Annotated in this window: 55 protein-coding genes and 3 riboswitches (2 of these 58 cut by a window edge); of the genes, 30 read left to right on the forward strand and 25 right to left on the reverse strand. The window is 66.6% G+C overall.

The genetic code is table 11. The features are described 5' to 3' along the window. From VIK36_RS02185 to VIK36_RS02205, 5 genes are all read left to right on the forward strand, one after another. On the forward strand, positions 1-6 hold the final stretch of the coding sequence (locus VIK36_RS02185) for a GntP family transporter (RefSeq protein WP_324643909.1). It extends 1461 nt beyond the left edge of the window; the window shows 6 of its 1467 coding nt (coding positions 1462-1467); its start codon lies beyond the left edge, outside the window; it ends in the stop codon at positions 4-6. Further along, complete coding sequence (locus VIK36_RS02190; RefSeq protein WP_324643910.1) at positions 6-881, forward strand: class II fructose-bisphosphate aldolase; 876 nt, start codon at positions 6-8, stop codon at positions 879-881. Before VIK36_RS02185 ends, VIK36_RS02190 begins: the two co-directional genes overlap by 1 nt. A 124-nt stretch (positions 882-1005) precedes the next feature. Further along, positions 1006-1410, forward strand: coding sequence for a DUF1304 domain-containing protein (locus VIK36_RS02195; RefSeq protein WP_255174191.1), 405 nt, complete (start codon positions 1006-1008; stop codon positions 1408-1410). Positions 1411-1496: 86 nt separating this feature from the next. Beyond that, positions 1497-2816 (forward strand): acyltransferase, encoded by a 1320-nt coding sequence (locus tag VIK36_RS02200; RefSeq protein WP_324643911.1) that lies wholly within the window; start codon positions 1497-1499, stop codon positions 2814-2816. A 15-nt stretch (positions 2817-2831) separates the two neighbouring features. After that, positions 2832-3161 (forward strand): GNAT family N-acetyltransferase, encoded by a 330-nt coding sequence (locus VIK36_RS02205; RefSeq protein ID WP_159633855.1) that lies wholly within the window; start codon positions 2832-2834, stop codon positions 3159-3161. Between the two features lie 51 nt (positions 3162-3212). Here VIK36_RS02205 and VIK36_RS02210 read toward each other — a convergent pair whose 3' ends face one another. Together VIK36_RS02210 and VIK36_RS02215 are read right to left on the reverse strand one after the other, a co-directional pair. After that, entirely contained in the window at positions 3213-3536 is a 324-nt protein-coding gene (locus tag VIK36_RS02210; RefSeq protein WP_324643912.1) for a hypothetical protein, read from the reverse strand. Between the two features lie 137 nt (positions 3537-3673). After that, the gene (locus VIK36_RS02215) at positions 3674-4015 is read right to left on the reverse strand and encodes a hypothetical protein (protein ID WP_324643913.1); all 342 of its coding nucleotides are present in this window, start codon (positions 4013-4015) and stop codon (positions 3674-3676) included. A gap of 89 nt (positions 4016-4104) precedes the next feature. On the opposite strand from VIK36_RS02215, the gene VIK36_RS02220 reads away from it, so the two are divergent. Beyond that, on the forward strand, positions 4105-4878 hold the full coding sequence (locus tag VIK36_RS02220; protein ID WP_324643914.1) for an SDR family oxidoreductase: 774 nt from the start codon (positions 4105-4107) through the stop codon (positions 4876-4878). Here the strand turns inward: VIK36_RS02220 and VIK36_RS02225 are convergent. Beyond that, positions 4846-5982, reverse strand: coding sequence for an FUSC family protein (locus tag VIK36_RS02225; protein WP_324643915.1), 1137 nt, complete (start codon positions 5980-5982; stop codon positions 4846-4848). The two genes, VIK36_RS02220 and VIK36_RS02225, sit on opposite strands and share 33 nt — an antisense overlap. Before the next feature lie 203 nt (positions 5983-6185). Further along, the gene (locus tag VIK36_RS02230; RefSeq protein WP_324643916.1) at positions 6186-7775 is read right to left on the reverse strand and encodes an MFS transporter; all 1590 of its coding nucleotides are present in this window, start codon (positions 7773-7775) and stop codon (positions 6186-6188) included. A gap of 432 nt (positions 7776-8207) precedes the next feature. On the opposite strand from VIK36_RS02230, the gene VIK36_RS02235 reads away from it, so the two are divergent. Beyond that, positions 8208-8465 (forward strand): hypothetical protein, encoded by a 258-nt coding sequence (locus VIK36_RS02235; RefSeq protein ID WP_255174198.1) that lies wholly within the window; start codon positions 8208-8210, stop codon positions 8463-8465. A gap of 163 nt (positions 8466-8628) precedes the next feature. On the opposite strand, the gene VIK36_RS02240 is transcribed toward VIK36_RS02235, so the two are convergent. After that, the gene (locus VIK36_RS02240; protein ID WP_324643917.1) at positions 8629-11133 is read right to left on the reverse strand and encodes an ATP-dependent DNA ligase; all 2505 of its coding nucleotides are present in this window, start codon (positions 11131-11133) and stop codon (positions 8629-8631) included. A gap of 40 nt (positions 11134-11173) precedes the next feature. On the opposite strand from VIK36_RS02240, the gene VIK36_RS02245 reads away from it, so the two are divergent. The 3 genes from VIK36_RS02245 (at position 11174) to VIK36_RS02255 (ending at position 13799) form a co-directional block, all read left to right on the forward strand. Continuing rightward, positions 11174-12349 carry a Ku protein gene (locus VIK36_RS02245; protein ID WP_324643918.1) on the forward strand — a complete coding sequence of 392 codons (1176 nt, stop codon included), beginning with the start codon at positions 11174-11176 and terminating at the stop codon, positions 12347-12349. Positions 12350-12521: 172 nt separating this feature from the next. Next, positions 12522-13364: a class I SAM-dependent methyltransferase gene (locus VIK36_RS02250; protein ID WP_324643919.1), complete on the forward strand. Its 843-nt coding sequence runs from the start codon at positions 12522-12524 to the stop codon at positions 13362-13364. 18 nt (positions 13365-13382) lie between these two features. Then, positions 13383-13799 carry an SRPBCC domain-containing protein gene (locus VIK36_RS02255; RefSeq protein ID WP_324643920.1) on the forward strand — a complete coding sequence of 139 codons (417 nt, stop codon included), beginning with the start codon at positions 13383-13385 and terminating at the stop codon, positions 13797-13799. A gap of 119 nt (positions 13800-13918) precedes the next feature. Here VIK36_RS02255 and VIK36_RS02260 read toward each other — a convergent pair whose 3' ends face one another. The 5 genes from VIK36_RS02260 to VIK36_RS02280 form a co-directional block, all read right to left on the reverse strand. Continuing rightward, positions 13919-14197, reverse strand: coding sequence for an HPr family phosphocarrier protein (locus VIK36_RS02260; protein WP_015935750.1), 279 nt, complete (start codon positions 14195-14197; stop codon positions 13919-13921). Between the two features lie 65 nt (positions 14198-14262). Continuing rightward, complete coding sequence (locus VIK36_RS02265; protein ID WP_324643921.1) at positions 14263-16365, reverse strand: fructose-specific PTS transporter subunit EIIC; 2103 nt, start codon at positions 16363-16365, stop codon at positions 14263-14265. 2 nt (positions 16366-16367) lie between these two features. Beyond that, positions 16368-17348, reverse strand: a complete 981-nt coding sequence (locus VIK36_RS02270; RefSeq protein ID WP_324643922.1) for a 1-phosphofructokinase family hexose kinase — start codon at positions 17346-17348, stop codon at positions 16368-16370. Beyond that, entirely contained in the window at positions 17345-18151 is an 807-nt protein-coding gene (locus VIK36_RS02275) for a DeoR/GlpR family DNA-binding transcription regulator (RefSeq protein ID WP_255174205.1), read from the reverse strand. The genes VIK36_RS02270 and VIK36_RS02275 overlap by 4 nt, the downstream gene beginning before the upstream one ends. Before the next feature lie 265 nt (positions 18152-18416). Then, the gene (locus VIK36_RS02280; RefSeq protein ID WP_255174206.1) at positions 18417-18674 is read right to left on the reverse strand and encodes a DUF6458 family protein; all 258 of its coding nucleotides are present in this window, start codon (positions 18672-18674) and stop codon (positions 18417-18419) included. A gap of 173 nt (positions 18675-18847) precedes the next feature. Between VIK36_RS02280 and VIK36_RS02285 the strand changes: the two genes are divergently transcribed. The 3 genes from VIK36_RS02285 to VIK36_RS02295 all read left to right on the forward strand — a co-directional run bounded on the left by VIK36_RS02285 (position 18848) and on the right by VIK36_RS02295 (position 22887). Beyond that, positions 18848-19465: a dienelactone hydrolase family protein gene (locus tag VIK36_RS02285; RefSeq protein ID WP_324643923.1), complete on the forward strand. Its 618-nt coding sequence runs from the start codon at positions 18848-18850 to the stop codon at positions 19463-19465. Positions 19466-19666: 201 nt separating this feature from the next. Then, complete coding sequence (locus VIK36_RS02290) at positions 19667-20404, forward strand: HAD-IA family hydrolase (RefSeq protein ID WP_324643924.1); 738 nt, start codon at positions 19667-19669, stop codon at positions 20402-20404. Between the two features lie 137 nt (positions 20405-20541). Continuing rightward, a complete protein-coding gene (locus VIK36_RS02295) occupies positions 20542-22887 on the forward strand; it encodes a glycoside hydrolase family 65 protein (RefSeq protein ID WP_324643925.1) in 2346 nt (781 codons plus the stop codon). Positions 22888-23019: 132 nt separating this feature from the next. On the opposite strand, the gene lipA is transcribed toward VIK36_RS02295, so the two are convergent. The 6 genes from lipA to gcvP form a co-directional block, all read right to left on the reverse strand. Continuing rightward, on the reverse strand, positions 23020-24033 hold the full coding sequence (gene lipA / locus VIK36_RS02300; protein ID WP_255174210.1) for a lipoyl synthase: 1014 nt from the start codon (positions 24031-24033) through the stop codon (positions 23020-23022). Positions 24034-24090: 57 nt separating this feature from the next. Beyond that, positions 24091-25521: an L-serine ammonia-lyase gene (locus tag VIK36_RS02305; protein WP_324643926.1), complete on the reverse strand. Its 1431-nt coding sequence runs from the start codon at positions 25519-25521 to the stop codon at positions 24091-24093. 219 nt (positions 25522-25740) lie between these two features. Then, on the reverse strand, positions 25741-27072 hold the full coding sequence (glyA, locus tag VIK36_RS02310) for a serine hydroxymethyltransferase (protein WP_324643927.1): 1332 nt from the start codon (positions 27070-27072) through the stop codon (positions 25741-25743). Further along, positions 27069-27452: a glycine cleavage system protein GcvH gene (gene gcvH / locus VIK36_RS02315; RefSeq protein WP_224024538.1), complete on the reverse strand. Its 384-nt coding sequence runs from the start codon at positions 27450-27452 to the stop codon at positions 27069-27071. The genes glyA and gcvH overlap by 4 nt, the downstream gene beginning before the upstream one ends. A gap of 46 nt (positions 27453-27498) precedes the next feature. Further along, positions 27499-28611, reverse strand: a complete 1113-nt coding sequence (gcvT, locus tag VIK36_RS02320; protein WP_324643928.1) for a glycine cleavage system aminomethyltransferase GcvT — start codon at positions 28609-28611, stop codon at positions 27499-27501. Between the two features lie 9 nt (positions 28612-28620). Continuing rightward, entirely contained in the window at positions 28621-31473 is a 2853-nt protein-coding gene (gene gcvP, locus VIK36_RS02325) for an aminomethyl-transferring glycine dehydrogenase (protein WP_324643929.1), read from the reverse strand. 152 nt (positions 31474-31625) lie between these two features. After that, a riboswitch (glycine riboswitch) is annotated at positions 31626-31725 on the reverse strand. Positions 31726-32038: 313 nt separating this feature from the next. Continuing rightward, positions 32039-32136, forward strand: a riboswitch (glycine riboswitch). A 154-nt stretch (positions 32137-32290) separates the two neighbouring features. Between gcvP and cycA the strand changes: the two genes are divergently transcribed. From cycA to VIK36_RS02350, 5 genes are all read left to right on the forward strand, one after another. After that, positions 32291-33802 (forward strand): D-serine/D-alanine/glycine transporter, encoded by a 1512-nt coding sequence (gene cycA, locus VIK36_RS02330; protein ID WP_324643930.1) that lies wholly within the window; start codon positions 32291-32293, stop codon positions 33800-33802. Between the two features lie 74 nt (positions 33803-33876). Then, complete coding sequence (gene purU / locus VIK36_RS02335; RefSeq protein ID WP_324645202.1) at positions 33877-34743, forward strand: formyltetrahydrofolate deformylase; 867 nt, start codon at positions 33877-33879, stop codon at positions 34741-34743. 93 nt (positions 34744-34836) lie between these two features. Further along, a riboswitch (glycine riboswitch) is annotated at positions 34837-34936 on the forward strand. 152 nt (positions 34937-35088) lie between these two features. After that, a complete protein-coding gene (locus VIK36_RS02340) occupies positions 35089-35925 on the forward strand; it encodes a methylenetetrahydrofolate reductase (RefSeq protein ID WP_324643931.1) in 837 nt (278 codons plus the stop codon). Between the two features lie 124 nt (positions 35926-36049). Then, positions 36050-36853: a hypothetical protein gene (locus tag VIK36_RS02345; protein WP_255174214.1), complete on the forward strand. Its 804-nt coding sequence runs from the start codon at positions 36050-36052 to the stop codon at positions 36851-36853. Then, a complete protein-coding gene (locus tag VIK36_RS02350; RefSeq protein ID WP_255174215.1) occupies positions 36837-37586 on the forward strand; it encodes a LamB/YcsF family protein in 750 nt (249 codons plus the stop codon). Before VIK36_RS02345 ends, VIK36_RS02350 begins: the two co-directional genes overlap by 17 nt. Positions 37587-37651: 65 nt before the next feature. On the opposite strand, the gene VIK36_RS02355 is transcribed toward VIK36_RS02350, so the two are convergent. Then, a complete protein-coding gene (locus VIK36_RS02355; RefSeq protein WP_324643932.1) occupies positions 37652-37804 on the reverse strand; it encodes a hypothetical protein in 153 nt (50 codons plus the stop codon). Between the two features lie 375 nt (positions 37805-38179). Further along, complete coding sequence (locus tag VIK36_RS02360) at positions 38180-39541, reverse strand: DUF445 domain-containing protein (RefSeq protein ID WP_324643933.1); 1362 nt, start codon at positions 39539-39541, stop codon at positions 38180-38182. A gap of 49 nt (positions 39542-39590) precedes the next feature. Here VIK36_RS02360 and VIK36_RS02365 point away from each other — a divergent pair, with 49 nt between their 5' ends. The 6 genes from VIK36_RS02365 (at position 39591) to VIK36_RS02390 (ending at position 44587) form a co-directional block, all read left to right on the forward strand. After that, positions 39591-40490, forward strand: coding sequence for a glycerophosphodiester phosphodiesterase (locus tag VIK36_RS02365; protein ID WP_255174218.1), 900 nt, complete (start codon positions 39591-39593; stop codon positions 40488-40490). A gap of 7 nt (positions 40491-40497) precedes the next feature. Next, the gene (locus VIK36_RS02370) at positions 40498-41919 is read left to right on the forward strand and encodes a CoA transferase (protein WP_324643934.1); all 1422 of its coding nucleotides are present in this window, start codon (positions 40498-40500) and stop codon (positions 41917-41919) included. A gap of 190 nt (positions 41920-42109) precedes the next feature. After that, complete coding sequence (locus VIK36_RS02375; protein WP_324645204.1) at positions 42110-42634, forward strand: hypothetical protein; 525 nt, start codon at positions 42110-42112, stop codon at positions 42632-42634. After that, positions 42631-43416, forward strand: a complete 786-nt coding sequence (locus VIK36_RS02380) for an AzlC family ABC transporter permease (protein ID WP_324643935.1) — start codon at positions 42631-42633, stop codon at positions 43414-43416. Before VIK36_RS02375 ends, VIK36_RS02380 begins: the two co-directional genes overlap by 4 nt. After that, the gene (locus VIK36_RS02385) at positions 43413-43724 is read left to right on the forward strand and encodes an AzlD domain-containing protein (RefSeq protein ID WP_255174221.1); all 312 of its coding nucleotides are present in this window, start codon (positions 43413-43415) and stop codon (positions 43722-43724) included. The genes VIK36_RS02380 and VIK36_RS02385 overlap by 4 nt, the downstream gene beginning before the upstream one ends. 455 nt (positions 43725-44179) lie before the next feature. Further along, complete coding sequence (locus VIK36_RS02390; RefSeq protein ID WP_324643936.1) at positions 44180-44587, forward strand: hypothetical protein; 408 nt, start codon at positions 44180-44182, stop codon at positions 44585-44587. Positions 44588-44711: 124 nt separating this feature from the next. Here the strand turns inward: VIK36_RS02390 and VIK36_RS02395 are convergent, their stop codons facing one another. Beyond that, entirely contained in the window at positions 44712-44936 is a 225-nt protein-coding gene (locus VIK36_RS02395) for a hypothetical protein (RefSeq protein ID WP_324643937.1), read from the reverse strand. A gap of 210 nt (positions 44937-45146) precedes the next feature. Then, a complete protein-coding gene (locus VIK36_RS02400) occupies positions 45147-45803 on the reverse strand; it encodes a helix-turn-helix domain-containing protein (RefSeq protein ID WP_324643938.1) in 657 nt (218 codons plus the stop codon). Between the two features lie 123 nt (positions 45804-45926). Here VIK36_RS02400 and VIK36_RS02405 point away from each other — a divergent pair, with 123 nt between their 5' ends. The 5 genes from VIK36_RS02405 (at position 45927) to VIK36_RS02425 (ending at position 50308) form a co-directional block, all read left to right on the forward strand. Beyond that, on the forward strand, positions 45927-46250 hold the full coding sequence (locus tag VIK36_RS02405) for a thiamine-binding protein (RefSeq protein ID WP_159630320.1): 324 nt from the start codon (positions 45927-45929) through the stop codon (positions 46248-46250). 61 nt (positions 46251-46311) lie between these two features. Continuing rightward, positions 46312-47004: an O-methyltransferase gene (locus VIK36_RS02410; protein WP_324643939.1), complete on the forward strand. Its 693-nt coding sequence runs from the start codon at positions 46312-46314 to the stop codon at positions 47002-47004. A gap of 9 nt (positions 47005-47013) precedes the next feature. After that, positions 47014-48144, forward strand: a complete 1131-nt coding sequence (locus VIK36_RS02415; RefSeq protein ID WP_324643940.1) for a hypothetical protein — start codon at positions 47014-47016, stop codon at positions 48142-48144. Further along, on the forward strand, positions 48138-49514 hold the full coding sequence (locus tag VIK36_RS02420; protein WP_324643941.1) for a bifunctional PIG-L family deacetylase/class I SAM-dependent methyltransferase: 1377 nt from the start codon (positions 48138-48140) through the stop codon (positions 49512-49514). Before VIK36_RS02415 ends, VIK36_RS02420 begins: the two co-directional genes overlap by 7 nt. Continuing rightward, entirely contained in the window at positions 49511-50308 is a 798-nt protein-coding gene (locus VIK36_RS02425) for a glycosyltransferase (protein WP_324643942.1), read from the forward strand. The genes VIK36_RS02420 and VIK36_RS02425 overlap by 4 nt, the downstream gene beginning before the upstream one ends. A gap of 163 nt (positions 50309-50471) precedes the next feature. Here the strand turns inward: VIK36_RS02425 and VIK36_RS02430 are convergent, their stop codons facing one another. From VIK36_RS02430 to VIK36_RS02450, 5 genes are all read right to left on the reverse strand, one after another. Continuing rightward, entirely contained in the window at positions 50472-50729 is a 258-nt protein-coding gene (locus VIK36_RS02430; RefSeq protein ID WP_255174225.1) for a hypothetical protein, read from the reverse strand. Positions 50730-51114: 385 nt separating this feature from the next. Further along, on the reverse strand, positions 51115-52344 hold the full coding sequence (locus tag VIK36_RS02435) for a YihY/virulence factor BrkB family protein (protein ID WP_324643943.1): 1230 nt from the start codon (positions 52342-52344) through the stop codon (positions 51115-51117). Positions 52345-52448: 104 nt separating this feature from the next. Further along, a complete protein-coding gene (locus VIK36_RS02440; RefSeq protein WP_324643944.1) occupies positions 52449-53111 on the reverse strand; it encodes a DUF3618 domain-containing protein in 663 nt (220 codons plus the stop codon). Beyond that, a complete protein-coding gene (locus tag VIK36_RS02445) occupies positions 53108-53539 on the reverse strand; it encodes a phage holin family protein (RefSeq protein ID WP_324643945.1) in 432 nt (143 codons plus the stop codon). The genes VIK36_RS02440 and VIK36_RS02445 overlap by 4 nt, the downstream gene beginning before the upstream one ends. Beyond that, entirely contained in the window at positions 53539-54507 is a 969-nt protein-coding gene (locus VIK36_RS02450; RefSeq protein WP_324643946.1) for a hypothetical protein, read from the reverse strand. The genes VIK36_RS02445 and VIK36_RS02450 overlap by 1 nt, the downstream gene beginning before the upstream one ends. Before the next feature lie 185 nt (positions 54508-54692). Between VIK36_RS02450 and ccmD the strand changes: the two genes are divergently transcribed. Next, positions 54693-55380 carry the 5' portion of a heme exporter protein CcmD gene (ccmD, locus tag VIK36_RS02455; RefSeq protein ID WP_324643947.1) on the forward strand. 50 nt of this gene lie beyond the right edge of the window, so the window shows 688 of its 738 coding nt (coding positions 1-688); its start codon is at positions 54693-54695; its stop codon lies beyond the right edge, outside the window.

A 55380-nucleotide genomic window follows, 5' to 3' on the forward strand; every position in this document is an offset into this window, starting at 1 on the left:
GCCTGATGCAAACCCGCCTGGACCACCTGGTCACCTCCGCCCTCCAGCAGGGCTCCGCAGTGCCGGCCTTCACCTGCTACGACTTCACCACCGCGCTGGCCGTGGTGGGCGCCGCCGAGGAATCCGGCAGGGGCGTGATCCTGCTGGTGGCACCCAAGACCGCCGCCACCGCGAACGGCCTCCGGCTGATCTCGGCGCTGCGTGGCCTGGCCGACGCCGCCCGCGTCCCCGTCGCGGTGCAGCTCGACCACGCCTCCGACCTCCACGTGATGGCCGACGCCGTCACGGCAGGGGCGGATTCGGTCCTCGCCGACGGTTCCTCCCTTCCCTACGAGGACAACATTGCGCTAGTCCAGGCTGCGCGTGCGCTGCTGGGCTCCGACGTGGTGCTTGAGGCGGAACTCGGTGGCCTGGCCGGGGACGAGGACCGTGCCTTCGGCGTCGACCCGCTGGATGCCGCGGGGGCCGGCCAGCCAGGCATCGACGTGGCAGGCCTGACCGACTCCGCGCAGGTGGAGGACTTCGTGTTCCGCACCGGGGCCGAACTGCTGGCCGTCGCAGTGGGCAACGTCCACGGCAAGTACAAGGGCGAGCCGCGGCTGCGCTGGGACGTGCTGCAGGACATCGCGGCGCGGATCCACATTCCGCTGGTGCTGCACGGTGCCTCCGGCATCCCCGCGGAAGAGCTGGTCAAGGCCGCGGCCATGAACGTTGGCAAGGTCAACTTCAACACCGAACTGCGGACCGGCGTCCTTGCCACGCTCCAGGACCAGCTTCCCGCGCACCGTGCCGACGGTGAGAACCTGCAGGGGCTGCTGGCTTTGTGGAACACGTCGGCGAAGGGCTTCGCTGCCACCACGCTGGCCACGCTGGCACGGTAACGGGAACGAATCTTCCACGAACGGGAGGCCAGGATCAAGCAGCCGGTCCTGGCCTCCTCCTTTCCGACTTCATCCCGCCTGCCAGGCGGGATGGAGGTTTTCGCCGGGAGGCTAGGATCGAGCAATGATCCTGGCCTCCCTTCTCTTTGCCTTCCTTGCCGCCGCACTGCACGTCTTCATCTTCACCATGGAGTCGCTGACCTGGACCCGGCCCGCGACGTGGAAGCGCTTTGGGGTTGCCTCCCAGGCGGACGCGGAGACCACCAGGCCGCTGGCGTACAACCAGGGCTTCTATAACCTGTTCCTGGCCGTCGGGGCGTTCATTGGCGTGGGGCTCGTGGCGTTTGGCGGGGCGGGATCGATGCAGGACGTGGCAGGCTGGACCCTGATCTTCAGCTGCTGCGGTTCCATGCTGCTGGCGGCCGCCGTCCTGGCGTTCACCGGACGCAAGTACCTCCGCGCCGCGGCAACCCAGGGCACCACGCCGCTGCTCGCCGTCGTGCTCGGACTGCTTGCAGTGCTGCAATAGGGGCAGAAGGGGCGTAAGTCCTTAAACCCGCGCAGGCAACGGGGGCACAATAGTGCCGTGGGCAGCGTCGAGCCGTTGTAGGTCCCATGCACAGCACCGAAGGGCGGGGGACAGGAACCGGGGCGGACACGGTGGACCGTGATCCGGCCATCGACCTTGTCCGGTTCATGTGCCTGGCGCTGGTGGTGGTGGGGCACTCCATGATGGTCAGCCCGGTCCTGCACCCGGACGGAACAGTCACCAGTGAGAACACCCTGGCCCAGCAGGACTGGTTCGAGCCCATCATCTGGATCTTCATGGTCATGCCCCTGTTCTTCGTCACCGGTGGCGTGACCGGACTGCAGTCCTGGCGCCGGCTCAAGGCAAGCGGAGGCACCGCAGCCCAGTTCATCCGCGCCCGGCTCCTGCGCCTTCTCCGCCCGGCCACCCCTTTGCTGGCCACGATGGTGGTGGGTTTGTCCGTGGCGGCCGCGCTCGGCGTGGACCGGCAGGTGGTCCAGCTCATGGCAGCCGGGGCGGCCATGCCCCTGTGGTTCCTGGCCGCCTACCTCGCGGCACAGCTGAACATCCCGGCCCTGGCGGCACTGCATGCGCGGGCGCCCTGGCTTGGCTTCTGCCTGCTCACCGGGCTCGTGGTTGCCGTCGACTGCCTGCGGGGCGTCCTGCCGGACCTCGCCAACGTCAACCTGGTGTTCGTATGGTGCGCGGTCCAGCAACTGGGTTTCCTGGCCGCCGACGGCTACTTTTCCCGTCTTTCCCGTTCCGAACTGCTGGGCATCGCCGTGGCCGGACACCTGCTGCTGGGACTCGTTACCGGGCTGGGGCTGTACCGCGGAAACATGCTGGTGAACCTCAACCCGCCCAACCTGACCCTGGTGATCCTGGCCGTCCCGCAGCTGGCCACGATGGAACTGGCGCGTCCGGTCCTGGCGCCTTTGGCCGGGGTGGGCTGGATCGGCCGGCTGCTGGTGCTGGCCGGCAGCAGATCCCTCACGGTGTACCTGTGGCACCTGCCGCTGCTGGTGGGCATGTCCGGGCTGCTGCTCCTGGCGCCGATCCCCAAGCCCGGCGCCGGCACCCCTGCATGGTGGTGGTCTCGGCCCCTGGTGGTCCTGGCGCTGCTCATCCTGCTCCTGCCGGTGGCCGCCGCGTTTGGCCACCTGGAGGAACGGACGACGACGGCCGTCACCCTGCGCTGCCGGCCCGCCACGGCGGGGGCCGCCGTCGTTGTGGTCTTCATCCCCGTGGCGGACGCCGCGCTCAGCGGACTGTCACCGGGACTGCTGGCCGCCGGCACGGTGTGTTTCTCGGTGGCGATCGTTTTGCTGGGCGGTTTTCCGCTGCGGCGCCGGCAACCATACCGGCGCCGCCATGGCCGAAGGACCATTGCCAGCGGACTGAAGTAGTGCCAGTGTCGAACCATGACCGAGAACACCACGTCCGCCGAGGACAAGTTCACCGCAAATGTCTCGCTGCGGCGCAATGACGCACAGCACCGGTACGAACTCCTGGTGGACGGCAGGCTGGCTGTCCAGGCCTTTTTCCACGACCTTCCCGGGCACATCGATTTCACCCACACCGAGACCGGCGAGGATTTTGAGGGACAAGGCCTGGGCAAGGTCCTTGCACACTTTGCCCTGGATGACGTGGTAGCCACCGGCAAGCGGATCATTCCGCACTGCCCGTTCATTTCCAGCTACCTGCGAAAGCACGAAGGCTACGAACAATTCGTCGATTGGCCGGAGCGCTGATCTTCGAGGGGCTAAGCCTGAGACGCCGCCCCTGGGCTAAGCGGCCAGGCGTCAGCTGGCCAGTGCCTGGTCCGTGACCGCCATGGCGGTGCCCGGATCATCGATGGTGAAGCCGCAGGCACAGCGGTAGGTGACGATGCTGTCCGGGACGGACCCGGGACGCAGTGAAACTACGGTGTTCCCGTCAACGTACACGGGCTGCCGGACCGGAAGCTCATCATGGTCGACGCGCTGCATTGGCGTGCGGCAGTGCATGCGCGAATTCAGGGTCATCAACAACCCTGCGTCCACGGGTACGGTTGTGGACAAGAGCTGCCCAGCTGCCTCGGTGCGCTCCCCAAACGCCGTCAGCTGGTGTTCCATTGCGGTGGTCATTATGTTCTTCCTTGGGCTTCTTCACGGAGCCGCCGGCATTGGCAGCCCCGCCGCGAACTGCTTGCGGAGGTTCATTTATCACCGTAAGCAAAGCATGCTTACTATTTGTTGCACAAGTTACGGCTGGGAAATGGCAGTCATCGGCGGCCATGCTGCCAGTGCCAGGCATGCCAGAACAGCAGGAAGACCAGGGTGGCAAAGCCGGCGAGAACCACCTGCGGAGCGAACGTGAACACTACGTACGCGAGCGGGATTGCGCCGGAGGACGGCCCCATGATCATTGGGCCGCTCAGCAGCGGTGCGGTGCCGCCGGCAATCATCGCCGCAGCCAGCAGCCACAACACCACAATGAAGGGATTGGGTGCGGACCAGGACCGTTCCGTCCCGGCGGCTTCGGCGCCCTCCGCCTCAGGCGGTACCGGGTTCCCGTCCCTGTCCACTTCACGGAATCCGAGCGCTCCGGATGGTTGCTGGTCCATGTTTCCCCCTTCACGGCAGCAGCCCGGCCGGCTGCCGGCGTTACCAGCCTAACGGCCCACACAGCCGTCTCTCTGGCTAGGCTGGCAGCATGACGCCTACCAGCAACCGAACCACAGCACTCGTTACTGGCGCCAGCGCCGGCCTGGGCCACGAATTTGCCGAGCAGCTCGCCGCCCAGGGTCATGACCTGGTCCTGGTGGCGCGCAACGCGTCCCGGCTTGCAGAAACAGCGGAAGACTTCCGGCGGCGGTACGGCGTCACGGCTGAGGTGCTTCCTGCTGACCTGACGCAGGACGACGACGTCGCCGCCGTCGTCGAACGCCTCGAGGACGCCACACGGCCGGTGGGGATCCTGGTGAACAACGCCGGGATCGGCCTGCTGCACAACTTCGAGGACAACCACGCAGCGGAGGAGAGGCGCCACCTGAAGCTGCATGCGGAAACATCCATGGTGCTTACCCACGCGGCACTCAGGGGAATGCTGGAGCGCGGGGAGGGCAGGATCATCAATGTGGCCAGCGTCGCCGCGTTCCTGCCGCGCGGAACCTACTCGGCGGCGAAGGCGTGGCTGGTGAGCTTCAGCCGGTGGGCAAACCTGGCCTATCGAAAGCGGGGCATCAAAGTCACTGCCGTCTGCCCGGGCTTCACCCACACGGAGTTCCACGACCGTATGGGGATGGACAAGTCGGTGGCTCCGTCCTGGACGTGGCTGCGGGCGGAGCGTGTGGTCAGGGAAGGCCTGGCGGACAACGACCGCGGCAAGGCGGTGTCCGTCCCCTCCAAGAGGTACAAAGTGGTTGCCGCAGTGGCCAGGGTGGCGCCTGCGCGGCTAATGGCCGGGCCGGCGCGGAAGCCGAAGTAGGCCGGAGCGCCTGGCAGGGAGCCCGGGAAGAGCCTTCCGCGGCCGGGCACCGGACCTGCGGACGGCCAGCACCACGAGGATCCCCAGCAGCGCGCCCACCAACGTCTCCACGGCCCGCTCGAGGATCAGGACCCGCGGTTCGGTGGGGGAGGCCAGTTGGGTTATCAGCAGGATGACCGGGGTGAACCAGACCATGGCCAGGCCATAGTGCCTGGTCATGAACAGCTCCGTGGCGAACTGGAAAAGGATCACCAGCAGCGCCAGCACCACGGCCCGGTGTCCCGGCTCCTGAAGCGCCGGGTAGACCGCCGCCAGGGTCCAGGGTCCCGGAATGATGACGACGGCGGTGACCGCCAGTCCCAGGAACGTCCCGACGATGCGGTGGACGCCCCGCCGGACGCTGCTGGGCAGGTCTGCTCCGGCCAGGGGGACGGCGGCAGCTGCCATGGCCCAGTGCGGGTGGCCGCTGCCGCTGATGACGCCCACGGTCCCGGCGGCACCCACCGCCAGCACGTACCGTGCAGCGTGGACTGACAACTCCCTGCGCCCCGCCGCCGAGCGGCGCGGCACGCTCCGGGTGGCCCCTGGCTCCCAGGACCTCCGGCGCATCCAGCCGCTGAAGCCGATCAGGATGGAAAACACTGATGAGGCCACCGCGATGAGCATGGCGGAGTACCAGGGGACTGTGGTGGGAACGGAAGCGCAGGCGCCGAGGGCGAGAATTCCAAAGAAGGGCCCGTTGGGTTTCAGGCGTACCCTGTCCGCATATACCGACCCCACTCCGGCCAGGGCCGCTTCCACTGCCACCAGCCACCAGGAGTGGATGTGGTTGATGGACAGCGTTACTCCCACCACCACGCCGGTGAGCAGCACCAGGGCGCCCTGGCCCTGGTGGCGGAGCCGGAGCTGGTGCGGTTCCGAGCGGCCGTACATGCCGGTGAGCGCGCCGAATACGGCGTAGATGATGAGGTCGGTGCGGCCGGCGGCCAGCAGGAGCAGCGAGGGGACCGCCACGCTGAGGGCCACCCGTAGCGCGGCAAGGTGGTCGCCGTTGGCAGGTTCCAACCGGTGAAGCGCGCGTAGCTGCTCCACAACGCGCTTCATGTCCTGACCTGTCCTGTTTTGTTGATGTACTGCGGCCCGAAGGCCCTTGCGACCGTATCACCGCGTCCCATGCAGAGCCACCTGCCGCAGTCACGGGAGGACATCCGGCCGGCACGCAAAGGCCCGCCCAGCGTGCTTCCCCCAAGGAAGCACGCGGGACGGCCCTGTGAGCGTGGGCTACAAGGGTGCCCGGGAGCCTGGGCCTATGCCCCGGCCGGAACCCCGCGGTGTGCGTGGGGGTCGGTGCCGTCCTGGGTGTCGAACGGCAGTTCGTCCAGGTTGATCAGCGGGTTCTCGTCCTGGGTCGCCACCAGTTCCTTCGCCTCTGCCTCGGTGTCGACGCTCGGCATCGATCCCGGGAGCGGCCGGTTGGCGGATTCCTTCAGGAAGTAGATGGCCACAGCGCCCACCAGGGAGGTGGCCATCAGGTAGTACGCGGGCATCATGTCGTTGCCGGTGGCCCCGATCAGCGCGGCCACGATGAACGGGGTGGTCCCGCCGAAGATGGCTACGGCGAAGTTGTAGGCAATGCCCATCGCTCCGTAACGGCTGGAGGTGGGGAACTGGGCCGGCAGTGCCGATGCCAGGTTGGCCACGTAGAAGGTCACGGGGAAAGCGATCAAGGCCAGGCCGGCAAGGGTGGACCAGATCTGCCCAATACCAATCAGCATGAAGGCCGGGATGGCCAGGACGATAGTACTGACAGCGCCGATCCAGAGCACGGGACGGCGGCCAATCCGGTCGGAGAGCTTGCCGGTCAGCGGGATGCAGAGGCTCATGACCACCAGGACGGGAATCGTCAGCAGCGTGCCGTGCACCTCGTCGTAGCCCTTGGAGTCGGTCAGGTACGTGGGCATGTAGGACGTCAGCGCGTAGCCGGCGGTGTTGGCAGCGGCCACAACAACCATGGCCACAATGATGGGGCGCCAGTAGGCCTTGACGATCCCCACGGGTCCCTTGGCCGTTGCGGCGTCCCCGGCGGAGGCGTTCTTGGCGTTTTCTTCCTGGGCGTCAAGGGTGGCCTGGAACTGCGGCGATTCCTCGATCTTGCTCCGGAAGTACACGGCGATCAGGCCCAGCGGGCCGGCAACCAGGAACGGGATGCGCCAGCCCCAGTCCTCCATGGTGCCCTGGCCCAGGGTCAGCTGCAGGACGGACACCAGGGCGGCGCCGATGGCGAAGCCGAGGTAGCTGCCCAGGTCCAGGAAGCTGGCGAAGAAGCCGCGGCGCTTGTCAGCGGCGTACTCGCTGACGAACGTGGTGGCGCCGGCGTACTCGCCGCCGGTGGAGAAGCCCTGGATGACCTTGAGGAGCACCAGGAGCGCTGCAGCCCAGAGGCCGATCTGGGCGTATCCGGGCAGGAGGCCGACGGCGAACGTACTGGCCGCCATGATCATCAGCGTGGTGGCCAGGATCTTCTGGCGGCCCATCTTGTCGCCCAGCCAGCCGAAGATCACGCCGCCCAGGGGACGGGCGATGAAGGTGGCGGCAAAGGTTCCCAGCAGGAACAGCGTCTGGGTGGTGGGATCGGATTCAGGGAGGAACACCGGGCCCATGGTGGTGATGAGGTAGCCGAAAACGCCTACGTCGTACCACTCCATGGTGTTGCCAACGATCGTGCCGCCCAGTGCTTTTTTGAGCATGGGCTGGTCCACCACGTTGACATCGGATTCCTTGAGCCGGCGGCGTGGCAGCAGCCTGGGCTTCTTGGCAGCCGTGGGGGCTGCAGGGTCGGTTCCGCGGGCGTTCCTAACGCCTGCTGAAGAGTCGGTCATGCTTCGGTCTGTGGGCATTTGGGCAACTCCTGTGGAGGTCATTTGCTTGCGACTTGTAGCTGCCCCGCTCCGGGCAGGCCTTCAATTTTACGGGATTCCTCTAGCGTCGGAGCAGTTTGATGGCGTAGCATGCTCCCTTTTGGGCCCCATATGGGGCCGGTTCCGAAAATTTTTCCCCCGGCTTTTCCCGCGTGATCACTGGGAAGCAGGCTGATGAACAGCGGCGTTACCAAAAATTTTCCAAAATGCTCCGTTTCAACCCCGTTCCCGCGGGAAACCGGCCGCAAAAAGTGACCGCTGCCACGGTCCCCGAAGGGGGTTCCCAGCAGCCTCGGACATGCCTATGGTAGAGCGGTGAACGCACTTCTTTCCGGGCAGTAGTCCGCGCGCCCGGGCGCTTTCGCCGGCATTCGTTTCAAGGAAGAACGAAGAAAAGAAGGGAAGAACCACATGGGTGAAGAATCCAGCCAGTTCCACATCAGGCCTGAGGTGGCGGACCACCTTGCGGCAGCCATGGATGCGCCTGTGGCGCCCGGCCCCGCGGCTACGGGTGCCGTTCCGCTGGCAGGGCAGGGCGGGTGGCCGGACGGCATGGGAAAGCGGCGGCACCCGAAGGACCAGGGCTCCGGCCATGGGCGGATGGGTCACGAGGCCGCAGTGACGGCTGTGCACCGCACCGGCCGGCCCCAGATGCCGCACTCCTCATAGCTGCCTCAGGCGCCCGGATCCAGCAGGGCGACGCGCGCTGTCCATATCGACAAGGAAATTACCTGGCGCCCCCGACATATGGGGGCTGCCAGGTAATTTGCGCGCCGCGGACCCGCAAGCGCGCCGAAAAGCGTGCGCCCCGCCGGGAGTCATCGCGCCGGGATCACCCTTCGCGGACCACGTCCGACGGGTCCTTGTCCAGGCGCCAGCCCCGCCACCGTGGATGCCTGAGCCTGCCCGGGCCCGTCCACTCGCTGTAGGTCACCTCGCCTACAAGCTCCGGTGACACCCAGTGGGCGTCGGCGGAATCCGGCCGGGGGACGTCGTGGAAGGGTGAGGTCTTCCGGCCCAGGCGTTCCACCGTCTGGCGGAGTTCCGTGAGCTCCCGGCTGCTGAAACCGGACCCGACCCGGCCCACGTACTGCAGCTTGCCGCCGTCAGGAATGCCCACCAGCAGCGATCCCACGGTGTCCTGCCGCCCGCCCTTCCCCGGCCGCCAGCCGCCCACCACCACTTCCTGCGTCTGCTCCGTCTTGAGTTTGATCCAGGTCCTGGTCCGCTGCCCGCTCACGTAGCGGCTGTCGGTCCTCTTGGCCATCACTCCTTCAAGGCCGAGCTCCTGGGCGCTCTGGAGGAGGAGGTCCACGGATTCCTCGAGCACCATGGACAGGTCCACCGGGCATTCGGAGGGACGGAAGAATTCCTCCAGCCGCTGCCGCCGTTTGCTGAGCGGCAGGCGCCGGAGGTCCTTGCCGTCGTCGAAGAGCAGGTCGAACAGCATCAGCTGGACCGGGATCGAGGTGCGGGCTTTGGCGACGTCGGCCGCCCGGGTGAGTTTCATCCGCCCCTGCAGCAGACCAAAGTCAGGCCTTCCGCCGGGCCCGACGGCGATGATCTCACCATCTGCCACGAACGGCTGCCCCGGCCAGCAGGCCCGGTCCGTGAACTCGGGGTAGGTCTTGCTGACGTCGTTGCCGTTGCGGGAGAAGATCCGGACCTTTTCGCTGTCCGCCACCAGCAGTGCCCGGACACCGTCCCACTTGAGCTCGTACTGCCACGTGCTGCCGTGCAGGTCGGCAGTGCTTCCGGAGGTCGCCATCATGGGCGCGTACTCCAGCGGGTCGGGAAGGGCGCTCAGCGTTGCTGCGGAAGCCGCGGACGGCTCTTCGCCGCCGGCGCCCGGTGACGGTGCCTTCGACGACGGCGCCGCCTGCCGTCGTCGTCCGCCTTGCTGCTCCTGGTCCATCAGGTGGATGAGCCATTGGTTTTCGGCGTCCTTCCCCTGCCCGCGTCCGGTGTGGATGAGGGCCACCTTCCTGCTGCCGCCCAGCCCGCCGCCCTCCGATCCCGTCAGGGTGACGATGACTTCCTTGCCGTTGATCCACTTGTGCAGTTCGTAGGTGCCGGTGTCCCAAATGGTCATTTCACCCGCGCCGTACTGTCCCTTGGGGATGGTGCCGTGGAAGGTGAGGTAGTCCATGGGATGGTCCTCGGTCTGCACGGCCAGGTTGTTCTTGCCGCCGGACTCCGGGACGCCCTTGGGCAGGGCCCAGGATGCCAGGACCCCCTCGTGTTCCAGCCGGAGGTCCCAGTGCAGGCGGCTGGCGTGATGTTCCTGGATGACAAAGCTGTTGCCGCCGGCCGGGATCCCCGCGAACGGTTCGGGGGTCGCCTTGGGGTCGCGCATCGAGCGGTACCTGCCCAGCCGGGCGTCGCCGTCGTGGTGTGCGTCCCCCTGTTCCGGGCTGCCGGTTGTCCCACCCGCCGCCGCGCTTGCCGCAGCGTTGACGACGGCGGCGAACGGGTCCTTGCCGTCCCGCACCCGGCGCAGCACCTCCTGGTAGTCCAGGTGCTTCAGCGTGGGAGACTGGATTTCCCGCCAGGTCCGCGGGGCGGCCACCATGGGCGTGGGCCTGCCGCGAAGCGAGTAGGGGACCACCGTGGTTTTTGCGGCGTTGTTCTGGCTCCAGTCCACCAGCACCTTGCCCTTGCGCAGTGACTTCTTCATGTCGCTGACGGCGAGGTCCGGGTGGTCGGCCTCGAGTGCCCGGGCCAGTTCGCGGGCGAAAGCGGAGATCTCTTCCGAGGTCTGGGTCCCGTCCAGTGCTGCATACAGGTGGATGCCCTTGCTGCCACTGGTTACCGGCACCGGGTCCAGGCCCACGTCCTGCAGGATGTCCCGCGCCAGGAGGGCCACTTCGCGGCATCCCGGCAGCCCGGCGCCCTCGCCAGGGTCCAGGTCCAGCACCAGCCGGTCCGGATTGAGCTGGTTGCCGTGCGAATCCACCCGCCACTGCGGCACGTGGATTTCGAGGGAGTTGATCTGGCCGAACCAGGCCAGCGTGGCGGCGTCGTTGACCAGGGGGTAGTGGATGGTCCGGTCCTTGTGCGTGATCGCTGCCCGGGGCAGCCAGCCAGGCGCTGAGTCCTCCAAATCCTTCTGGAAGAACACCTCACCGGGCTTGTCCGCGGTGCCTACTCCGTTGACCCACCGCTTCCGCGTGGCCGGGCGGTTGGCGGCCGCCGGTATCAGGACGTGCGCCACCGCAGCGTAGTAGGCCAGCACGTCCGCCTTGGTGGTGCCGGTCTCCGGGTAAATGATTTTGTCCAGGTTGGTCAGCGTCAGTTCGCGGCCCGCCACCCGGACACGTTCCCGGCTACCTGCCATGGGGCTTCACCTCCGGCCCGCTCTGATGTTGACTGTAGGAATGAGAGCCATCTGGAAAGGTGCCATCGCGTTCGGCCTGGTCAACGTGCCCGTGAAGGTCTACAGCGCCACTGAGGATCATGACATCAGTCTGCACCAGGTTCACAATGCCGACGGCGGCAGGATCCGCTACCAGCGCCGGTGCGAGGTCTGCAGCGAAGTGGTGGACTACTCGGACATCGAGAAGGCGTTCGAGGAGGACGGCCGCACGGTGGTGCTGTCCAAGGATGAGCTCAAGTCCATTCCTGCTGAGAACAGCCACGAGATCGAAGTGGTGCAGTTCGTGCCGTCGGAGCAGCTCGAACCCATGATGTTCGAGAAGAGCTACTACCTGGAGCCGGACTCCAAGTCGCCCAAGGCCTACGTGCTGCTGCGCCGCGCGCTGGAGGACACGGACCGGGTGGCCATCGTCCAGTTCGCGCTGCGGGAAAAGACCCGGCTGGGTGCCCTGCGCATCAAGGACGACGTCCTGGTGCTGCAGTCCCTGCTCTGGCCCGATGAGGTACGCGAGGCCAACTTCCCATCGCTGGACGCCGATATCAGGATCTCCGCCCAAGAACGGGACATGTCCGCGGCGCTGGTGGAATCCATGGCGGCCGACTTCGAGCCCAGCTCCTTTACGGATGAGTACCAGGTGCAGCTCCGGCAGCTGATTGACGCCAAGCTCGAACAGGGCGAATCGCTGGACACGGAGGAAACGTTCGGCGTCGAGGCCGGCGAGGGCGGCAAGGGCGAGGTCATCGACCTCATGGAGGCCCTCAAGCGGAGCCTGGACCGGAAGCGCGGCGGCGGGGAAGCCGCCTCCGCCGGTGGAGAATCCGACGACGAAGCGGACGCAGGGGACGAGGAAACCGAGGATGCCAAACCGGCCCGTAAGGCCGGTACCAAGGCGGCGGGGGCCGCGTCCAGGACGGCGGCAGCGAAGACCGGCACGGACGATGCCAAACCAGCCGCCAGGTCATCAGCGAAGTCCACATCGGCTTCCGCCAAGACCACGGGAGCAAGATCCGCAGCGTCCAAGTCGACGACAGCCAAATCCACTGCAGCCAAGTCCACTGCAGCTAAAACAACCGCGTCCAAGTCCTCCGGCACGGGCCCGGCGGACACCAAGACGTCCGGCACAAAGGCTGCGGCAAAACCGGCGGCCAAGACCACCAGGGCGCGCAAGCCGGCCTGACCGGCAATCGATACGGCATTCCAGAGGTGCCGGGCCGGCCGGGCTGGCGCGCTTTCGGAAAACGTGCCTTTACAGCGGCCTCCAACGCGCCCACAATGAGTCGCATCGCAGCCTCCGCTGTGCCAACGGCGCGCTGCCACCCATTCCGGACGGACATGTAAGGGGCGCGGGCATGAGCCAGCAGACGGATGCAGTGGAGGCTGACCGGGAGCTGAAGAAAAAGCACCGGGCCATGTGGGCATCAGGGGATTACCCCGCCCTCGCGGACGAGATGCTCCTGGAACTGGGCGCCGTCCTGGTGGAGGCCTGCGGCATCAGGCCACGCCAACGGGTGCTGGACGTTGCGGCCGGAACCGGCAACGCGGCCATCCCGGCAGCCATGATGGGGGCCAAGGTGGTGGCCAGCGACCTTACTCCTGAACTTTTCGAGGCAGGGCGCAAGGAGGCGGCCAACCGTGGCGTCAGCCTGGAGTGGCAGGAGGGCGACGCCGAAGCCCTGCCCTTTGGTGATGCGGAGTTCGACGCCGTGATGTCCTGCATCGGGGTGATGTTTGCGCCGCACCACCAGGCGGCCGCGGACGAGCTGCTCCGGGTCTGCAAGCCGGGAGGCTCGATCGGGCTGCTCAGCTGGACGCCGGAAGGATTCGTCGGTCAGATGCTGGCAACCCTGAAGCCGTTTGCCCCGCCGCCCCCGCCCGGCGCGCAGCCAGCGCCGCTCTGGGGGAGCGAGGAGCATGTCCGCGTACTGCTGGACGGGAGCGTCACCGACGTTCACACCCGCAAGCAGAACCTGGCCGTCAGGAGCTTTCACCAGCCCGCGGACTTCGTCAGGTATTTCAAGTCCCACTACGGCCCCATCATCTCCGTCTACAAATTCCTGGGCGAGGACCGGGACAAGGTCCAGGCGCTGGATAAGGCCCTCACCGATCTTGCTGATTCCTTTGGTGATGCGCACGGCGACAGCCCGTTCCAGATGGAATGGGAGTACCTGCTCTTCACGGCCAAGAAGGCCTGAGCCATGGCGGGAAACCACGTGGCTACATCCGTTGCCACCATCAACGCCCGGCCGGAGCGCGTGTGGGAAGTGCTGACCGATCCGGCCGCAGTGAAGGAGTTCATGTTCGGGACCACTCTGGAGACGGACTGGACGGTGGGAAGCCCCATCATCTGGCAGGGCGAGTGGGAGGGAAAGACGTACCAGGACAAAGGCCGGATCCTGGCGGTGGAGCCGGGGCGGAAGCTCGTCCACACCCATTTCAGTGCCCTGTCCGGCCAGGAGGACAAACCAGAGAACTACCACACGCTCGAATGGACACTCGAGGACCAGGGCGGCGCCACCCGGCTGACGCTGGCCCAGGACAACAACCCCACGGAGGAAGCCGCCGCGCACTCGAAGGGTATGTGGGACAAGCTCGTGGCGGATGTGAAGGCACTCGCCGAGCGCGGCTGACTGATGCCCGCCCGTGCGGGCGGACGGTTAAAACCAGGCGGTCGCCGTCGGGCGTATCCCTTGGGAGGGAAAGCCCGACGGCGGCCGCCGGCGTTGTGCTGCCTCAGGCAGCGAAGGTGCTACTCGGCGTCGTGGTCCGTTTCGAGGATCTGCACCAGGCGCTCCAGCGCATCGTCTGCGCCGGCACCTTCGGCGCGGAGGACCACCACGTCGCCGTGTGAGGCGCCCAGGCTCATGAGGGACAGGATGCTGGCGGCATCCATGGCCTCGTCTGCCGGCTCGCCTTCACGGGCGATGGTGATGTCCAGGTCGAACTCTCCGGCTGCCTCGGCAAAGATAGCGGCGGGGCGGGCGTGCAGGCCCACGCGGCTGGCAACTGTTGCTGTGCGTTCTGGCATTTTTGCTCCTTTGTCTTTCGGCGTGCTGATCGTTCAGCGCCGGGAAGGTCTGTGGCTGAACCGGCTCAGACGGTTACGGGAACCGGTTCAACCGTATCAACGGTCTTCTTGACTGCCCAGCGCTTCAGGGCGATGACCGAGAGGGCGGTGACCACGACGCCGACGATGATCGAAACAACGAACATCAGGAAGTTGTCGATGGCGAAGAAGACGAACAGGCCGCCGTGGGGTGCCTTGGATCCGACGCCGGCAGCCATCGAGATGGCTCCGGTCACCGCACCGCCCAGCATGCTGGCGGGGATAACGCGCAGCGGGTCGGCCGCGGCGAACGGGATGGCGCCTTCGGAGATGAAGGACGCGCCCAGCAGCCAGGCTGCCTTGCCGTTTTCCTGCTCCGCCAGGCTGAAGAGCTTCTTGTTCAGGACGGTGGAGGCCAGGGCCATGGCCAGCGGCGGAACCATGCCGGACGCCATGACGGCGGCCATGATCTGCCACGGGGCCTGGTTGTCGATGGTTGCGGCACCGAGGCCGGCGACGGCGAAGGAGTAGGCAACCTTGTTGACCGGGCCGCCGAGGTCGAAGCACATCATCAGGCCCAGGATCACGCCCAGGGCGATGGCACCGGCGCCGGTGAGGCCGGACAGCCAGGAGTTCAGGCCGTTGGTGATGGCGACGATGGGACCGCCCAGGATTACGAACATCAGGCCCGAAGCCACCAGGGAGGCCAGCAGCGGGATGATCACCACGGGCATCAGGCCGCGCAGCCAGCGTGCCACCTGCAGGCGGCCCACCACGTGGGCGATGTAGCCGGCCAGCAGGCCGCCCACGATGCCGCCCAGGAAGCCGGCACCCATGAACCCGGCAACTGCACCGGCGACGAAGCCGGGCGCGATGCCCGGGCGGTCAGCGATGGCGTAGGCGATGTAGCCCGCCAGCGCCGGAACCAGGAACCCGAGCGACAAGGCGCCGATCTTGAACAGGACCGCGCCGAGGTAGGCGCCCAACGGCCCCCAGGCGTTTTCGGGGAATTCGGTGGGCAGGTTGAACAGGCTGTTCTGGACCACGATCGTGTCCGCGTACTTGGTGATCAGGTAGCCACCCATGAGGAAGCCGAGGGCGATCAGCAGGCCGCCGCCGGCCACGAACGGAATCATGTAGCTGACGCCAGTGAGCAGGGCCTTCTTGAGCTTCTGGCCGATGTGCTCGCCCTTTTCCTCAGCCTCGTGCTCGGCCTGTTCCTCCGCGCCGAAGTGCGGGACGCGGCGGGCGTGGGGGTTGTCAGCCGCGGCGAGGGCTTCCTGGACCATCTTGTCCGGCTCATCGATGCCGCGCTTTACCGGGGCGTTGATGACCGGCTTGCCGGCGAAGCGCTCCTTGCCGCGCACGTCCACGTCCACGGCGAAAATCACGGCGTCCGCCGCGGCGATGACGGCGGGGTCCAGTGCCTTGGCGCCGGAGGAACCCTGGGTCTCCACCTGCAGGTCAACGCCCACTTCCTTGGCAGCTGCCACAAGGGAATCGGCTGCCATGTAGGTGTGGGCGATGCCGGTGGGGCACGCGGTGACGGCTACCAGGCGCTTGGGTCCGCGGGCTGCGGAACCGGCGGAAACCCCTGCGGGGGCACCCACAGCGCTGGCACCGGCTGCGCCGGCTGCGCCTACTCCGGCTCCGACCGGAACTGCGTCAGCCGGAGCAGCTGCGGCGTGCGCGGCGGGCTTGTCCGCCAGCGCGCCGTCGACGAGTTCCACAATTTCTTCCTGGGAGGACGCGTTGCGGAGGGCCGCGGTGAAGTCCTTTTTGATGAGGGACCGGGCGAGCTTGGAGAGCAGCTTCAGGTGCTCCTGGTCCGCTCCGTCGGGAGCGGCGATGAAGAACACCAGGTCAGCGGGGCCGTCCTTGGCGCCGAAGTCCACCTTCGGGTTCAGGCGGGCCATGGCGAGGGTGGGTACGGTGACGGCGGCAGAGCGGCAGTGCGGAATGGCGATGCCGCCGGGGATGCCCGTGGCGGTCTTCTGCTCGCGGGCGAAGGCGTCCGCGAAGAGTCCTTCAACTTCTGATGCGCGTCCGGTGGCAGCTACCTTGCTTGCCAGATGCCGGATCACCGTCTCGGGGGCGTTGCCCAGGTTCTGGTCGAGCTCGACCAGGTCCGTGGTGATGAGCTGGGTCACTGTCAATCCTTTCGAAGGGCCGTGATGGTTACGGCATCCGGGGTGGTTTGGTTTACTGCCGGAACGGTGGAACCCGGCAGCGAGGCAGCGGCGGCACCATGGGCCACCGCCTGACGAAGGCAGTCGGCAGGGGCGGCGCCCCGGCCATGGGCAAGCAGGTAGCCGGCAAGTGCGGAGTCGCCCGCACCCACCGTGCTGACCGCGGTGACCGGCGGGTGCGTGGCCAGCCACGCGCCGTCGGCCGTGACAAGGACAGCTCCCTTGGAACCGAGAGTTGCCAGCACAGCACCCACACCGGAACGGACGACGGCGGCTGCGGCGGCAGCGGCAGCAGCCGGATCCGCTTCCAGTTCGTCACCGGATGCCGGGGGGAAACCGGCAGCTGCGGCCAGCTCCGCCAGTTCCTCGGCGTTGGGCTTCAGGAGGTCAGGCATGCCCTCCGGGCCGCCGGTAAGGGCGGCCGCGAGTGGCAGGCCGGACGAGTCGACGGCGATGCGCGGGGCGGCGCCGTCGGCGGAAGAACGCAGGCGGCGGGCTGCCGTTGCGTAGAAGTCGGTGGGGAGTCCCGGCGGCAGTGATCCGGCCAGGACCACCCAGGTGGCGCCGCGTGAGCTTTCGACCAACAGCTTGATCAGGGCTTCCTGCTGGTTCTCATCCAGCGCGGGGCCCGGTTCGTTGATCTTGGTGGTCACGCCGCCGGGTTCGGTGAGGGCCACGTTGGTGCGCAGCGGCTCGTCGATGGGTAGCGAAACGAAGGGCACCGCATGCTCGCGCAGGCCCGCCAGGACGGGATCGCTGTCCGCGCCGGGGAGGACGGCAAGGGACTCCAGCCCCGAGGCCACCAGCGCGCGGGAGACGTTGACGCCCTTGCCGCCGGATTCCTGGCGGACGGAGATGGCGCGCTGTACCTCGCCACGCTCGAGCGGGCCGGGAAGGGCGACGGTCCGGTCAAGGCTGGGGTTGGCCGTGAAGGTGACGATCATGCGACCACCACATCAACGCCGGCCTCTTCCAGGGCGGCTGCGAGTTCAGGTCCGGGTTCACTGTCTGTGATCAAGGTGTCCAGATCTTTCAGGGAGGCGAACTGGACCAGGGTTTCCGTGTCCAGCTTGGAGGAGTCGGCCAGCACCACAATGCGGCGTGCCGACTGGACGAAGGCTGCCTTGACGGCGGCTTCTTCAGGATCGGGAGTGCTGACGCCAAAGGTGGCGTGGATGCCGTTGGTTCCGATGAACGCGATGTCAGGGCGGATCCGGGCGGCGGCGTTCACCGTTGCCTGCCCCACGGCTACCTGGGTGAGGCCGCGAACCCGGCCGCCCAGGATCTGCAGGGCAACACCGGGGACGTTGGAGAGTTTGCTGGCAATGGGTACTGCGTGCGTGATGACCACCAGTTCGTGCTGGGGGCCCGTTCCGTCGGAAGGTTCGACGGCGGTGCGGCGGGCCAGCATGTCGGCAAGCACTTCGGTGGTGGTGCCCCCGTCCATCAGGACGCTGGCAGGCGAGTTGCGGGGGATCAGGGCAAGGGCGGCTTCGGCGATCCGGATCTTTTGGTCCGGCCGCTGAATGGCCCGTTCAGTGACGCTTTCCTCGGTGGTGCTGAATCGGTCTGCCGCAACAGCGCCGCCGTGGACACGGCGGACCGTGCCGGCGTTTTCGAGGGCGGCGAGGTCCCTGCGCACCGTTTCGGTGGTGATGCGGAAGCGCTCAGCCAGCAGGGTCACGCTGACCCGGCCGCTGCCGGCTACAAGCTCGGCAATCTGTTGCTGGCGCTCTTCGGCGAACACGTACCCTCCGTTGCGTAGGTCCTGCTGTGAGGTTGTCCGCCCTGCCGACTTCCCGGCCTTGCGTGACTGGCATCACATTGATGTTGAGTTACTTGACTTTATCTTTGCTTCTGTTGGTTTGTCAATGGAAACCAACATGAAACAAGATCGAGCTTTCCAGTCCGGCGCAGGCACGAAAAAGCCGGGCGGGACGCGTGGTGGTCCAGCCCGGCTTTTTCGGGTTCATCGGTCACGCCCCGGGATCCCCGTCCCCGTTCGCGTGTGGCTAGATACCGCCGTCGCGGCTTTCGTGGCGGGTGATGCGCTCACCGGTGTTGGGATCGATAACGGAACGTGATTCGCTGACGCGGCGGCTGCGGCCCGGGGAAGCGAGGATGAGCGAGGCGACCAGCCCGATCACCCCTACGGCCATGAGGATGTACCCCACCAATTGCTGGTCCACGAACGGGATCAGTCCGGGCGCGACAGCCCAGGCAAGGATGGCGCCGAGGGCGATGAGGAAGATTGACGATCCGATTCTCATGACTTGCTCCTTATGGCCGCGGGCTGCGCGGCGCTGGTAGGGCGATACGGGAGGGTGGTGCGTACACTGCCAAAAGCCAAGCCTGCTGTCTGTCAAGCGTCACGCTACCTCCCGGTGATTCCGGATTCAACGATCCGGGCGGGGCGTCGTGCTTCCGTCGTTAGGCTTGACCAGTGGAAACAGTTGTGTGGTCCAAGCCGGAAGACCAGCGCGCAGGCACCCCCCTCCTGGTGATGATGCACGGGTACGGTACGGACGAGTCCCGGATGGTGCGCCTCTTCGAGTACCTGCCTCCCGAGTTCACGTTTGCCGCCCTGCGGGCACCGATGCCCATCGGCGACCACTGGGGCTGGTTCCTGCTCGACTACTTCCTGGCGAACGACTTCGCGGATGTCATCTCCGCCGCCAACTCGGTACGGGCATGGATCAGCTCCGTCAGGGACCAGCACAGCAGCGTCACCCTGATGGGGTACTCGCAGGGCATGGCCATGGCCAGCACGCTCCTGCGGCTGCACCCCGACGACTACAAGGCCGTTGTGGGACTGTCCGGCTTCGTGCTCAACAACGAACTCCTCTCGGTGACCGACTCCTTTGACGTCAAGCCGCCCTTCTTTTGGGGCCGGGACAAGGCGGACCTGGTGATCAACGAGGACGCCGTTGCCTACACCGCCGAGTGGCTGGAAAAGAACACTCTGTTGACGGCCCGGACATACCCGGGAATGGGGCACGCGATGTCCAGGACCGAGATGGTGGACGTCAGCGCCTTCCTGCGTCACTACGTGCTGCGCTGACTGTGTAGCGTCCCCATCAGTGGGTAAGAAAAAACAGTTGCCAGCGGAATTTGCAAGCGCTTACACTCGTCTACGGCCATGATCGGTCCTGCAGTGGGCGGACAAGGAAGTGATGCTGAGCGCGCGAAGCGCAGCACACCCTCCTTTAGGCTGTCCCGGCAGGGCCGGCTGTCCACTAACCGAAAGGACACCGCACTGCCGATGACACTGGAAACTGCAGCTGAGGCCGCCGCCTGGACCGGCGCCGCAGCAATCCTGTTTGACCTGGACGGCGTCCTGACGCCCACCGCTACCGTGCACGAGCGCGCCTGGCAGGAATTGTTCGACGGTTATCTGGCCTCGCACCCGGAGCTCCCCGGATACCGGGAAAGCGACTACTTCGACCACATCGACGGCAAGCCCCGCTTTGACGGGGTGCGCGACTTCCTGGCCTCGCGGGGACTCACGCTGCCGGAAGGCCCGCTGGATGACGACCCGGCCCACGGAACCGTCCAGGGCCTGGGCAACCGGAAGAACGCGATCTTCAATGACATCGTGAGCGCCGGCGTCGAACCGTTCCAGGGCTCGGTCCGCTTCCTCGAAGCCGCCCTGGAACGCGGACTCAAGATCGCCGTCGTCTCTTCTTCCCGCAATGCCCCCGCCGTCCTGAAAGCCGCCGGTCTCAGCCACTACTTCGCCGTGGTGGTGGACGGGGTGGTGGCCGCGGAGCAGGGCCTGCCCGGTAAACCAAGCCCGGCTACCTACGAATACGCGGCAAAACTGCTGGACCTCTCCAGTCCCGAGTGCGTGGTGGTGGAAGACGCCGTATCAGGGGTGCAGGCCGGACACTCGGGAGCGTTCCACTCAGTGATCGGCGTGGACCGTGGCGCCGGGCGGCAGACGCTCCTGGACGCCGGAGCCACCTTGGTGGTCAACGACCTCCAGGAACTCGTCCCCTAAACCCAGGTCTCAACCCCCGTTGCCTGCCCCGGGCAACCCTGCTGCTCCCCGGCAGCACCCATCCGAGTATTGCCCTTCCCCCGAATATTCCGTGCCGGCCAGCCCGGCACCACAGCAAGGTCAAAAGGACCCCGACCATGGCATTGATTTCCGCGGACCGCGAACGGTTCCCCGATACCCCCTGGCAGCTCGTCGAAACGCGCTACGGAACCGATGGCACAGGAACCCTGGAGGCCCTGTTCGCCCTGGGCAACGGCCATCTGGGCATCCGGGGGGCGCATTGGGCGGCGGCCGATGCCGAGCTGCCAGGCAGCTTCATCAACGGCCTGCACGAAATCTGGGACATCAAGCACGCCGAAAACGCCTTTGGCTTCGCCCGGACGGGCCAGCGCATCCTCTACATCCCGGACGCCAACAACTTCACCGTGGTGGTGGACGGCGAAAGCCTCAGCCTCGCCGAATCAGAGGTCCTGGACTACCGCCGGAGCGTCGACTTCTCCACCGGGATCTACGAGTGCCGCGTCACCTGGCAGTGCCGGTCCGGCGCCACCGTGACCACCACGGAACGGCGGGCTGTGGGCTACGAGTCCCGCGGCTGCCTGGGCATTTCCCTGGAGGTGGAATCGGACCGGCAGATCTCCCTGGACGTCACCTCCGCGGTGATCAACCGCCAGGACCAGCCGGTGGAAGACCACTCCGTGCACGATCCCCGCCGGGCCGGACGGCACGCCGGGCGGGTGCTGCTCCCCGTTCGGCTGGACGGCGGCGACGGCTCGTTGCGGTTGTCCTGGGAGGCGGCCGAATCCAAGCAGCGGGTGGGGATCGCAGTGGACCACTGGACCTCTGCCGGGCACCAGCCGTTCGAAACGGTGGTGGACCAGGACGACAGCACCGTCCGGTACGTCCTTGCGGTCGAAGCCGGCGATCCGTTCCGCTTGGAAAAGAGCGTCAGCTACGCGGCCGGCCGCACCATCCAGGACCCGGACGTCGATGCGGCCGCAGTGGCGGAGGAAGCCCTCCGCCCGGTGGACAGCATCTTTGCCGAAAGCATGGCCCACTACCGCGGTTACTGGGCCACCTCGGACATCGTGGTTGAGGGCGGCCGGGCCGGGCTGCAGCAGGCCATCCGCTGGAACCTTTTCCAGCTGGCCCAGGCTACGGCGCGTGCCGATGTTGCCGGCATCCCCGCCAAGGGCGTGACGGGTTCGGGCTACGAGGGGCACTACTTCTGGGACCAGGAGGTGTACCTGCTGCCGTACCTTACCTACACCAACCCCGACGGCGCCCGGCAGGTCCTCGAGTTCCGCCACGGCATGCTTCCCGAGGCCCGAATCCGGGCGAAGGAACTGAGCGTGGACGGCGCCCTCTTCCCGTGGCGCACCATCAACGGCCTCGAGGCCAGCGCCTATTACGCGGCCGGTACCGCACAGTTCCATATCGCCGCCGCGATTGCCTTCGCCACCAACCGGTACCTCTGGGCAACCGGAGATGCCGGATTCCGGGATGGCATGGGCGCAGAACTGCTGATCGAGACGGCCCGGATGTGGATCTCCCTGGGCTTCTTCGGCAAGGACGGACTCTTCCACATCCACGGCGTCACCGGCCCTGACGAGTACACGGCCGTGGTGAACGACAACCTGTATACGAACGTCATGGCCCGCTTCAACCTGCGTGCCGCCGCCGCGCTTGGGCACGCAGGCATCACCCACGAGGAGCGCCAGCTGTGGGAGGCGGCCGCCAGCCGCATGCAGCTGCCCTTCGATGAACGGATGCAGGTCCACTCCCAGGACAACGACTTCATGACCCTGGAAGCCTGGGACTGGACCACGCCGCGTTCCAAGTATCCGCTGCTGCTGCACTTCCACCCCCTGGTCATCTACCGGCACCAGGTCCTGAAGCAGGCGGATACCGTCCTGGCCATGTTCCTGCAGTGGCAGGACTTCACGGCTGAGGAGAAGCAGCGGGCCTTCGACTTCTACGATCCCATCACCACCGGCGATTCAACGCTGTCCGCCTGTGTCCAGGGGATCATGGCGGCCGAGGTGGGCTATTCGAGGGAGGCCCTGGACCACTTCACCAATGCCGCCTTCATTGACCTTGACAACACGCATGGCAACACGATCGACGGCGTGCACATCGCCTCCACCGGCGGAGTCTGGAGTTCGCTGGTGTGCGGGTTCGCCGGCATGCGCGACCAAGGCCAGGTCCCATACTTTGATCCACGCCTGCCCGCGGAGTGGGAGGGACTGACCTTCCACCTGAAGATCAGGGGCCGCCTGCTGCTGGTCCAGCTCGCCGCCCGCTTTATCACGCTGACGGTCCAGGACGGCGGGCCGCTGGAGGTGGACGTCCGTGGCCAGCGGCTCATGGTGGGCAACGAGCCGGTGCGGGTGCCGCTGGAACCGGTGGGGGAGCCGGAACCCACGGTGTTCCCCAGCGGATTGCCGACGGCGAGCATCCCGGTGGTGCGCGGCAACAGCTGAGCGCGTTGCCGGGCTGGGAGGACGCGTCCGGCGGAGGCCCGGCAGCTTCCCTTGCCGGGCCTCCTCCATCTCCCGCTGCCGTTCCGGCCGGGTGCCCCCCCCAAAAAAGCACCAGGCCGGAACGGCAGCGGCCTAGCCTGCGAGGAGGGTGGCGGCTTCCTGGCGGGTGGTGCCGGAGTCCTGGATGCCTTCTGCGATGTGGGCGAGTTCGGCGGGGATGTCGCGGCCTTTTTTGCGCATGGCGGTGGCCCAGAGGCGGCCGGCGCGGTAGGAGGAGCGGACCAGGGGTCCGGACATGACGCCGAGGAAGCCGATGTCTTCGGCTTCGTGCTGGAGGTCCACGAATTCCTGGGGTTTGACCCAGCGGTCCACGGGCAGGTGCCGTTCGGACGGGCGCAGGTACTGGGTGATGGTGATCAGGTCGCAGCCGGCCTGGTGCAGGTCGCGGAGGGCTTCGCTGATTTCTTCGCGGGTTTCGCCCATGCCCAGGATGAGGTTGGACTTGGTGACCATGCCGAGGTTCCGGCCCTGGGTGATGACGTCCAGGGAGCGTTCGTAGCGGAAGGCGGGGCGGATCCTTTTGAAGATCCGGGGCACGGTTTCGACGTTGTGCGCGAAGACTTCGGGGGCGGAGTCGCAGATCGCCTTGATGTGGTCGGGGTTGCCGGAGAAGTCGGGGATGAGCAGTTCCACGCCGGTGCCGGGGTTCAGTTCGTGGATTTTGCGGACGGTTTCGGCGTAGAGCCAGACGCCTTCGTCTTCGAGGTCATCGCGGGCCACGCCGGTGACGGTGGCGTAGCGCAGCTGCATGGATTGGACGGAGCGGGCCACCTTGGTGGGTTCGAACATGTCCACGGGGGAGGGTTTGCCGGTGTCGATCTGGCAGAAGTCGCAGCGGCGGGTGCATTCGGAGCCGCCGATCAGGAAGGTGGCTTCCTTGTCTTCCCAGCATTCGAAGATGTTGGGGCAGCCGGCCTCTTCGCAGACGGTGTGGAGGCCTTCCTTTTTCACCAGGTTCTTCAGCCCGACGAACTCCGGGCCCATCTGGACCTTGGCCTTGATCCACTCCGGCTTGCGCTCCACCGGGACCGCAGCGTTGCGCTGCTCGATCCGCAGCATCTTCCGGCCTTCAGGTGCCAGGGTCATGATCGTGTTTCCTTTGTCTTCTTGGGGAATCGGAGTGTGCCGGGTGTCAGCGGGGTGTCAGCATTCGACGACGTTGACGGCGAGGCCGCCCATGGCGGTTTCCTTGTATTTGTCGCTCATGTCTTTGCCGGTTTCGCGCATGGTGATGATGACTTCATCGAGGGAGACGCGGTGGGTGCCGTCGCCCCAGAGCGCCATTTTCGCGGCGTTGATGGCCTTCGCGGCGGCGATCGCGTTCCGTTCGATACAGGGGACCTGGACCAGCCCGCCGATCGGGTCGCACGTCAGGCCCAGGTTGTGTTCCATCGCGATCTCCGCGGCGTTCTCCACCTGGGCCGGGGTGCCGCCCATGACCTCGGCCAGGCCCGCGGCGGCCATCGAGGACGCGGACCCGACCTCGCCCTGGCAGCCCACCTCGGCCCCGGAAATCGAGGCCTGTTCCTTGTAGAGCACCCCCACGGCGCCGGCGGCGAGCAGGAACCGCGCCACCACACCGTCCCGGTCGGCCTGGGTGGCCTGGTCCATGCCCGGGGCGAAGTGCAGGGCATAGAACAGCACCGCCGGGATGATCCCGGCCGCCCCGTTCGTGGGGGCGGTGACCACCCTCCCGCCGGAGGCGTTTTCCTCGTTCACCGCCAACGCCACCAAGTTAACCCACTCCTGCCAATACCTGGGGTCATAGTGGTCCTGCCCGTCTTGGTCGGTGTCTTCGGGGCGGGCGGTTTCCTTCTTCAACCGCTCGTACCAGTCCGGGGCGCGGCGGCGGACCTTCAACCCGCCCGGCAGCACCCCTTCACGCTTGAGCGAGGTCTGCACGCAGTTCTCCATCACCGACCAGATATGCAGCAGCCCGGCCCGGATCTCCTCCTCGGACCGGGAGGCCTTCTCGTTCACGAACATCACGTCCGCGATGCCCAGCCCGGTCACCGCGCAGTGCTCCAGCAGTTCCGCCGCGGTCCGGAACGGCAGCGGCAACTCTTCCTTGGACGCGTCCAGTTCCTGCTGCGCCGCGTCCTCTTCACCTTCGCGGACGATGAACCCGCCACCGACCGAGAAGAACGTCGCCGCATGCACCACATCCCCGGCAGCGTCCGTGACGGTGAACGTCATCCCGTTCGTGTGCCGCGGCAACACCGTCAACGGCCGCAGCACCATGTCGCCCACCCCGTACGGCAACGCCACCGAACCGGCCAGGTTCAGGATCCCGGTCTCCGCGATCGAGGCCAGCCGCTCCTCCACCTGCTCGGGCAGGATCAACTCCGGGTGGAACCCCTCCAACCCCAGCAGGATTGCGGTCATCGTCCCGTGACCATGCCCCGTCGCCGCCAACGACCCATACAAATCCACCCGCAGCGACGCCACGTCCGCGAGCTTCCCCGAGGCCTTCAACTCCTCAGCAAACACAGCAGCAGCCCGCATCGGCCCCACAGTATGCGAAGACGAAGGGCCAATACCGATAGAAAAAAGGTCGAATACGCCGACTGCCACGGTGTGTTCCTAACTGGACGGAGAAGAAGAGAAAGCGGGCCGCTGTGGGACCGGTATCCGGAAGCGTGCGTCCAAGGGAGCGTCACGTCCGCTCGGCGGGCGTCTACGCGACCTGGAGCCACGCCGTCCGGGTTCCCTAACCGAGCTTGCGAGGTTAGGGAGACGGCGAGGAGCAGGCGGAGGATGCCGGCCCCACCGCGCCCAAGGCGGGCACGGGACTCAGGACAGGGGTGCCACACCCGGGTAGAGCGGGTGGGCTGCGGCGAGTGCCTCAACGCGGTGACGGAGCCCGGAAAGGTCCGCGCCGGCGTCGGCAATCAATGCCTCGGCGATGATGTCCGCAACCTCGCGGAAGGCTTCCTCGCCGAAGCCACGGGTGGCCAGGGCAGGGGTTCCGATGCGCAGGCCCGAGGTGACCATCGGCGGACGCGGGTCGAACGGCACGGCGTTGCGGTTGACGGTGATGTCGATCGCGGCGAGCCGGTCTTCGGCCTGCTGGCCATCGAGTTCGCAGTTGCGCAGGTCCACCAGGACCAGGTGCACGTCGGTGCCGCCGGACACCACGCTGATGCCCTTGGCGGTGACGTCCGGCTGGACCAGGCGCTCGGCCAGGATGCGGGCGCCGGCCAGGACGCGCTCCTGCCGCTCCTTGAATTCCTCGGATGCCGCGATCTTGAACGCCACGGCCTTGCCGGCGATGACGTGCTCCAGCGGCCCGCCCTGCTGGCCCGGGAACACTGCCGAATTGATCTTCTTGGCGATGTCGGGGTCGTTGGAGAGGATGATGCCGCCGCGCGGACCGGCAAGGGTCTTGTGCGTCGTGGAGGTGACCACGTGGGCGTGCGGGACCGGCGAGGGGTGCAGGCCCGCGGCCACCAGCCCGGCGAAGTGCGCCATGTCCACCATGAGGTAGGCGCCCACGGAATCGGCGATGCGGCGGAACTCAGCGAAGTCCAGCTGGCGCGCGTAGGCTGACCAGCCGGCCACGATGAGCTGCGGCTTGTGCTCCTGGGCCAGGCGCTCCACCTCTGCCATGTCGATGGTGTGGGTGTCTTCGCGGACCTGGTACGGCACCACGTTGTAGAGCTTGCCGGAGAAGTTGATCCGCATGCCGTGGGTCAGGTGGCCGCCGTGGGCCAGGTTCAGGCCCATGATGGTGTCGCCGGGCTTGATCAGCGCGTGCATGACCGAGGCGTTGGCCTGGGCTCCGGAGTGCGGCTGGACGTTGGCGAACCCGGCACCGAAGAGCGCCTTGACCCGGTCGATCGCGAGCTGCTCGATGACGTCCACGTGCTCGCAGCCACCGTAGTAGCGCTTGCCCGGGTAGCCTTCGGCGTACTTGTTGGTCAGCACGGAGCCCTGCGCCTGCATGACCGCGGCGGCGGTGTGGTTCTCCGAAGCGATCATTTCCAGGCCGTCGCGCTGGCGGCCCAGTTCGTCGTCGATCTTTGCCGCAATTTCGGGGTCCAGGGCGGAGAGGTCTGCGTTCAGGCTGGGGGAGACCACCTGTTCAAAGGCCACAGTGCCCGCGGCGGATGAAACGCCGCTCACAGTTCGCCGCCGTTTGCTTCGGCGTATTCCTGTGCGGAGAGCAGCGGGCCCTCTTCGGTGACGGTGACTTTGAAGAGCCAGCCGGCGCCGTAGGGGTCGTTGTTGATCACGGCGGGGTCGCTGACCACGTCGTCGTTGACTTCCGTGACCTCGCCCGTGACGGGGGAGTACAGGTCCGACACGGACTTGGTGGACTCGATCTCGCCACAGGTCTCGCCTGCGGTCACCGTGGCGCCAACTTCGGGCAGGTCCACGTAGACGATGTCGCCCAGTGCCTCGGCGGCAACAGCGGACACGCCCACCACGGAGGGGCCGGAGCCGTCAGCGGCGATCCATTCGTGCTCGGCGGAGTACTTCAGTTCAGCGGCAACTTTAGCCATGGTGTTTTTCCTTAAGTTTGGAGTGCAAGAAAGCGGGAGCGCGGGGTTATTTCTGGCGCTTGTAAAAGGGCAGTGCGACGACTTCGAAGGGCTCAGCCTTGCCGCGCAGGTCCACGTCCAGTGCGGTGCCCAGCTCGGCGTGCTCGACGTCGACATAGGCCAGGGCGACAGGGTAGCCCAGGGTGGGGCTCGGCTGGCCGGAGGTCACTTCGCCCACCACGTTGCCGTCCTTGAGGACGGGGTAGCCGCCACGGCCGGCGCGCCGGCCGTGACCTTTCAGGCCGACGAGCTTGCGCTTGGAGCCGGACTCCTTGGCCGCCTCCAGTGCTGCCCGGCCCACGAAGTCCCCTTCCTTGGACTTAAGCGCCACCACGGGGCCAAGGCCGGCGTCGAACGGTGAACGCTCGAGGGAGAGCTCATTCCCGTACAGCGGCATGCCTGCTTCAAGGCGGAGCGAATCGCGGGATGCGAGGCCGCAGGGGACAATGCCGAACTCTTCCCCGGCCTGGGCCACGGACTCCCAGAGGGAAGCGGCGCCTTCATTCGGGAGGAAGAGTTCAAAGCCGTCTTCACCGGTGTAGCCGGTGCGGGCCAGGATGACATCGTGGCCGGCTACGGTGACTTCGTTGAACGCGTAATACTTCAGGTCGGTGACCAGGGCGTGCCGGGACTCATCCGTGAGTTTGAGCAGGATGGCCTCGGCCTTGGGTCCCTGGACTGCGACGAGCGAGGTTGCCGCCGAAGCGTCCTCCACCGTCACATCGAAGTTGGCTGCGCGCTCGGCGAGGGCGGCGGCCACGGTGGGGGCGTTGCCGGCGTTCGGGACCACCAGGTACTTCTCATCGCCGAACCGGTAGGTGATGAGGTCGTCGATGATGCCGCCGTCCTCATTGCAGATCAGCGAGTACTTGGCTTTGCCGTCCGCGATGGCGGACAACTTGCCTACCAGGGCGTAGTCCAGGAAGGCGCCGGCCTGGGGTCCGGTGACCCAGACTTCGCCCATGTGGGAGAGGTCGAACAGGCCGGCGGCTCTGCGCACGGCGTGGTGTTCTGCCAGTTCGGAGCTGTATTTGAGCGGCATCTGCCAGCCACCGAAGTCGGTGAAGGAGGCGCCAAGCTTTTTGTGCTCTTCGTAGAGAGCCGTGTAGTTCTCAGTCACGGGGGATCCTTAGTTTTCGAACTCGGACAGCGGCGGGCAGGAGCAGATCAAGTTCCGGTCTCCACCGGCGCCGTCGATCCGGCCCACCGGCGGGAAGTACTTGTCCTGCTTCAGGTGGTGGACGGGGAAGACGGCCTGCTCGCGGCTGTACTGGCGGGTCCATTCGGAGTTCACGACGGCGGACGCGGTGTGGGGTGCGTTGCGCAGCGGGGAATCCTGGACAGAGAAGTCGCCGTTGGCCACCTGGTCGATTTCCTTGCGGATGGTGATCATGGCCTCGATGAAGCGGTCGATCTCGGCCAGGTCCTCGGACTCGGTGGGCTCCACCATCAGGGTGCCTGCCACCGGGAACGCCAGGGTGGGGGCGTGGAAGCCGAAGTCGATGAGGCGCTTGGCCACGTCCTCGGCCGTGACACCGGTCTTGGCAGTGAGGTCGCGCAGGTCCAGGATGCATTCGTGCGCCACGAGGCCGCCTTCGCCGGTGTAGAGCACCGGGAAGTACTCGTTCAGGCGCACGGCAACATAGTTCGCTGCGAGCAGGGCTGCCTTGGTGGCCTCGGTCAGTCCCTCCCCGCCCATGAGCTTCACGTAGGCCCAGGAGATCGGCAGGACACCGGCGGAACCGAAGTTCGAGGCGCTGATGGCCACGCCGTGGCCTTCCTCATGCGCTGCCTTGTTGGCGTCGCCGGGCATGAACGGTGCCAGGTGTGCCTTGGCCGCGACCGGTCCGACGCCGGGTCCGCCGCCGCCGTGCGGGATGCAGAAGGTCTTGTGCAGGTTCAGGTGGGACACGTCGCCGCCGAACTTGCCGGGCTGGGCCAGGCCCACCAGGGCGTTCAGGTTGGCGCCGTCGACGTAGACCTGGCCGCCGGCCGCGTGGACAGCCTCGCAGATCTCGGTCACGTCCGCGTCGTAGACACCGTGGGTGGACGGGTAGGTGATCATGATCGCCGAGAGGACGTCCTTGTTCGCCTCGATCTTCGCGTACAGGTCCTCGTGGTCGATCGTTCCGTCCGCGGCCGTGGCAACGACGACGACCTTCATTCCGGCCAGGACCGCAGAGGCGGCGTTGGTGCCGTGGGCGGAAGCGGGGATGAGGCAGACGTTGCGCTGGGTATCGCCGTTGGCGCGGTGGTAGCCGCGGATGGCCAGCAGGCCGGCGAGCTCGCCCTGGGAGCCGGCGTTCGGCTGCAGCGACACCTGGTCGTAGCCGGTGATTTCCGCCAGGTCGGCTTCCAGGCCACTGATCAGTTCACGCCAGCCCTTGGTCTGGGACTCGGGGGCGAAGGGGTGGATGGAAGCGAATTCCGGCCAGGAGATGGCTTCCATCTCGGCGGTGGCGTTCAGCTTCATGGTGCACGAGCCCAGCGGGATCATGGTGCGGTCCAGCGCCAGGTCGCGGTCGGAGAGCCTGCGGATGTAGCGCAGGAGCTGGGTTTCGGACCGGTGGGTGTTGAACACCGGGTGCTGCATGAACTCAGAGGTGCGGAGCACCTCTGACGGCAGGTCGAAGCCCGCAGCGTCCACTACGGGGCCGGCGCCGAAGGCGACGGCGATCGCGGACAGGATTTCCGGCGTCGTGGTTTCATCCACGGACACGCCAATGGTGTCGGCATCAATGTGGCGCAGGTTGATGCCGCGTGCTTCAGCAGCGGTGATGACCTTGGCGGCCTTGCCCGGGACGGAAACGGTGACCGTATCGAAGAACGTCTCGGCGGCCAGTTCCCGGCCTGCGATCTTGAGCGTGGTGGCGAGGGCGCGTGCGTTGTTGTGGACGCGCTCGGCGATGGCCTTCAGCCCGTCGGGGCCGTGGTAGACGGCGTAGAAGGAGGAGACGATGGCCAGCAGGGCCTGCGCGGTGCAGATGTTGGACGTGGCCTTCTCGCGGCGGATGTGCTGCTCGCGGGTCTGCAGCGCCAGGCGGTAAGCCGGGAGGCCGGCGTCGTCCTTGGATACGCCCACCAGGCGGCCCGGCATGGAACGTTCCAGGCCCTTGGCCACTGCCATGTATGCGGCGTGCGGGCCGCCGAAGAACAGCGGGACACCGAAACGCTGGGTGGAGCCGACGGCGATGTCGGCACCCTGCTCGCCTGGAGGGGTGATCAGGGTCAGTGCCAGCAGGTCAGCGGCCACCGTCACCAGCGCGCCGCGCTCCTTTGCTTCGGCGATGACGCCGGCGTGGCTGAAAACGCGGCCGGAGACGCCCGGCTGCTGGAGCACGATGCCGTTGATTGCGCCGTCGGGCAGGCCCTTGGACAGGTCGGCGACCTCAACCTCGAAGCCGAGCGCCTCGGCGCGGCCCTTGACGATGGCGATGGTCTGCGGCAGGACGTCGGCGTCCAGGACGGTCTTGCCGTCGCGGACGTCCTTGTTCTTGTTGGCGCGGCGCATCATGAGGACGGCTTCGGCCACGGCGGTGGCTTCATCGAGCAGGGAGGCGTTGGCGATGGGCAGGCCCACCAGGTCCTGGACCATGGTCTGGAAGTTCAGGAGTGCCTCGAGCCGGCCCTGGGAAATCTCGGGCTGGTACGGGGTGTAGGCGGTGTACCAGGCCGGGGCCTCGAGGACATTCCGGCGGATGACGGCGGGCGTGATGGTGTCGTAGTAGCCCTGGCCGATCATCTGTACGGCGGTCTTGTTCTTGGCGGCGAGCCTGCGCAGTTCCGCAAGCACCTCAACCTCGCTCAGCGCGTCTTTGAGCGCAAGGGGCTTGGACTGGCGGATTGAGTTGGGAACGGCGATGTCCACCAGTCCATCAACGCTGTCGTAGCCAACGGCCTTGAGCATGGTGTCCACGTCAGCCTGGCGGCGTGCACCGATATGCCGGTCTGCAAAGGCAGAGGGAAGGGATTGAATCGTCATGAGGAACTCCAGGTTTGGCCGGCCACGGGTGGCACGGCATGGATCGGGTCCCTCCCCGCTCTGTATTGGACCTGAGAGATTCCGCAGACCCATCAGGGCCTGCTTGCACCGTCGGTGAGTGCTGCCGGAGCAGCACTGCTTTCCAGAGTCGCCTCGCCGTGACGGTACATGGGCCTGAGAGATTCCTGGGGAGGATTTGCTCCTACGGCGCCTGCCCGGTGATGGCCGGGAGAACTCTCCCGCCACAGCTCGAAAGGCATATTGAAATGTGGGTGATTCGGCTCACAGGTTACCGGCAAAGCGGGGCGGGGAGCAAATCGGTCCGTCATGGATTGGGGCTCCAGAGCGTTACGTGGATGGCGTAACGCCGGGTTTGACTTTTGTCCGTGACGGGCGCCACACTGAACCCCGTGATCCGGCCGGACAGCGGAACTGGCCCAAAGATGCTGGGTGCTCTGTTCGCCGGCCGGGATCACCGGAGGCCCCACAATCCATTCTGCGCATTACCGCGCCTGGGATGGATGCCCTCCGACAACTGAACACTGATTTAGCAAGCAAACGCTTTTGACCTGCGGCGGGAGAGCCCTGCCGGTACGTTCAGCAGGCGCCGTAGGAGCAAACCCTCCCCAGGAAACTCTCAGGCCCACGTACCGCCGCGGTGAGGCAACTCTGGAAAGCAGCCGGGCCGTGTCCTGGCTCACCGACGGTGCAAGCACGCCCATGCCGGCATGTGGAAACTCTCAGGTCCCAGACAGAGCGGGGAGGAAATCCAATCTTTGCGACACCCCGGGTGCCGCTCGAACGATGGAGTTCCTCAATGACGACCCATTCCCCGACGTCCCCCGGCGGCGGAGCCCCGCACCTGGAGCGGCAGCTCAGCAACCGCCACATCCAACTGATCGCCATCGGCGGTGCAATCGGCACCGGCCTGTTCATGGGCTCAGGCAAGACCATCTCGGCGGCCGGCCCCTCGGTGATCTTCGTGTACATGATCATCGGCTTCATGCTGTTCTTCGTCATGCGTGCCATGGGTGAACTGCTGCTCAGCAACCTCAACTACAAGTCCTTCAGCGACTTTGCCGCTGACCTGCTGGGTCCATGGGCCGGCTTCTTCACAGGCTGGACCTACTGGTTCTGCTGGGTCATCACCGGCATTGCCGACGTCATCGCCATCGCGGGCTACTCCAAAGAGCTGTGGCCCGGACTGCCCCTCTGGATTCCCGGCCTGGCCACCGTGGCCATCCTGCTCCTGCTGAACCTCACCACCGTGAAGGCGTTCGGCGAAACGGAGTTCTGGTTCGCACTCATCAAGATCATTGCCATTGCTGCCCTGATCATCGTTGGCCTGTTCATGATCTTCACCGGTTTCCAGTCCGACGCCGGCCCTGCCACCTTCACCAACCTGTGGAGCCAAGGCGGATTCTTCCCGAACGAGTTCATGGGCTTCGTGGCCGGCTTCCAGATCGCCGTTTTCGCGTTCGTGGGCATCGAACTGGTGGGCACCACCGCCGCCGAGGCCAAGAACCCGGAGCGGAACCTTCCCAAGGCCATCAACTCCATCCCCATCCGCGTGCTCCTCTTCTACGTGGGCGCCCTCATCATCCTGATGGCCGTCACCCCCTGGACCGAGTTCAGGGCCGGTCACAGCCCCTTCATCGCCATGTTCTCCCTGGCAGGCCTGGGCGCCGCGGCCACCGTGGTCAATCTCGTGGTGCTGAGCTCCGCGATGTCCTCCGCGAACTCCGGCATCTACTCGACGTCCCGCATGGTCTTCGGCCTTGCCCAGGAAGGCGACGCACCCGACGTCTTTGGCAAACTGTCCCGGCGGAAGGTGCCCCAGAACGCACTGTTCCTCTCCTGCGTGCTGCTGCTGTCCGGCGTCGTCCTCATGTATGCGGGCCAGGACGTGGGCAAGGCCTTCGACATGGTGACCACGGTCTCCGCCGTCTGCTTCGTCTTTGTCTGGTCCATCATCCTGGCCAGCTACGTCGCCTTCCGCCGCCGCCGGCCGCACCTGCATGAAGCATCCAAGTTCAAGATGCCCGGCGGTGTTGCCATGGTCTGGGTGGTCTTCGCCTTCTTCGCCTTCGTGATCTGGACCCTCACCACCCAGCCGGACACCCTGGTTGCCCTGCTGGCCACCCCGGTGTGGTTCATCCTGCTGGGCGCCGCATGGTTCGTCCTCCGCCGCCGGCCCGCACACCAGGCCCGTTTCGCCACGTTCCAGGCTGAACTGCAGGCAGACCAGGACTTCACCGACGCCGCATCCGGCAAGGCTGTCCGTACGGGTGCCGCCGCAGAAGCGGGGGAAGCGCGGGTCAAACGGTGATCGCCGCGGAGGCCCGCGTGTCCGAGCTGAGCGCATCCGAACCTGGGACTTCTGAAGCCGGCCAGCGGCAGGCTGTGGCAGCCCACGAAACGGGCCGGGAATTCGTGCTGACGTTCCATTGCCCGGATGCCCTTGGCATTGTCCAGGCGGTGGCGGCATACCTGCTGGAACAGGAATGCTACATCGTGGACATCAAGCAGTTCGGCGACAGGGCAAGCGGCCGGTTCTTCATGCGAATCCACGTCACCTCGCGGGTTGAGCTGGACCTTGGCCGCCTCCGGGCCGGTTTCGGTCAGGTGGCCCAGGAGTGGCAGATGGACTGGCGCCTGGAACGCCACGGACGCAAGCAGCCCATCCTGGTGATGGTCTCAAAGTACGAGCACTGCCTCAACGACCTCCTGTTCCGCGCCCGGAGTGGTGAGTTGCCCGTGGAGATCGCCGCCGTGGTGTCCAATCACCCGGACCTGGAACCGCTTGCGGCGTGGCACGGCGTTCCGTTCCACCACATCCCTGTGACGCCGGAAACCAAGGCCGATGCCGAGGAGCGGCTGCTGGGCCTGGTGGACCACTACGCTGTGGAGCTGGTGGTGCTGGCCCGCTACATGCAGGTGCTCAGCGACGGGGCCACCACCCGCCTCAGTGGCAAGGCCATCAACATCCACCACTCATTCCTGCCCAGCTTCAAGGGTGCCAAGCCCTACCACCAGGCCTACGAGCGGGGCGTCAAAACGGTGGGCGCCACAGCCCACTACGTCAACTCGGAGCTGGACGAGGGGCCCATCATCTCCCAGCAGGTCATCGAGGTGGACCACACGTACTCCGCCTCGGACCTGGTCACGGTTGGCCGCGACGCCGAATGCAAGGCGCTCACGAATGCCGTCCGCTGGCACGCTGAAGGGCGGATAGTCCTCTCCGGCAACCGGACGGTCATCCTGCGCTAGTTGCCGGCCCATCCACGCGGCCGGCGCCCGCACTCCCTCCAGCCGGAGGGGCAGGTGCCGGCCGCCGTGGCACCACATCTGAATACAGCCTTTCGAGCTGTGGCGGGAGAGTTCTCCCGGCCATCACCGGGCAGGCGCCGTAGGAGCAAATCCTCCCCAGGAATCTCTCAGGCCCATGTACCGTCACGGCGAGGCGACTCTGGAAAGCAGTGCTGCTCCGGCAGCACTCACCGACGGTGCAAGCAAGCCCTGATGGGTCTGCGGAATCTCTCAGGTCCAATACAGAGCGGGGAGGGACCCGATCCATGCCGTGCCACCCGTGGCCGGCCAAACCTGGAGTTCCTCATGACGATTCAATCCCTCATGGCAACAGCCGCAGCATCGATTCCCGCGGAAGGACAGGCCGGCAAGTCCGGTGCGGTACTGCCTGTCCGGATGCAGGTCATTCCCTCGGAGGGTATTGCCGCCCGCATCCAGGCCGCCGTACCCGCTGGGACACAGCTGACGGTGACGTGCCTGCCCCGCCGGGGTGTGGGACCCACCATCCGGACGGCCATCGCGCTTGCCTACCTTGGCTTCGAGGTTGTCCCGCACCTGGCCGCACGAAGCATCGAAAGCCGTGAGCAACTGGCCGGCGTGCTCCGGAACTGCCACGACGCCGGCATCACCGAAGTCTTCGCCGTCGGCGGTGACGCGGGGGAGCCTGCCGGTCCCTATGACAGCAGCCTTCCATTGCTGGAGGACCTCGCGGAGGTTTCCGGCGGACGGATCCGGGCCGGGGTGGCGGGTTACCCTGAGGGGCACCCGGACCACAGTGAACTGCACATGCTCGATGCCCTGCTGGAAAAGCAGCATCTGGCATCGTCAGTGGTGACGCAACTGTGCTTTTCGGCGCCCCGGATCCAGTGGTACGCCCAAACCCTGCGCCGGGAAGGGGTGCGCCTGCCTGTCTGGGCTGGGGTGCCCGGCGCTGTTCCGCGGGCCGAGTTGATTTCCCTTGCGACCAGGATCGGTGTGGGCCCATCCCTCAAACTGCTGAACCGCAGGGGCCCGCTTGGCCGCCGCCTGCTCCGGGGCGGCCACTACTCGCCCGAGTCCATCGTGGCGGAACTGCAGCGCGGCGGGGCAGTGGAAGGTATCCACCTTTACACGTTCAACAACCTGGCCGGTCCCGCCAGATAGAAGGCCGGGGGCCGGGGTGGCATGTGACGCGGATCGGAAAGTTCAGCATGCTTAGTGTTTGTCCACATAGGATGGATAAGCACGGCAGCCTACCCGCTGCAGGTCGATTTGAATGAAGGTGACCATGGCCAGGCGCAGCAATCCCGCAGTACGAATCGCACAGGAAACCGCCCACAACGCAATGTTCGATGCCGACGGCAAACCCAAGCCCGGTGTCCACAACATGCTGCTGAAGGCAGTGCAGATCCAGCGGCCCCTGGTGGTGGCCTACATCCGCCGGCTCCAGAAGAAGCATCCGCGGGCCACCGCCGCCCAGTTGGCCGCCATCGCAGAGCGTGACTACCTGCGCGCAGTGGCCGGTGGGGGCGCCCTGGTGGGAGCCACCGCCGTCGTCCCTGGTGTTGGAACCGTGGCGTCGCTGGGACTTTCCGCAGCCGCAACCGTCGGCTTCCTGGAGGCGACGGCCCTCTACGCGACCTCGCTGGCAGAGCTCCACGGCATCCGCCTCACCAATCCCGAGAAGGCCGGCACCATGGTCATGGCCATCATGCTTGGTGAGGAAGGCACCGCCCTGCTGGGAACGCTCAGCGGCCAGGCGGCCGGCGGCGCCAAGCCCGCCGACGTCTGGGGAAACATGCTGTCCAAGTCCTCGATGCCTGGATTCGGCAGCGTCCGGAAGAGTATCCAGCACGCCTTCCTGAAGAACCTGCTCAAACGGCAGGGCACTGCGCTGTTCGGCCGGGCCCTCCCCTTCGGCATAGGGGCAGTTGTGGGCGGAGCCGGTAACCTCGTGATGGGCCGTGCCGTGGCGCAGAACGCCAGGGAGGCGTTCGGACCCATGCCGGACACCATTCCCGGGGAGCTGACCGCCGCTGCCGGGCCGGACAACCTGACCCTGGAAGGCAACACACTTGGATCTCAACGCTGATGTAGGCCAATCATTCGGCTCCTGGACCGCGGGAGGCGATCCGGCGATGTTTCAGCTGGCCACCAGCGTCAACGTAGCGTGCGGCCTCCACGCAGGCGATCCCGTCACCATGCTGGACAGCTGCCGGGCGGCTTACGAACTTGACGTCACCGTGGGTGCGCACCTTGGCTACCGCGATATGGCCGGTTTTGGCCGGCGCTCGCTGGACATGAGTTTTGATGAGCTATTCGGCGACGTGCTGTACCAGCTGGGCGCGCTCGACGGCGTCGCACATGCCGTGGGTGCCTCGGTGGACTTCGTGAAGCCACACGGTGCGCTGTATGACACGCTGATCCATGATGCCGAGCAGGCCGCCGCCCTGGTTGCGGCCGTGAACGCCTACGATCCCGGACTTCCCATCCTGGGCTTCCCGGGCTCGGAGCTGCTGAAGCAGGCCAAGGAAGCCGGCCACCCCGTATTCACCGAGGCCTTCGCCGACCGCGCCTACTACGCCGACGGCACCCTTGTGCCGCTTTCCAGGGAAGACGCCACGCTGCACGACGTCGACACTATCGTTGAGCGGGCCGTTCGCCTGGCCACGAAAGGCGAAGTGGTGGCCATCGACGGGTCCATCGTCACCGTCCAGCCGGACTCCCTGCGACTGCAGGGCGGCAGCCCCCGCGCCGTGGAGACGGCGGCAAACATTCGGGCAGGTCTTGAAGCCGCAGGCGTGGAGCTGGAGGCCTTCGCATAGGACCCAGCCGTTTTGAAGCTGGATTGGCATACCCGTTGGCGTACCAACGGCGTGGCAGGCCGGCTTCACGGTGACAGGGCGTATGGCTCGGCGTGCAATTCGGCCCAGAGTGGATCGTTGGCCGGCAGGTCGTTGAGGTCCACGTATCTGGCGTCGTCGGGTTCCCACTGCGGGAGGTCTTCGAGGTGCGCGTCGAGGCACCGGCATTCACGGGGCACGGCCCATTGGAGTCGTGGTGGCCAGCTTCCTGGTGGCCAGTGGGTTGGTTCTGTGTCCTGGTGTTCGGCGTTGTAGTGGCGTCCGGTGGGTGAGGTCCAGCCGGGCGCATTGTTTTCGGTTGCGGGGTGGGGTGTCCATTGGCTGTGGTGCTTGAGCCGGTGGTGTTTGGGGCACTGACATTTGAGCCCGCCCCCTGCCCAATCCGCCAGGCCGTCAACGCCACCCGCGGCCAAAGGTGCTTTGACCCTAAAAAGCGCGTGCCGCCGTCGTACGCATTCCCGCTGCGCAGGTCCCTTCCCGCACCCCTAATACCTGTCGCGAAAAGGAATGTGCGCAGCGAAAAAATCTACCCGCAGCGAAAAGCCCCGAGCGACTTACCCAAAAATCAGCTGCGCTACCGTAAAAATCGCCAGCCCGGCGAGGGACCCCACCACAGTTCCGTTGATGCGGATGAACTGCAGGTCCTTGCCTACCTGGAGCTCAATCTTCTGCGAGGTTTCCTCGGCATCCCAGCGCGCCACGGTGTCCGTGATGACTCCGGCGATGTCCGAACGGTAGGTCCGGACCAGGTACCCCGCGGCGTCGCCGATCCAGGCGTTGACCTTGCCGGCCAGTTCCGGATCCTGCACCAGGCGCGAGCCAAAATCGCGCACCGCTGCCTTGAACTTGATGGTGAGCTCACTGTCCGGATCGTCCACGGCACCCAGCAGCGCGTTCTTGACCGTGCCCCAGGTCCGGGACGCGAGCTCGCGGACTTCGGGGTCACCCAGCACCTGCGCCTTGATGTCCTCTGCGCGGGCAATCATCGCCGGATCATGCTGCAGGTCCTGCGCAAGGTCGTTCAGGTACTTGTCGATTGACTGCCGCACCTGATGGCGGGGGTCGGCCTGGACCGCGCGCACGAACTTGAGGATTTCGAGGTAGACCTTGTCGCCCACCAGGCCGTCCACGAACTGCGGAACCCAGGTGGGGGAGCGGTCGGACACCAGGCGGGTCACGGTCTCGTGGTTGTCATCCACCCAGTCCGCGGCACGGTCCACCAACAGGTCCACCAGCGTGTGGTGGTGCCCGTCGTGGAAAACCCGCTCCGCCAGCCTGCCCACCGGAGGCCCCCACGGCGGAGCAAGCAGGTGCTTGCGAACCATGCCCTCGATGACGGCCTGGACGTCGTCGTCATTCAAAACCTTGAAAGCGCCGCGGATCACCGCAGCCCCTTCCCTGGCCACACGGTCGGCGCCACCGGGGGTTGCCAGCCATTCGCCGGCGCGGCGGGCGATATTGACGCTGGCCAGCTTGTCCTGGACCACCTGTTCGGAGAGGAAATTGGTCTCCACGAACTCACCGAGGGAGGCGCCAATCTGGTCCTTGCGGCGCGGAATGATCGCTGTGTGCGGGATCTTGATGCCCATGGGGTACTTGAACAGCGCCGTCACGGCGAACCAGTCGGCCAGCGCGCCCACCATGCCACCCTCGGCGGCCGCACGCACGTACTGCAGCCAGGGATAGTCCTTCTGCAGCGCGAACGCGAAGACAAAGATTACGGCCATGGCGATCAGCAGGCTCAGCGCCAGCAGCTTCATTTTCCGCAGCGCTGCCGCCTTTTCGGCGTCGCCGGCACCAAGCTGGCGGCTTACGACGGCGGCACCCACCTTGCTGCCCGGCGGCACCCCCCGCGCTGCCTCCGCGGGCGCTTCCTGCGTGGTTGGCCCAGTAGTTGCCTCAGAGTTCACCTGCATGTGCCAAGCCTAGCCCCGAAGGCGGGGGCCGGTCGGCTACCGTGTGTCCATGACAATTGACGAGTCAGTGCCGCAGCGGCCGCTGGTCTTTGCCCACCGCGGTTCCAGCGGCACGTATGCCGAACACACCCGCGCCGCTTACCTGCAGGCTCTGGCTGACGGGGCGGATGGGGTGGAGTGCGATGTCCACCTGACCCGGGACCAGCACGTGGTCCTGCTCCACGACGCCAACCTGGACCGCACGTCGGACGGAACGGGCCCGGTGGCTGAGCGGACGCTGGAGGAGTTGCGCCAGCTGGACTTCTCGTCCTGGAAAGGCGTCCGCATTCCCGAAACCTACGGGGCGCGCTCCGAGCAGCTCCTTACCCTTCCGGAATTGCTGGACGTCCTGCGCGGGGCGGGCCGTCCGGTGAAACTCGCCATCGAGCTCAAGCATCCCAGCCCCTACCAGCTGAAGCTGGAGGACCGGGTCCTGGAAGTACTCCGCAGCGAGGGCTGGGACCCGCAAAGCTCCACCGTGGACAACATCGCCGTGACGTTCATGAGTTTCAGTCCCGATTCGGTCCGGCACTTGCTCCTGACCATCCCGCCGCAGTACATCTGCCAGCTCGTGGACGACCTCACCATCCACGAGATCCGTGGCGGGCTGGGGGTAGGGCCAATCACCGGCGGCGCCATTGCCAACCTGATGAAGGCCACCCAGCTGGAGGGCGAACGGATCCTGGATGACCGGGAGGTGGGGATGGCCGGGCCGGGCATCGATTACGTCCGTGAGCGCCCCGGCACCGTCCGGCGCTGGCTGGACTCCGGCCGCCGCTTCAGGGTGTGGACCGTGGACTCGCCGGAGGACGTGGCCTTCTGCCAGGAGCTGGGCATCCAGGAGATCACCACCAACGTGCCGGCCCGCGTCCTTGAACAGCTGCACGTGGCCACGCCGCAGGGCAAGTAGAGCTGGCATGGATGCCGTCGGCAGGTATTCAGTGCCCCGGTGGTGGGCCGGGCCCCTCGACGTCGAAGGCCTGGCGCTGCAGTCCGTGGAAGCAGCCGCGGAAGCCCTGAACCTGTACACGCGGACGCCTGGCCGGTACAGCACAACTCCTGTGCTCACGGCGGCTGCCTTCGATTCCTTCGGGCACCTGCGGATTGCGGGGCGCAAGCCGCAGGGTTTCGCGCCCCTGTCCGGATTCCGGAAGACTGCCGACGGCTGGATCCGGTTGCACGCAAACTACCCGCACCACGAGCAGCGGCTCATGCAGGCGTTGGGTGCCACCTCCACGGAAGGCGTGGAAAGGGAGCTGCAGTCGATGGCCGCGCTCGAGGCTGAGGCTGCCATCCAGCGGCACGGCGGAATTGCCGCGGCTGTCCGGACACGCGGTGAATGGCTTTCGACGGCCATGGGCCATGCGGCCGGTTCAGGGCCTTGGGTCGCTGTGGAGCATGCCGACGGCACAACCAGTGGCTTCGGACTGCAGGATGTCGGGGCGGCCACAGACGCCGGCACCAGCCCTGGCACCGTGTCCGGCACCGGCACCGGCGTCGGAGACCGTGCCGACGGCCTGCCCCTGGCCGGGGTGCGGGTCCTGGACCTGACGCGGGTCATCGCAGGGCCGGTCGCCACCCGGCTGCTGGCCGCGCTCGGAGCAGACGTCCTGCGGATCGACCCGCCCGCCTTTCCCGAGATCGAAGACCAGTTCGTGGACACGGCCTTTGGCAAGCGCAGCGCAGTACTCGACCTGGGGCACGCGGCAAACCGGCAGAACTTCCAGCAGCTCCTGGCCGGCGCAGATGCCGTGGTGACCGGCTACCGGCACGGCGCCCTGGACCGCTTCGGGCTCAACCCGCGGGAACTGCTGGCAGCACACCCGGGACTGGTGGTGGTCACGTTGGACAGCTGGGGCGGCAGTGGGCCGTGGAACGGGCTGCGCGGCTTCGACAGCATTGTCCAGGCCGCCAGTGGAATTGCGCACCTCTACGGCCAAGAGGACGACGACGACGGGTGGCGCCCGGGTGCCCTTCCGGTGCAGGCGCTGGACCATGCCACCGGCTACGGGGTGGCTGCGGCTGCAGTCCGTCTTCTGGCCGCGCGCCGCCGGACAGGGTTGGGCGGTGCGGCCCACCTGTCGCTGGCCCGCACCGCGGAGGAACTGTTTTCCCTGACCGGTACGGAAGGCAAAGCTGGCATCGAAAACCAGGCCGGCATCGAAAATCAGACCACCACAGCAAGCCCTGCGGAACTCCCATCGCCCGAATACCGGTCTGTGGACAGCAGTTTCGGGGAGTTGCGGTACGTTGGGCCGCCGCTGCTCGACGCAGGGCGGCCGCTGGATTATCAGTCCCCGCCACCAGCGTATGGAAGCTCGCCGCCCGCCTGGCCGTGATGCTTGCTGCACCGGGCTGTGAAGCTACGCAGCCCCGCCGTCCTGCCGGCTGCCGGGTTTCTGGGCGGTGCTTAGGCTGTGATTGAGTGGTTCCATGTCTTCTCCCAGGTCCGGCCCCGCTGCTAAGGGCCTGTCCGCTCTGTCCCCATCCAATCCCGGTGCGGCCCTGCAGCACCTGTCCGCTGCTGCCATGGGGGCGCTTCTGCTGGCCAACGCCGGCAAGCATTTCCGGGATCCCGGCTTCTACCGTGACGTCGTTCCGGGATACCTCTGCCGGCAGGATCCGGCGCCTGACCCGAACGCAGGCGATACCAGCCAAGGCAGTCCAACCCCTGGCATGCCAACCGAGGCCAGTCCAATCCAAAGCAGCCCGCCCCTAAGCAGCACGGGCGCAGGCGCCGCAGCCCAGCATCCGTGGGCCCTCCTGTCCCGGGAAGAGTGGATCGCGGTGAGTGGCCTGCTGGAGCTCGCAGCCGCCGTCGGAATTCTCCTGCCGCCCACCCGGAAGCTGACAGCCACTGCCATCACGGCGATGTTCACAGCCTTCCTGGCCGGGCACGTCGATGCCCTCGTGAGGGCGTACGGACCACAGGGCACACCCCGCCGCCGGAAGATCCACGCCGTGCGGCTTCCGCTCCAGGCACCCCTGATCCTGTGGGCCTGGAGCCTCCGGACACGTGCACTGCCTGCCCGTAAGCCCGGAGGCCAGGGGTGAAGCTGCTGGCATCGCCGGCAGTCAGGGTGGGTATCTCCATCAGTATTGCCACCGGGCTGTACGGCGTGTCCTTCGGGGCACTCGCGGTGACGTCCGGGCTCAACTTCTGGCAGACCATGGTGTTGAGCCTGCTCCTCTTCAGCGGCGGTTCACAGTTCGCGTTCATCGGGGTGGTGGCAGGCGGCGGCTCCGGCCTCGCGGCCATGAGCGCAGCCACCCTCCTGGGCATGCGCAATGGCATCTATGGCATGCAGCTGAACGCGCTGCTCCGCCCCACGGGCTGGCGCAAGTACGTCGGGGCGCAGCTCACCATCGACGAATCCACTGCCACCAGCACGGGCCAGACAGACCCGGCCGAACAGCAGCGCGGGTTCTGGACCGCCGGAATTGGCGTCTACGTGCTCTGGAACCTCTTCACCGCTGTGGGTGCTCTGGCCGGAAGCGGGCTGGGCGATCCCAAGCAATGGGGGCTGGACGGGGCTGCCGTCGCCGCCTTCCTGGCGCTGCTCTGGCCCCGGCTCAAGGGCCGGGAGCCAATCGCCATCGCGGTGGTGTGTGCGGTGGCGACCGTAGTTGCTGTTCCCTTCGTGCCTCCCGGCGTTCCCATCCTGGTAGCCGCGGTAGTGGCCGCGCTGGTGGGCTGGTTCAGCCATGGCCGCCGCGACGAAGGCCTCGAACCCGACGTCGAGCCCTACGGCACGCACGGCCACGGCCAGCACCAGGACCGCCACGGCAAGCACCAGGACCGCAGAAGCGGCACGGACCCGGAGGCACGCGCATGACTCTGTGGATCTGGCTGCTTATTGCCTGCGTCCTTGCCTACGCATGGAAGCTGGTGGGCTACTTTGTTCCCGCCAAATTCCTTGAGGACCCCCGCACCTCACGCGTCGCAGGAACCATGACTATCGGCCTGCTGGCCTCGCTGACAGTGGTGAACGCGGTGGTGTCGGGCCAGGCGCTCGCCGCAGATGCCCGGCTGGGAGCGCTGGCCGCCGCCGCGATCGCCCTGGTACTCCGGGCACCGTTCCTTGTGGTGGTGATCGCCGGAGCCGGCACGGCGGCACTGTTGAGGATCCTGGGCTGGAACTGATCCCCTAATTGATGGTCAAAGTGGTGATCCAGGTCACTTTATTGGGCGTGTGCCGGTTGTACTATGGGATCGGCTTATGCAGTTGGCCATGGAATTTCCTATTGAACGGCAACCATGGAAAATCAGCTGCACCCTGCGGGCGGCTTAGCGGGCAGGCTTCGCCATAAAAACGCCCGACGGCGGGCAGGCCTTCCTGCCAAACGCTTCTTCAAGCGCTTTTCCGGACTTTCGGACGTCCCGGAAGAGGACCTGGAACTTCTCTCCCAAAGACTTCGGGAGGCACTCGACCTGGATCCGTCGTCGTCCGTGCCTGCCCTTCAAGCCTTGGTGCGCCGGGAGATCTGCAAGCGGGCGGACACAGGCAGCTCGTAGCGGCTCCCCATTCCGGGTGCCATCTGTGATGGACTGGAAGAGAGGCAGCCCACACCCAGGCGGCCACCAAAGGAGGAATCGAGATGGACGACGAGTCACGGCCTGTTGAGCCGCAGGACGGCCACGGCACCGATGAGACCGGCAAGGACGCCAGGGGAGAACACGGCACCGGGGTGCCGGCCGGGGAACAGTCCGCAAAGTCGCGGGCAGCCTATCTTGACCCGCGCGGTTCGGAGTCAACCCGCGAGCTGCGCGATACCGCCAGGAGGCGCCGGGACGCGGAAGAAAAACTCCAACAACACCTGATGGAAGCGAAGGACCACGTTCCCAACGAGTTCCATGAACATCCCGGACACGGCTACGTGGGACACGGACACGAAGGACATGAGCACCCGGCCCATGAGCCGTCCGGTCATGAGACGCCAGACCAGGAACAGCCCGGCCAGGAGCAGGACAGCCGCACCGGCGAAAAGGGCGCGGACAAGCCCTGATCAGCAGTGGAGTCCCTGGCCGGCTGGCCCCCTGCCTGCGGCGGCCGCCACAGACTTTCGGCCGCCGGACCCCTGGCTGCCGGTCGGCGTTGACCGGCAGCCAGGAGCTGGAACAAGCGGTGGTTTAAGCTACGCCGTGGGCAGCGCCGTCAGGTGACACGGACCTGCGGCACGTTTCCTCCACGCCCATCTCGTACCAGACCTGCGCGCCAAACTCGGGTTCAGGGGTATCCAGGTTCTGGTACAGGGCATCAAGCAGTTCGACCAGCTCGCCGGCCGTCAGTGCAGGCAGGACTTCCTCCGGCCCGCGGGGATCGGTCAGGTAGTGGAGAAGCTTTGAGTGGTTCATTGCAGTGCGGCCGTGGCGTGGGGGACAGGCGCGAAGTGCATGGGGTAGCTCCAACGTGGAAGTGCCGAGGCTGACTGCCTAACCCCAATTCAGAGTGTATTGCACGTACTTACTGGTAACAATGGAGTTGGCCCACAACGCATCTGCCATCAGGAAATTGCCGTCATCGAACAGCCGTCAACGAATTACGGCAGCCGGCGGCGGCACGGCTTACTCCGGCAGCGGTCCGGCCTGGCCGGGCACTGTGGTGATGCCCGGGGCCGGCGGCACGGGCACGAACACGGGGAGCGGGCGCGACGGCCGGACCGTGCGGATGGCGTCCTCCACCAGCGCCAGCGGGCGGCGCCATGCATCAGAACCGGGTTCCATGGTGTCCACCACGCCGATCAGCATGGCCAGCAGCCGGAACATGTCCGTCATGGAAATGTCAGTGCGCAGGCTTCCCTGGCCTTGGCCGCGCGCCAGTAGGATGCTCATGGATTCCATCAGGGAACCGGTGATTCCGGTGAGGAGTTCCCGCCGGCCGGCCACCGCACACAGCAGGTTGGCGTCGTCGCTCGCGGCCCCCATCAGGGCTTCAAGGACGCGCAACAGGCCTGCGGCGGCGTCAATATCGGCAAGGGCGCCGTCCATGACGGGGTCAACCGTGAGCCGGAGCTGCCGGTTGAGCGCGGCAAGCACCAGTTCTTCCTTGTCCGCGAAGTTGCGGAAGAGGGTTGCCGGGCCCACACCGGCGGTGGTTGCGATGGTCTGGAGCGGTACTTCCGGGCCGAACTCCCGGAAGCATTGGCGTGCAGCCGTGATGATCTTGTCCACGTTCCGCGCTGCGTCGGCACGGAGGGGTTTTCGGGCGACTGCGAGGCTCATGCCCAAAAGGGTAGCAACGGAGCCTCCGGCCAACACGGTTACTGCGGGGTAGGCGCTTATGTGACGGCGGGCCGCAGCCGTCACCGCCGCGCGTGTCCGGAGACGCATGGGAGACTGGGGAGCATGTTGCTTGCATTTTCTGTTGCTCCGTCAGGCGTTCCCAGCGAAGGTTCCAGGCCCAACGATGCGTCGGTGCACGACGCCGTTGCAGCCGCAGTGAAGATCGTCCGGGAGTCCGGGCTGCCCAACCAGACGGATTCCATGTTCACCACCATTGAAGGTGAGTGGGACGAAGTGTTCGACGTCGTAAAACGCGCCACCGAGGCCGTGGGGCGGTACGGCAGCCGTGTTTCGCTGGTGATCAAAGCAGACATCAGGCCCGGCTACAGCGGCGAGCTGACGGCGAAGGTTGACCGCCTGGAGAATGCCCTGGTGCAGGAGCCCTAAGCGTCTTACAAGGGGGCCGCATTGTCTGGACCCCCGGCACGCCGCGTGCCAAACTGTGGCAATGTTCGAGCACAAACCCCGGCCGGAATGGATTGCCACCGAGGAGTTCCTGTCGGAAACCGTGGTGCATCCGGACAGTGCCGTCCAACAGGCCATCCACGCCGCGGCGGAGGCCGGGATGCCCGCGATCGAGGTGGCGCCGAACGCGGGGAAGCTCCTGAAGCTCCTGGTCCAGCTGTCCGGTGCCCGGCGCATCCTGGAGATAGGGACGCTCGCTGGCTACAGCACCATCTGGATGGGCCGCGGCCTGCCCCCTAGCGGCACCCTGGTCACCTGCGAGTACCTGCCCCAGCATGCGGAAGTGGCGTGGGCCAATATTGATGCGGCCGGCCTGGGGGAACGGGTGGAGATCCGGCTGGGCCCTGCGCTGGAGACCTTGGCGGCCCTCGAGGAAGAGGAACGGGAGCCGTTCGACTTCATCTTCATCGACGCCGACAAGCAGAACAACAGCCGCTACCTGGACTGGGCCGTCAGGCTTGGCAGGCCCGGTGCCGCGGTGGTCCTGGACAACACCATCTGGGAAGGCGCGGTGCTGGACCCGGACATGGACCCCGTCAACGCGCCGGGGATCATCGATGCACTCAAGCTGCTGGGCGACCACCCCCGGCTGGACGCCACCGTGATCCAGACCGTCGGCTCCAAAGGCTGGGACGGGTTCGCCCTGGCGCGCATCCTCCCGCAAAACAGTAAGTAAGCTGTGGAGATGCGTCCGGTGCCCGCCGGACATCTCTCCTGGAGGACGTATTTGCAAGCGCCACTTACTCCTGTGCTCCTCAGTTCCGCCCCCGCTGAGCTCTCTCCGTGGGGTTCCCTTCTTGGGTCGTTCGCTGGTGCTGCGGGCAATGTGCCGGCCCTGCTGGCCTTCGCGGTCGAGGCCGGACGGACGTGGCCGCGGCCTGGTGAAGGACGCACCGCCGTGTTGTGGGAGCTCCTGGCCTCCGTGGCTGCCACCGACGTTGCCGCCGCCCGGGTGCTTGAGCCCCACCTCGACGCCGTCGCTATCCTCGCCCAGGCCGGCCAGGCGTTTCCGGCCTTTCATCCTGCGCCGGATGGTGCCGCGGAAGCTGCGTGGGGCGTGTTCGCCGCAGAGGCACCCAACGCCAGGCTTGAGGCGCGCTCCGGAAGTACCGGCATTGTGCTCACCGGAACCAAGCCTTGGTGTTCACTTGCCGGCCGGCTGGACTGCGCCGTCATCACCGCGCATACGGACGACGGCGGCAGGGCGGCTTTTGCCGTCAGCCTTCGCCACCCGGGCGTGGCATGTGAGGAACCGGAGTGGATTGCGCGCGGGCTCCGGGAGATCCCCAGCGGAAGCGTGCGCTTCGACCACGTGCCGGCGACGCCGGTGGGCGATACCGGCTGGTACCACAGCCGGCCCGGCTTTGCATGGGGCGGGATGGGCGTCGCCGCCTGCTGGCTGGGTGGAGCAGTGGGGGTGGCACGGGATTTCCGTGCCGGCCTGCTGGCGGGTGCGGATAACGGGCGGGAGCCGGACCAGCTGGCGCTAGCGGCATTGGGCGAGGTGGACCGGACCATCGCCGCCGTCCTGCAGTACCTTGCCCGGACGGCAGCCCGCATCGACGACGGCACCCTCGGTGCCGACGGGAACCAAAGCACCTGGAGCGAGGCCCAGCGCGTGCGCGGAACCGTTGCGGCCGCCGTCGAACGTGTCCTTCACCTGGTGGGTTCCCACCGGGGGCCCGAGCCACTCGCCTTTGATGAACCGTATGCCAAAAGGATGGCGGACCTGGCGCTGTATGTCCGGCAGCATCATGGCGCACGTGATGATGCCCAACTGGGCCGGCTGGCGCTCAAGGGGGACTGCCCGTGGTGACCTTTTCGCATACTGACCAGGGGACCGCCGAGGAAGCCTGGGCCCGGAGCGGACTGGCTGCTGTGCCGGAGCTGCCGCTCGACGCGGCCGAACTGGCGGCCATGCGCTTCGTGGTCCTGGCGGCCCATCCTGACGATGAAACTCTTGGCGCCGGGGGGCTCATGGCTTCGCTGGCGGCGCTGGGAGCCGAGGTCGAAGTCCTGCTGTGCACCGCGGGGGAGGGGTCGCACCCGGATTCGCCCACCACTACTGCCGGGCAGCTGGCCGCCGTCCGGCTGGCCGAGTTTTCCGCGGCCCTGGCCGCCCTGGGCCTGGCGGACCGGTGGACGTTCCTCGGATTGCCGGACCGTGGACTGGGCGGCCATGCGGAAGCGATCGCCACTGCTGTCCGGGACGCTGCACAGCGGCTGGCCGGCCCCCCGGACCGGCTGGTCCTGGTGGCGCCGTACCGGGCCGACGGTCACGGTGACCATGATGCCCTTGGTGCGGCAGCGGCAGAAGTGGCCCGGCGCGACGGCCACGCCCTCCTGGAGTACCCCATCTGGTTCTGGCACTGGGCCACCCCCCAGGACCAGGACTGGCAGCAATGGGTCCGCTTCCATCTGGACGACGCCGCGCGCAAGGCCAAGAAGCACGCCATGGAGGAGCACGCAACCCAGGTGCAGCCGCTGTCGCCTCTTCCCGGTGATGAAACGTTGCTCAGCGGGGCATTCCTGGAGCACTTCTCGCGTGGCTACGAGGTTTTCGCCTGGACGCCCGCCCCCACTTCGTCCGGACGGCCGCATTCCAGCAGTGACGCCGAACTGGTCTTCGACGGCGTCCATGGCGGTTCGGAGGATCCCTGGAACTACGGCACAAGCTGGTACGAGCGGCGCAAACGCGCGCTCAGCCTTGCAGCCCTGCCGGCTGAATCGTATGAGCGCGGCCTGGAAGTGGGCTGTTCCATCGGGACGCTGACGGCGGAACTGGCAACGCGTTGCCGCACCCTGCTGGCGGTGGACGCCAGCGGGACCGCAGTGCGCAGGGCCGGCCAACGGCTGGAAGGCATACCCGGGGTGCAGGTGGAGCAGCGGGTCCTGCCCGGATCCTGGCCCGTAGGAACATTCGACCTGGTAGTGGTTTCCGAAGTGGGTTACTACCTTGCCCCTGAAGAGCTGGCCCAGCTGTGGGACCGCGTGGAGGCCACCCTGGAACCGGGCGGAACCCTTCTCCTGTGCCACTGGCGGCATCCCATCACCGGCTGGGAGCTCGACGGGGACACCGTCCACACGCTGGCCCGGCAAAGACTGGGATGGCGGACGGCCGGGCTTTACCAGGAACGCGACTTCCTGCTGGAAGTCCTGGTCGTTCCGGGCGGGGCGACGGAATGATGCCGGCCGGTCCGGGGGACGATGCTTCAAGGCCGCCATCCGTCCAAAGCGCCAACAGCATCCAGCACGTTGCGGTCGTCATTCCGGCCCACAACGAGGAGCAGCACCTGGAACGGGCGCTCACTGCGGTCAGTTGCGCGGCAGACCGGGTCGAAGCGGAACTGCCGGAGGTTGCCGTGCAGGTGGTGGTTGTCCTGGACGGCTGCACGGACCGGTCCCCAGCGGTGGCCGCGCGGGCAGCTGCCGGGGATCCGCGGTACCTGCTCCTTCCCGTCAGCTTCGGGAGCGTGGGAAAAAGCCGGCAGGCCGGCGTCAGGGCCGCGCTGGAGAACTCAACCACGCGTACGCAGGCTGGCCGGGCAGCGGCGGCCCATTCCCTGCGGGGAATCTGGCTGGCCAACACAGATGCCGATTCCTGCGTGCCGCCACACTGGCTGGTGCGGCAACTGGAACTGGCTGCACTCGGCTTCGATGTTGTCCTTGGCACCGTGCAGCCGGACCCCCATGGCATGCACCACGAGCTGTTGGCCCGCTGGCATGCGCGGCACGCCGGCACCGAGGACCACTCCCATGTGTACGGTGCCAACCTTGGAGTCCGTGCCTCTTCCTACCTCGCTGCAGGTGGTTTCCCCGGCGTCGATTTCGATGAAGACCAGGCGCTGGTCCACAGGCTTCGAGACAGCGGCGCGGGCATCGTTGCCACCGACACCACGAGGGTCCTCACATCAGGACGGACGGCGGGACGGGCGCCGCACGGGTTCGCCGCGTATCTCCTGGCCCTGGCGCAGCCATAGGGCCGGGCGGAGTCACAGCAGCGGCACCTGACCCAAGAGCTGCCGGGGCATGGAAAAGGGCTGCTGCCGTACGGCAACAGCCCTTCGTTCCGGGACTTAATCTCCTGTGACTGCGTTGCTGACCTTCCCGGCCGCAGGCTTCAGCCGGCGCTTCCGCTTCGTGTCAGACCAGGTCCGGAGCGCTGGCAACGATGTAGTCCGCCGCAGCTGGTCCGGTCATGGAGAGGTTGTTGCTGTCCGGGTTGATTCCGGCATCGTGCAGGGCCTCCCAAAGAGCTTCCGGCTGCTGGAGTTCTGCCTTGTGCAGGAGGCACCAGCTTGTGTAAAGGCCGTATAGCTCGTCGCGCCGGAGGCCCAGCCCGGGCTCCCTGTCCGCGACAACTGCTTCGGCAAGAAACTGTTCAAAATGGGTAGCAGGCATGTCCGCTCATTAAGGGTCGACACTGATTCCGCCGTCTGCTTCAGCGGCCTTGCCCGGTTTCCAGGGGATCCCGGCGAGGTAATCAAGAAATTATTGTAGTTCTCTGTGCTTGTCCAGTTGGACCCGGCCAGGTTGCGCCCCGGCTGGTCACACCCTGTACAGTTCCGCGTCGAACAGCGGTGGAATGGTGCCGGGCGGGTTTGAGGGGGCCGACGGCGACTGGGGGGACTGGCCTCGGTCTCAGAAGAGGCCATCTCACCGCCGACCCCGTGTAACCCCGGGTTTCACTTCATCCCGGGAAAACCAAACAGGACCTTCAAGATGAATTTTCCTCCATCTCAAAGGTCCTGCCTAGTCCCCCTGTGCAGCGGCTGCACCTGCCTGCCTAAGCGCTCCCGCCTGGCCGGCCGCCGTCGTCGGGCTCCCCGTTGCCGGCCCGGTGCTGCACCTTCTCGCGGACCCTGTCGCGGTGCCGCTCGCCTGGCCGGAGTTCGTTCTGTTCATTCCCCGCAGGCTGCCCGTCGGGGTTATCGCCGGAATCGTGCTGCCCGTTCTCCGAGGCATACTGCTCCCGCAGTTCACGGCCGTGCTTGATGTCCTCTTCGATCTGCTTCTGCAGCTTCTCGCTTTTCTTGGTGTCCCTCGGCGGCAGCTGGATGGTTTCCTCTGCCTTGATACCGGCCTGGAGTTCGCGGCCGCGCTCCACCTCAGCGTCGAACTCAGCGCCGAAAAGAAGGGACATGTTCAGGATCCACAGCCACAGCAGCATGATGATCACACTGCCCAGTGCACCGTAGGTCTTGTTGTAGTTGCCGAAGTTGCCGACGTAGAAGCCGAAGCCCAGTGAAGCGATCAGGAAGACAAACAGGGCAATGCCGGACCCCATGCTCATCCACCGGAATTTGGGCTGCTTGACGTTGGGGGTGGCGTAGTACAGCACGGCAATGATGGCGATGATCAGCGCGATCATGACCGGCCACTTGGCAATGTTCCAGACCATGAGGAAGGGCCCGCTGAGGCCGATCAGCCCGCCCACTGCCTCCGAAACCGGGCCGCTGAGGACCAGCATGCCGGCCAGCAGCGCCACGATGACCACGGCCAGGAGCGTGACGCCAAGCATGGTGCCGCGGAGTTTTACGAACGCGCGCCCCTCGTCCACTTCGTAAATGCGGTTCATGGCCCGCCCGAAGGCTCCGACATATCCGGACGCCGACCACAGCGCGGTGACAATGCCGATCACCAGGGTGAACCCGGCCGCCGGGGCGCTGGTCAGTTCCGACACCGGACCGCTGATGGTGTTGACCGTCTCCGCCGGGGCGAAGCCGCGCACGATTTCCAGCAAGGCGTTGGTGGTCTTCTGCGGATCCCCAAAGAGGCCAAGGAGCGAAACCAGTGCCAGCAGTGCCGGGAACAGCGAGAGAACGGCGTAATACGTCAGGGCCGCTGCCAGATCGGGGCACTGGTCCTTGGTGAACTCCCGGAGCGTCTTTTTGGTGATGTATTTCCAGGAAGGCTTATCCAGGTCCCTCGGGCTGGCAGGTTTCCTTGAATCGTTTGGATCCGGAGCCTGCCCCGCCTTGGCGGTGCTGGTCTCGGAATCGTCGTGAGTGGCCATGGGGAAGTCCTCTCAATCAGGGGGCCAAGCGGACAGGCCGGCCCGCGGATGGCGGTGCCGGCCTGCCGATCAAACTGTTGCCTTACGGTGCCGCTGTAGGCTGATCAGGTGTTTTGGATGTTGTCTTTGGCGTCTGTGGCGCGGTCTTTGACGTCGGTGGCTGCGTATTGGCCTTCGGTTTTGACGTTTTGGGCGGCGTCGGTGGCGGTGGCCTTGACGTTTTCCATGGCTTCCTGGGCGGGTTCCTTGAGGTCCTGGGCCATGGTTTTGGCGGCGTCGGTGACCTGGGTTGCCAGGGGCTGGGCTGCGGTTTTGAGTTGGTCCGCGGCTTCGCGTTCTTTGTCGCTGGCCGGGATCAGGGAGGAGATCAGCATGCCGGCGCCGAACGCGATGAGCCCTGCGGCCAGGGGGTTGCCGGCGGTTTTGGCTTTGACCTGGTCCGGGGCGTGGGAGACGGCCTGGCCGGCGTCGGAGAGTTTCGCGGAGACGGTGTCCGAGGCCTGGTGAAGGGTGTCGCCGGCGGTGTTCATGGCGTTGGTGGTGTGCCCGGCGCCGGTGGCGGTGGTGTCGTGGACTTTGGTGGTGGCGGTGTCTGCTGCTCCCATGATTTTCTCCTTCACCCCGGTCACGGCGTCGCGGACCTTGTCGGTTTGGCGGTGGACGATGTTGGACGGGGTGACTTTGTCGGCCACGGCGTCCACGTTGGTGCCCAGGCGTGCCCGGGTGGCTTCTATGTCTGCGCGGATGACGTCAGGGTTGTCGCTCATCGGTTTACCTCACCTGGTTTTAGGGTTGGGGGTATTTCTGAGAGGGTTTCCCCGGTTTGGGGCAGGCCCTTGATCTGCTTGAGTTCCTTGCGGCCGATGGAGGCCAGGACGGCGGCGATGATGGCCCAGATCACGGCGACGATCAGCGCGGACCAGCCCAGGGGCATGATGGCGCCCAGGGCCCACATCAGGGCCAGGGAGAGGAAGAGCAGGACGAAGTGTCCGCCGATCCCGGCGCCGGCGAGCATGCCGGCGCCTTTGCCTGCGCGGGAGGTGGATTGTCTGAGTTCGGCCTTGGCCAGTTCCACTTCCTGGCGCATCAGGGTGGACAGGTCACGGGTTACGTCCCCGAGCAGGTCACCGAGAGAGGCGTTATCCGCTTTCACATGCGCCGCGCTGGGCGGCGGCTCCGGAATCTGACTACTCATCACAGACCACCCGTCTGGCCGCCCCGGGTGCGGTCCTGGGTGAGGGGGTCGTTTGCCATGGGATCGTCGGCGAGGGCGCGGTCACGGAGCGGGTCGTCCGAGAGCTGGTTTCCTGACCAGGGCTCTTCCACGAGCTGAGGGCTGTCCAGGCCGCTGGCCGGACCTGCTGCCTCCGGATAGCTGCTGCCCGGTGCGCCGCCGTCGTATCCGGCCGTTGTGGTGGCCGGGGCGGGCAGCTGGACCGGCGGGGGCGGAACCGTCCCGCCCGCAACGGGGTATGACTGGTTGTACTGGTCGCCGTAGGCGGCGCCGGAGTACTGGCCGGACAGGCCCGCTGCACCGGTGCCGGCAGTGGATGTTTCGGGAGGACCTGCGGTGAGGCCGCGGGTGAGGCGTCCGGCGAGGACGCCTGCGCCGGCGGCGAGGAGCAGGAAGGTTCCGGGCCGGTTGCGGGCGAACCGCTGGACCTCGTTCAGGAGGTCACCCGGCTCCCGGTTTTCCAGCCAGGTGGCCATCGAGGAAGTGCGTTCTGCCGCTTGGCGGACCAGGTCGCCGGCCATGCCCTGCTGGTCCGGGGCGCTGGCCATGCTGTGCAGCTGGGTGGAGATGTTGCGGATGCCTTCCGCGGCCTTCTGCTGCTGGGTGCCTGCCTGGCTGGTAAGGCCGGACTTTGCCTGGTGCAGCAGGTCCTGCGCGTTGGCCTTCGCCTCATGCGCCACGTTCGCGGCTTCTTCCTTCGCCGTCTGGGCCACATTCTGCGCCGACCCCGCTGCGGTACGGGCAACATCGGCTGCTTCATCCTTGGCTGCATCCTTGCGGGACGTGCCGTAGGTGTCACCAGCCTGGCTGCCGCCGCCAAGGGGAGCGGCGGTTGAGGGGAAGGTGGCGGGCTCCCGCTCGCCAGGGATTCCTGTATTGGCCGGCGGAGCCGTGTAGGCGGGATCCTCGGGCCATTGGTTCTCTGTCATCTTCGCTCTCTTTCCAAGAAGGCCGGTTGTTGATCAAGAACCAGCAATACTGGCCGTAAAATGATAAGCATGATTACTAATGAAAGGTAAGTACCCTTGCTAAGCGAGTTATAACCGTTCCAAAAATGTCAGCCGGAATGGCGAGGGCCTGCCCGGTCACAACGAAGTGGAAAGTGGTGGGAAACGTGGATACAGCTCCATGGGTATGGGTGGTAGTTGCCGTTGTTGTGGTGGTACTGATCGTGCTGCTGCTCCTGGCCGGAGGAAGGCGCCGGAAAGCCATGCAGGAGAAGCGGGACCAGGAGCACCGGGAGAAGGCCGCCGAGATCCGGCGTGAAGCCGAGAATATGGAAATTGATGCCCGCGAGCGGGAGGCCAAGGCCATCCGGGCGCGAGCCGACGCCGAGCAGGCAAAGGTTGACGCTGCGCGGCTGCGCCAGGAAGCAGAAAAGCGCAGCCAGGAAGCCCAGTCCCTGCGGGGCGACGTTGCCAGCCGCGCGCGGAAGGCGGACGAGCTCGATCCCGACGTGGGAACCGATGGCAGGCGGCAGGATCGCCCCGTAGTGCACGACGCGCGGGACGAGCGCCGCGACGGGTACGACGCCCAGCGCATTCAGGACCGCGAGGTCAGCCGTGATGGAAGGGGCCCGGCCCACGCAGGTCCAGCCCGGGACATGGGCGCGGGCATGGGCAGGGATGCAGGGTATGCCGACGGTGGACACGCGGACACCGGCCACGGGGGCCACTACGACACTCCTGACGCCGGCGGCGGCCTTGCCGGGCCCCATGACGCTCCTGCCGCCAATTCCGAAACCGGAATCCCTGAGGCAGGGCGGAGGCGCCAGGCCGGCGCCAGCGATACTGCCGCCGGGC

This window comes from Pseudarthrobacter sp. LT1 (assembly GCF_035621795.1).
Classification (GTDB): Bacteria; Actinomycetota; Actinomycetes; order Actinomycetales; family Micrococcaceae; genus Arthrobacter.

What these genes read in the sequence shown, in the direction of transcription:
- VIK36_RS02225 (WP_324643915.1), bottom strand. Translation starts at nt 5,982, where the DNA reads ATGAAGCGCGTTGTGGAGCAGCTACGCGCGCTTCACCGGTTGGAACCT.
- VIK36_RS02295 (WP_324643925.1), top strand. Translation starts at nt 20,542, where the DNA reads ATGGCATTGATTTCCGCGGACCGCGAACGGTTCCCCGATACCCCCTGG.
- VIK36_RS02345 (WP_255174214.1), top strand. Translation starts at nt 36,050, where the DNA reads ATGGCCAGGCGCAGCAATCCCGCAGTACGAATCGCACAGGAAACCGCC.
- VIK36_RS02400 (WP_324643938.1), bottom strand. Translation starts at nt 45,803, where the DNA reads ATGAGCCTCGCAGTCGCCCGAAAACCCCTCCGTGCCGACGCAGCGCGG.
- VIK36_RS02340 (WP_324643931.1), top strand. Translation starts at nt 35,089, where the DNA reads ATGACGATTCAATCCCTCATGGCAACAGCCGCAGCATCGATTCCCGCG.
- VIK36_RS02230 (WP_324643916.1), bottom strand. Translation starts at nt 7,775, where the DNA reads ATGCCCACAGACCGAAGCATGACCGACTCTTCAGCAGGCGTTAGGAAC.
- VIK36_RS02220 (WP_324643914.1), top strand. Translation starts at nt 4,105, where the DNA reads ATGACGCCTACCAGCAACCGAACCACAGCACTCGTTACTGGCGCCAGC.
- VIK36_RS02435 (WP_324643943.1), bottom strand. Translation starts at nt 52,344, where the DNA reads ATGGCCACTCACGACGATTCCGAGACCAGCACCGCCAAGGCGGGGCAG.
- VIK36_RS02425 (WP_324643942.1), top strand. Translation starts at nt 49,511, where the DNA reads ATGATGCCGGCCGGTCCGGGGGACGATGCTTCAAGGCCGCCATCCGTC.
- VIK36_RS02370 (WP_324643934.1), top strand. Translation starts at nt 40,498, where the DNA reads ATGGATGCCGTCGGCAGGTATTCAGTGCCCCGGTGGTGGGCCGGGCCC.
- VIK36_RS02290 (WP_324643924.1), top strand. Translation starts at nt 19,667, where the DNA reads ATGACACTGGAAACTGCAGCTGAGGCCGCCGCCTGGACCGGCGCCGCA.
- VIK36_RS02235 (WP_255174198.1), top strand. Translation starts at nt 8,208, where the DNA reads ATGGGTGAAGAATCCAGCCAGTTCCACATCAGGCCTGAGGTGGCGGAC.
- VIK36_RS02405 (WP_159630320.1), top strand. Translation starts at nt 45,927, where the DNA reads ATGTTGCTTGCATTTTCTGTTGCTCCGTCAGGCGTTCCCAGCGAAGGT.
- gcvH (WP_224024538.1), bottom strand. Translation starts at nt 27,452, where the DNA reads ATGGCTAAAGTTGCCGCTGAACTGAAGTACTCCGCCGAGCACGAATGG.
- VIK36_RS02440 (WP_324643944.1), bottom strand. Translation starts at nt 53,111, where the DNA reads ATGAGCGACAACCCTGACGTCATCCGCGCAGACATAGAAGCCACCCGG.
- VIK36_RS02205 (WP_159633855.1), top strand. Translation starts at nt 2,832, where the DNA reads ATGACCGAGAACACCACGTCCGCCGAGGACAAGTTCACCGCAAATGTC.
- VIK36_RS02430 (WP_255174225.1), bottom strand. Translation starts at nt 50,729, where the DNA reads ATGCCTGCTACCCATTTTGAACAGTTTCTTGCCGAAGCAGTTGTCGCG.
- VIK36_RS02280 (WP_255174206.1), bottom strand. Translation starts at nt 18,674, where the DNA reads ATGAGAATCGGATCGTCAATCTTCCTCATCGCCCTCGGCGCCATCCTT.
- VIK36_RS02360 (WP_324643933.1), bottom strand. Translation starts at nt 39,541, where the DNA reads ATGCAGGTGAACTCTGAGGCAACTACTGGGCCAACCACGCAGGAAGCG.
- cycA (WP_324643930.1), top strand. Translation starts at nt 32,291, where the DNA reads ATGACGACCCATTCCCCGACGTCCCCCGGCGGCGGAGCCCCGCACCTG.
- VIK36_RS02395 (WP_324643937.1), bottom strand. Translation starts at nt 44,936, where the DNA reads ATGAACCACTCAAAGCTTCTCCACTACCTGACCGATCCCCGCGGGCCG.
- VIK36_RS02245 (WP_324643918.1), top strand. Translation starts at nt 11,174, where the DNA reads ATGAGAGCCATCTGGAAAGGTGCCATCGCGTTCGGCCTGGTCAACGTG.
- VIK36_RS02250 (WP_324643919.1), top strand. Translation starts at nt 12,522, where the DNA reads ATGAGCCAGCAGACGGATGCAGTGGAGGCTGACCGGGAGCTGAAGAAA.
- VIK36_RS02210 (WP_324643912.1), bottom strand. Translation starts at nt 3,536, where the DNA reads ATGACCACCGCAATGGAACACCAGCTGACGGCGTTTGGGGAGCGCACC.
- VIK36_RS02390 (WP_324643936.1), top strand. Translation starts at nt 44,180, where the DNA reads ATGGACGACGAGTCACGGCCTGTTGAGCCGCAGGACGGCCACGGCACC.
- VIK36_RS02215 (WP_324643913.1), bottom strand. Translation starts at nt 4,015, where the DNA reads ATGGACCAGCAACCATCCGGAGCGCTCGGATTCCGTGAAGTGGACAGG.
- VIK36_RS02375 (WP_324645204.1), top strand. Translation starts at nt 42,110, where the DNA reads ATGGGGGCGCTTCTGCTGGCCAACGCCGGCAAGCATTTCCGGGATCCC.
- VIK36_RS02450 (WP_324643946.1), bottom strand. Translation starts at nt 54,507, where the DNA reads ATGACAGAGAACCAATGGCCCGAGGATCCCGCCTACACGGCTCCGCCG.
- VIK36_RS02240 (WP_324643917.1), bottom strand. Translation starts at nt 11,133, where the DNA reads ATGGCAGGTAGCCGGGAACGTGTCCGGGTGGCGGGCCGCGAACTGACG.
- VIK36_RS02200 (WP_324643911.1), top strand. Translation starts at nt 1,497, where the DNA reads ATGCACAGCACCGAAGGGCGGGGGACAGGAACCGGGGCGGACACGGTG.
- VIK36_RS02195 (WP_255174191.1), top strand. Translation starts at nt 1,006, where the DNA reads ATGATCCTGGCCTCCCTTCTCTTTGCCTTCCTTGCCGCCGCACTGCAC.
- VIK36_RS02410 (WP_324643939.1), top strand. Translation starts at nt 46,312, where the DNA reads ATGTTCGAGCACAAACCCCGGCCGGAATGGATTGCCACCGAGGAGTTC.
- VIK36_RS02365 (WP_255174218.1), top strand. Translation starts at nt 39,591, where the DNA reads ATGACAATTGACGAGTCAGTGCCGCAGCGGCCGCTGGTCTTTGCCCAC.
- VIK36_RS02445 (WP_324643945.1), bottom strand. Translation starts at nt 53,539, where the DNA reads ATGAGTAGTCAGATTCCGGAGCCGCCGCCCAGCGCGGCGCATGTGAAA.
- VIK36_RS02385 (WP_255174221.1), top strand. Translation starts at nt 43,413, where the DNA reads ATGACTCTGTGGATCTGGCTGCTTATTGCCTGCGTCCTTGCCTACGCA.
- lipA (WP_255174210.1), bottom strand. Translation starts at nt 24,033, where the DNA reads ATGACCCTGGCACCTGAAGGCCGGAAGATGCTGCGGATCGAGCAGCGC.
- VIK36_RS02415 (WP_324643940.1), top strand. Translation starts at nt 47,014, where the DNA reads ATGCGTCCGGTGCCCGCCGGACATCTCTCCTGGAGGACGTATTTGCAA.
- VIK36_RS02260 (WP_015935750.1), bottom strand. Translation starts at nt 14,197, where the DNA reads ATGCCAGAACGCACAGCAACAGTTGCCAGCCGCGTGGGCCTGCACGCC.
- gcvP (WP_324643929.1), bottom strand. Translation starts at nt 31,473, where the DNA reads ATGACGATTCAATCCCTTCCCTCTGCCTTTGCAGACCGGCATATCGGT.
- VIK36_RS02270 (WP_324643922.1), bottom strand. Translation starts at nt 17,348, where the DNA reads ATGATCGTCACCTTCACGGCCAACCCCAGCCTTGACCGGACCGTCGCC.
- VIK36_RS02190 (WP_324643910.1), top strand. Translation starts at nt 6, where the DNA reads ATGCAAACCCGCCTGGACCACCTGGTCACCTCCGCCCTCCAGCAGGGC.